The sequence below is a fragment of the uncultured Paenibacillus sp. genome (genome assembly GCF_963515335.1).
Taxonomy (GTDB): Bacteria; Bacillota; Bacilli; order Paenibacillales; family Paenibacillaceae; genus Paenibacillus_I.
On the sequence record NZ_CAUPYC010000036.1, the window covers coordinates 1 to 41,680 of the forward strand.

Consider the following 41,680-nt stretch of genomic DNA (forward strand, 5'->3'; position numbering starts at 1 on the left):
GGCGTGATCGCCGCTTAGGCGGCGCATTAGCGGCATACCGTGCCGCTAGCTGCTCCGCCAGCCCTCGCCAGCTCGCTCCCGCCATCGGTTAGCGGCATACGGTGCCGCTAGCGGGCGTGATCGCCGCTTAGGCGGCGCATTAGCGGCATACCGTGCCGCTAGCTGCTCGGCCAGCCCTCGCCACCGCGAGCTCTTGCCGCCGGTTACGCCTGCGAGAACTCCCGCCAGACGTCTTTGACGATTTCCGCGAACGTCTTGATGTTGCGTTCCTCGGCCCGGTTTTTGAGCATGATGAGGTTGGTTTCGATCTTGCCGGGAAACCGGTGCAATTCCGCAAGCGTGCCTTTCTTCAGCTCCTCCTCGACAAGCGTCGAGCCGAGAAGGGCGGTTCCCGTGTTGTACAGCACGGTCCGCTTGATCGTCTCGTCGCTGACGCACTCGATCACATTGGACGGCGAGAAGCCGTGCTCCTCCAGGCACTCATTGACGAGCCGCTGCACGTTGGAGCCGGATTTGTAAGTAATGAACGGATGCTTCGAGAGCAGCTCATCCGGCGCATAACGCTCGTACAGCTCCCTCGTCGTCACAAGCACGAGGTCCTCCTTGCCGAGCGGCGTAGACTCAATCAGCGGGGAATGGCACGGGCCTGCAATGATCGCGACATCCGCTTCGTTCGCCGCTACCCGCTTCATCGCCTCATTGCTGTCGCATGAGGACAATTGCAGCTTCACCTGCGGATTTCTGGAAATATACGAACGAATGATCAGCGACAGGTATTGCGTACAGTAAATTTCAGGCGCGGCAATCGTCAGCAGTCCGTGCGGCTCCTGCATTTTCCGCAGCTCGCGCTCCATATCCTCCAGCACGGCGAACGCCCGGTCCACATACTGCTTCATCACCTTGCCGGTCGGAGTCAGGTACGTCTTCTTGCCGACCCTGCTGAACAGGACGACGTCCAGCTCGCTTTCCAGCGACTGGAGCTGGAGCGTGATCGTCGGCTGCGTGTAGCCCAATATTTCCCCCGCCTTCGTCAGGTTCAGGCAATCGGCCACGACCTGAAACGTCTTGAGCTTTCTGAAATCCACCGGGGTTCCCCCTCCCTGCGCAAGCGCCGGCTCGCGTTGCGACTCCCTAGGATAGGCCTCACTCCGAATGTATCATAGATGGTGTCCTGCTGTTAATATCGAAAAGTATGCAAAAAAGCGAAGCGTCCAGGCCTATGCCGGGACGCCTCGCATGTCATGATTCCATACCGATTCCCTCCGTACACGCGCATGCACCGGTAAATCGGGCCTACTCCTGCTCCTTGAACGCATTATTGTAGCAGCGCCGGCACACCGGCTTATAGTCCTCGTTGCCCCCGATCTGGATTTGCTCGCCCTCGTTCACCGGCTGCCCGTCCCGGAAGCGGATGACCATCGTCGCCTTGCGGTCGCAATACCAGCAGATCGTCTTGATCTCCTCGATTTTATCCGCCTGCGCGAGCAAATAATAGCTGCCCTCGAACAGCCGGTTCTGGAAATCGTTCTTCAGCCCGAACGCCATGACGGGCACGTTCAGCTCGTCCACCACCCGGGTCAGCTGCAGCACGTGATGGCGTTTGAGAAACTGCGCCTCGTCGATCAGCACGCAATAGATTCGCTTCGGGCCTTCCGCCGGCTGGTACGCCTTCACACTCTCGAACAAATCGGTCTGCTCGTTCACCGGAATCGCGGGCCTTGTGAACCCGACACGGGAACCGACATGCTCGGAGCCGCTCCGCGTATCGACCGCCGGGGAGAAGATCAGCACAGTCTTGCCTTGCTCCTCGTAGTTGTGCGCGACCTTGATGATCTCGAAAGATTTGCCGCTGTTCATCGTGCCGTATTTGTAGTAAAGCTGCGCCAATGCCTTTTCCCCCAAGAAAAATATCGTAGGCTTATTATTATACAGGAACATATCGGAATATTTCGTGTCAAAAATGAGAACGGGTCACTTCCTGGAATGTCAACCTCTGCTTTATTAAAAATTACTAATCGTTTTATAGTGTTTCAGATCCGATGCCGATGGGTAAAGGATTTGCTTACAATACGGCCTGCCGGGTCATAACGGACGGCGGACGAGCCGTCGAAGCTCTTTGGCAGCCGGACTATGAACCGGAAACTCATCACGGAAGGACAAGAAATTGAAAACACCCATGAACAAGCTTATCGCAAGTATCGCACTATGCCTGTCCATCACGCTGCTCGGCAGCTTGGTCCTGACGCCGGAAACCGTACAGGCCGCGTCGAAATCATCCGCAATCGTCTCAACCGGTAAAAAATATATGGGCGTTCCCTACAAATTCGGCATCACCAGCCGGTTTGACTGTTCCTCGTTTACCCAATATGTGTACAAGCGCAACGGGATCAAGCTGCCGCGCACCTCGAAGCAGCAATCCAAGGTAGGCCGCTATGTAGCAAGAAAAGACCTGAAGCGCGGGGACCTGGTTATCTTCTATAAGCCGTTCCATCATGTAGGCATCTACATGGGGGACGGCAAGGTGCTCCACACTTACGGCAAACCGGGCGTAACGATCTCCAATATGAAATCGGGCTGGTGGAACCGCAACTATACGACCGACCGCCGCGTTCTCTAATAAACGGACAAGCATCGCACATGAAAAGAGGTCCCGATTGCCATCGGGACCTCTTTTTCCGTTATTCGTGCACCTGCGTCAGAATTTGACCCAATGCCTCCATAGCCTGCTCTTCCCGCTCGCCGTCGGTTTCCAGCGTCACCTCTTCGTTTGCCGCAATTCCGAGGGTCAGCATGATGAGCAAGCTTTTGCCGTTCGCTTTCTTGCCTTTGCTAATCACGTTCACCTTACACGGAAATGTAGAGGCGGTCTGTACGAACGTCTTGGTTGGCCGCACATGGAAGCCTGACGGATTAAGGATCGTGAAGGTTTTGGTCATCATCATGCATACGCTCCGTTTCTGATCTTCATTCGAATAAATGCCTGAATCTCGTCTTGCCCGCGCATCGTCAGCGCCTCTTCTGCGGACATCGACCATTCAGCCTTGGACAGCCGCCCGATCAGCTCCCTGGCCGGCAGGATCGACCCCGCGCTCATGCTGAATTCATGTAGACCCATACCGAGCAGCAGGGGAATCGCCGTTTGATCGCCGGCCATCTCGCCGCACATGCCGACCCATTTTCCTTGCTGCTTCGCCGCTTGAATGACCATCCGGATCAGTCGCAAAACCGCCGGATGGCAGGGCTGATATAAATAGGCAACCGTTTCGTTCATCCGATCCGCCGCCATCGTATATTGAATGAGATCATTCGTTCCGATACTGAAAAAGTCCACTTCTCCGGCAAACGTGTCCGCCGCAACGGCGGCAGCCGGCACTTCAATCATCATGCCTACTTCGATCCGGTCATCGGGAGGAGTCCCCGCTTCCGCAAGCCTGCGCTTCTCCTCCTCAAGGATGCGCTTCGCTTCCCTCAGTTCGTCCACAACCGCAATCATCGGGAACATGATCTTCAGGTTGCCGAAGCGGCTGGCCCGAAGCAACGCGCGAAGCTGAGTCCGGAACAAGTCCTCCCGGCTCAGGCATAAGCGCAGCGCCCGTTGGCCGAGAAAAGGGTTGCTCTCTTTCGGCAGCGACAAATACGGGAGCTCCTTATCCCCTCCTATATCCAACGTGCGGATGACGACGGGCTTGCCGTCCATTTTCTCGAGTACGTATTTATAGCTGTTGAATTGCTCCTCTTCCGTCGGCAAGGAGTCTCGGCCCATATAGAGGAACTCCGTCCGGAACAGCCCGATCGCTTCCGCTCCGTTATCAAGCGCCTTCTGTACGTCCTCCAGCTTGCCGATATTGGCCGCAAGCTCGACGCGCACGCCGTCCGCGGACTGCGTCGGCCGATCCTTTAAAGCGGCCAGCTCCGCTTTGCGGATGTCATAGCTCCTCTTTTTGTCCCGAAACGCCACAAGCTCTTCCTCACCGGGCCCGACGAGCACCGTACCCTCCACCGCATCCATAACGACGACCGCGCCGTCCTCGATTCCGTGAATCCCTTGCCCGACGCCTACAATCGCCGGGATATCCAGGGAACGGGCCATAATGGCCGAATGGGAGGTACGGCTGCCGATTTCGGTGACGAACCCCAGAATGACGTCGAGATTCAGCTGGGCCGTATCCGACGGTGTCAAATCCTCCGCGATTAGGATGCATGGTTCCGTGAGCGAGGATAAATCGCGGTGCGGTCTGCCCTGCAAATGGCTCATCACGCGGCCCGACACGTCTCTAATATCCACTGCCCGCTCACGAAGGAGCTCGTCATCCATCCCCATTAACATGTCGATGAACGTTTGCGAAATCTCGTGAACCGCATATTCGGCGTTTACCGCCTCATCGTTGATTTTCCCGACAATCACGTCCATCCATTCCGGATCATCAAGAATCATCAGATGCCCTTCGAATATTTCCGCCTTATGGGTTCCAAGCTTCTCTTCCGTCGCCGTCCGGATTCGCTCGAGCTCCGTTCCCGCTTGCGATACCGCTTTGCGCAAGCGTTCAACTTCTTGTTCGGCGTCCTCGACCGTTGTCCGGCCGGGTGTGGTCCGCTCACCCGTACGCATTCGATACGCTTTCGCCGCCGCCAATCCGGGCGATGCGCCGATTCCCCTTAATTGCTGCATCCGTCCGTTGCTCCTCCCGTTACCTCCGCCGCACCAGTAACTCGTAAGCGGCGCATATTTGTTCATGCAGTGCGTGACCGGACGGAATCCCCGTTACCTCCGCAACGGTCTTCCCCAAGCCCTGCTCGCGAATCGATGCCTGCAGCTCAACGGCTTCCGGATCATCGGCGTTATCGAACGCCAACGCGGCGCCCATCGCAGTCGTCAGATGCGGCACTTCGGCGCCGAAACCGTAAGCCATCAAGGCCGGACGAACAAGGCGATCGTTCGGCGAAAGCTTGCGCTGCGGGGAACGTCCCACGCGTTCGACCTCGTCGGTCAAATAAGGATTGCGAAACCGTTCAAGAATTTTATCGATGTAACGTGCATGCCCGGCCTCATCCAAGCCGTATTGCTTGATTAACGCCGCGCCCGTCTCCCGCAACGCGCCGGCGACCTCCGCCTTGATCGCGTCGTCCTTCATTGCCTCTTGAATGGTCGCATAACCGCGGAGATAACCGTGATAAGCGGCACAGCAATGCCCCGTATTTACGGTAAACAGCTTGCGTTCGATATAAGGCTGCAAATCATCGACATAATGGATGCCTTCGACAGGCCGATAACCTTCCAGCATGGCGGAGCCGTCTACCACCCATTCGTAGAAAGGCTCGACGGTTACTTGCAGCGGGTCCTCATGGTGCTGAAGCGGTACGATCCGATCCACGGCAGCATCGGGGAAGGCAATGGCTCCCTCCGCCCGCTTCCGGTTCTCCTCGCTAAGATGGCCAAACACCAGCCCCTTCAGCTCCGTGCTGCCTCCGATTGCATTTTCGCAGGCGATAATATGGAGCGGAGCGGCCGTACGGTCGAGCCGCAGTACGATGCCTTTTGCTATCGCTTCCGCGATATGCTTCAATACCGACACGCCAACCGCAGTCGTTACGAGATCGGCTTCCGCGACCGCTTCCGCGACAAGGTCAACCTGCTTGCCGTCAATCGCCGAAACATTGCGTACAAGGTTGGTTTCGGCTTTTTCGTTCGCAAGGGTAACCGTGTATTCACGCTTCTCGTTAAGAAGAGAAACCAGACTTTCATTGACGTCTACGAACTGTACCTCATAGCCGGAATCGGAGAGCAGCAATCCGATAAAGCCCCTTCCAATATTGCCTGCTCCGAAGTGGACGGCTTTCATACGTTCATCCCCTTTTCGAATATTTCAAGAAGCTCCTCCTCCGAGCCGGCTTCCAGAATGCGCGCCATCTCATCGTCATCCGAGATGAGCACCGCCATATTCGATAGAATCTCCATGTGATCGTTGCCGACCGCCGCAAGTCCGATGATCAATTTAGCGGTTTCGCCGCCCCAATCGACGCCTCCGGGTACGGTCAAGATCGATATCCCGGTTGAACGGATAAGGCTTTTCGATTCATTGGTGCCGTGGGGCATCGCGACCCCATTGCCCAGGTAAGTAGAGCCGACGGTGTCGCGCTCGATCATTCTGTCCGTATATTCCTGCGGCACGTGACCCGCATCAACCAACAGCTGTCCCGCCAGCCGGATCGCTTCATTCTTGTCGCTTACCTGTACATTTAATCTCACTTTGTCTTTCGAGAAAATGCCCACAGTTAATCTCTCCAATCCATTTTGTTTTTTATATATTGCTCCAGTTGCTGCGATAGGAACGTCTTTATCGCCTCGGCATCGGCTCGGCGCAGCAAATCAATCATCTCCGGCAGCAGAAGCATCGCGCTGATTTCGCTGAGAACCTCGAGGCTTTCCTTGCCGAGACGTTTCGGTCCCAGCATGAGCAAAATATGGCTTATTGCAGGTGCCATCGCATCCCAATCGTCCTGTCCAAACCGCAGGCGGGTTGGCAATCGGAAGAGCGACAGATACGGCTCCCGCACCTGATCGCTTCTCGTATGGAACAGTGCGAGCTCGGTATCGGGAATCCATTGGCTGCCCTGCCGCTCCCGAAGAAGCAATTGCCCGGCGACCGTTTCAGCGCTGCTCAGCTTGCCGGATTCGGCCACAACGGCCAGCATGGCATTCACTACATGATTTAAATCCGCTTCGCCCGGAGCCGCGGGAACCGGATAGACACCAAAGCCGTCGAGCAGCCGTACGACTTCATCGGTATAACTCTTTAAACGCTTTAACCGGTCCAATGAGACGGGCGAAGGTACCGAAGCAACGGCTTCATCCGGCAGGTTTTTCAATGTAATGTCCTGGATATGCACCCTTAGCTTCTCCGCTTCTTCACGGGTGAGCAATGGACTAAGCTTGACATAGCGGTCCGGACCCAGTGGGAGGTCGACGGTCGAAATAATCAGATCGTAACGGTCCTTCGGCAACCTAGACGCCTCGTACCACGAATGGTGCCCGATTAAATCAATCTGCGGCAGCTCTTTGTTGATCCGCACCGCGAGCAGCTTCGAGGATCCGATGCCGCTCGTGCACACCAGCAGCGCCCTCACATTTCGCGGGAACTGGCTCAATCGTTCGACGGAAGCGCCGAAGTGCATGACGATATACCCGATTTCTTCGTCCGGCACGGCGAGCGTCGGCATCGTCTCGTCGACGCCTTCCCTCACGATCGTGAAAAGAGAAGCGTAATCGCGCTTGATTTGGGCCAAAAGCGGATTACGGATGCTGTCTCCCGCCCGCAGCCGTTCGATGGCAGGGCCCATGTGGCGGATCAGACCGTCGAGCAGCGAGCGGTCCCTGACGAACGGAATATCCGTTTGCTTTTCCAGAAACCGTACTAAATGGACGACTGATTCGACCAGCGCCAGATCGTGATGGAGCAGCGGCGTTGCCGGCCCATCCTGCTCTTTGCCGGTAAGCAGCCTTTGTAAGTACTCGGATTCCGCCGCAGGCAGCGGACCGAGCTCGAGCATAGCCGCAAAACGCCTCGATTCCTTATACTCGTGTTCGGATCTTTCGGCGCCTTCTTGCCGATCACCGGGTGCGCCGGGGCGGATATAATGGTGCCGCTTCATGCGCGTCAATGCGACGGAGAGCCGGATCAGCAGACGGGTATAATCCGTCTCGGACAATGGGTTCGTCCCCTCCACCTCCAGCTGCCAAAGCGCATTTTCGATGGCCAGAAAATGATCCTTGCCGACCATCTTCAGCAAACGTGCGGTGACGGGTGACATCCCCTGCAGGCCGCTAACGGACCCGAACATGTCCGAATCGTCCAGATTCTGCTCCGCCAATCGTCCGATCAGCCTGCGTTTGGCGGTCTCCGGCCCGCAGATCTCGACGCCGTAACCGCGCCTTCTAACCAGCGTAAGCCCGTTCTTCAGCAGCTTCCGCTCGAGTTCGGCCAGATCGTTGCTGACGGTCGGGATCGCGACGTGCAGCTCATGGGCCAGGGCAAACATCTTCACAGGCTCGGCCTCTTCCAATAACCTGCACAAGATAAGCAGCCTGCGTTCTTCCGGCGAATAGGTTTCCGTCTCTGACCTCCCGAGCGCTTCTTGAAACCTCGACAACGCCTCGGCGGTGCCTTCGAGCTGGATGCCTGAGCCGGATTTTTTGTGGAGCGACAGTCCTTCGCCATGGAGAAGCGGCTCCAGATCCAGAAGCTCCCGATGCACGGTTCTCGTGCTGACCCGAGCCTCTTCCGCGATCTCGCCGGCCGTTATATCGCCTTGCCGTTCAAGCAGCGCCTCCAGAATCAGGCGTTGTCTGTTGGACAATTTCATACCGGCATCCTCCATCCCGTCGCTCTGAAATGGGCGTAACGCCGACGACGGTTCGTCAGCGTTATGCCTTCTTGCTTGTTATCCGCCCAATCGTTTCACGAGCACGTCGTATTCCGGACTCTTCAGAAAATCGTCGATGGAAATATGTTCGGCGTTCGGCGCTTTTAACCTTGCGCGGTCGGTCAATGTCTTGTGCGTGATAACGATGTCCGCATCCTCCGGTATCTCGCTGATAGCGGTGTTCGTTACCGTGACCGGCAGATGGGCCGTATTCACCTTCTTGCGCAGTATGGAGGCACCCATTGCGCTCGAACCCATGCCCGCATCGCAGGAAAAGACGATTTTGTTGACAGTTTTCTTCGTGACTGCTGATGCTGCAGGAGCTGCGTCTGGAACCGCCTGCCCTTTGGAAACGGCTTTCATATGCTTCACTTTCTCCGTTGCTTGCTCCAGATCGTCCTCCGCCGCATGCTTCGTCGTCTTCAGCAAAACGGTCGCGACAAGGAAGGAGGCGATTGCGGCCGTTATTACACCGCTTAGTACCGGCAGCAGACCGCCTTTCGGGGTCATCGCGATGTAAGCGAAAATACTGCCGGGAGAAGGCGTGGCGACAAGGCCGGCACCAAAAACGGAGAACGTAAATGTACCGACGACACCGCCTGTGATGGCGGCCAAGATCAAACGAGGGTTCATCAAGATATAAGGGAAGTAAATTTCATGGATCCCGCCGAAGAAATGAATGATAGTAGCACCCGGAGCGGACTGTTTCGCCATGCCGCGGCCGACGAACCAATAGGCGAGCAGAATGCCGAGACCCGGACCGGGATTCGACTCCAGCATGAAAATGATGGACTTGCCGGTCTTGGCGGCTTGCTCCAGGCCGATCGGTCCGAGAACACCGAAGTTGATCGCGTTGTTCAAGAATAAAATTTTACCCGGCTCGATCAGAATGTTCGCCAGCGGCAGCAGCCCCGCACTGATGAGGAAATCCACGCCGGACGCCAGCGCCCTGCTGATCGCTTGCACGAACGGTCCGATCCCCTTGTAAGCGAGCAACGCCAGCGCGCCGCCGATAATGCCGGCCGAGAAGTTGTTGACCAGCATTTCAAAGCCTGCGCGGACCTTGCCTTCGATCGACTTGTCGAATTGTTTGATGATCCAGGCCGATGCCGGACCGACGATCATGGCGCCGAGGAACATCGGAATTTCCGAGCCGACGATGACGCCCATCGTCACCGCGGCGCCGATAACCCCGCCACGCGTGCCGTGAATGATCGTGCCGCCGGTATAACCGATCAGCAGCGGCAGCAGGTAGGTGATCATCGGCCCGACCAGCGCCGCCAGATCCTCGTTCGGAATCCATCCCGTCGGAATGAACAGGGCCGTAATCAAGCCCCATGCAATAAAAGCTCCGATATTCGGCATGACCATACCGCTGAGAAATCGACCGAATCGTTGTACCGAAACTTTAGCGCCTCCGCCGGAAGATGCTTGCCGCTTCGCATTCTCACTCATGAAATATCCTCCTTCGATTGAATCCAATCTCGATTATTATTCGACACGGATTGTTGAAATAATCGTAAAATAATCCGTTTTCATAATCAATCAAATGAAAAACAGCTTTCGTCAAGAAAGCTGTTGACATGATTTATGCAGCTCTGTTCTATCATTAGCCTTGGTATGCTTCTCGAACCCGTTTTGCATCCGCACGCCGCTCTGGTACAATATCCTCGAAAGAAATTCCACACGTTTAGGAGGCAACGCATGAACACGTTCACGTATCATAATCCGACCCGGCTCATATTCGGAAAAGGAACGTTGGAGCAACTCGGCAAATTGACGCAGCCCTACGGCAAAAAGGTTCTGCTCGTCTACGGCGGCGGAAGCATCAAGAAAAACGGCGTTTACGACGGTGTCGTCAAGCAGCTGGAAAGCGTTGGGACGCAAATTTTCGAGCTGGCCGGCGTGGAGCCGAATCCCCGGCTGACCACCGTACATAAAGGCGTGGACATCTGCAAAAAGGAAGGCATCGACTTCATGGTCGCGGCCGGCGGAGGCAGCGTCATCGATTGCGTCAAAGCGATTGCGGTCGGGGCCAAATATGACGGCGACGTGTGGGATATCATCACCCGCAAGGCGGAGCCCAAGGAGGCGCTGCCGTTCGGAACGGTTCTTACGCTTGCCGCCACCGGGTCGGAAATGAACTCGGGCTCCGTCATCACCAATTGGGAGACGCAGGAGAAATACGGCTGGGGCAGCCCGTATACGTTCCCGGTTTTCTCCATTCTCGATCCGGAGCATACGTTCACCGTTCCCAAAGACCAGACGGTCTACGGCATCGTCGACATTATGTCCCATATCTTCGAGCAATATTTCCATCATACCCCGAACGCTCCGGTGCAGGACGGCTTCTGCGAATCGCTGCTGCGCACCGTCATCGAGGCGGCTCCGAAGCTGGTGGAGAACCTGAACAGCTACGAGCGCCGCGAAACGATTCTGTACAGCGGCACCATGGCGCTGAACGGCACGCTGTCTATGGGCACCCTCGGCGACTGGGCGACGCACAACATCGAGCACGCGGTCAGCGCCGTTTACGACATCCCGCACGGCGGCGGGCTGGCCATCCTGTTCCCGAACTGGATGGAGCATGTCCTCGATGAAGGCGTGGGCCGCTTCAAGCAGATGGCCGTCCATGTGTTCGGCGTCGATCCGGCCGACAAATCCGACCGCGACACGGCGCTGGAAGGCATACGGGCGCTCCGCTCCTTCTGGAATTCGATCGGCGCGCCGAGCCGGCTGGCCGATTACGGCATCGGCGGCGACAAGCTGGACGTCATGGCCGAGAAGGCGATGGTCTACGGACCTTTCGGCAACTTCAAGAAACTCCAGTACGACGACGTGCTGGCTATCTACAAGCAATCGTTGTAAATCAGTTAAAAGGGCTGACCGCTCGTTATCGCGCGATGACGACGGGCCGGCCCTTGCTTTGATATGAACCTTCTTGATCCACTAGCTTGCGGAATTTCTGAGTTCCCGGACAAGCTTGCAGCTTGGTGATCAATCTCCAGCTTGGTGCCCTGCTCCGTCGGTAAAAGCCCGATTGCGCTGTACAAAATCCAATCCGATCTTCTTGCCGTACGTTAGCCGCCGAACAGCCGCCGATACTCCGAGGGCGTCATGCCCTCGTACGCCATGAAACGCTTGTTGAAATAGCTCGCGTTCGTGTACCCCGCGGACATCGCGATCGCGGCGACCGTATCGTCCGGCCTTTCGAGCAGAAGCTGTTTCGCGGCTTGAAGCCGGCAGCGCGTAACGAAATCCATCGGCGTCATCTCCATGGCTCCCCGGAACAATTTGCAAAAGTAGAACGGGCTGACCCCGGCGCGCTCCGCCCACTCCTCCAGCAAAAAAGGCTTGCATGCCTCCTCCTGCATCAGCGGCAGCAGTTCGGCAATCCGGCCGGCCGACCGGCCGGATTTGCCGGACTTCGCCGACGAATACGGGACGGCTTGCTGCACGAATTCGACGATCACCGCATACGTCAGCGCGGAAAGCAGCGTCGGATCGTTCATCCTGTGTTTCTCCGCCGCCGACAGCAGCTCCAGATGGGCCGCCGCCCATGCCTCGGGCTGGCGAAGGCGCCAGAGCCGGCTTTTATGCATCCCGCGCGCTTGCAAATAATCCTGCAGGCTGGTTCCGCTGCCGTAGAAATGGACCCACCTGATGTCCCACGGCTCATCCTTGCTGCTGTAATAATGCTGGCGCTGCATCGGAAAATACAGCACGGCATCCCCTCTGCGCAGTTCATGAACCTGCCCATCGGCTTCCACATAGCCTTTGCCCGAAGCGACGCAATGGATGTTGAAATTGTTCATGGCTCCGGGCTCGCGGCTTACCGTGTGCTCGGGAGAATCAGTATAAACGCCGACCGATTCCGGAAAGCAGAACAGCGGGGTATCGGGAATGGTCAGCAAATGGGTCTGCCTTTTCATCACACGCCCACTCCTATGACAATATCGTTCTAACGCGTTAAAAATAATATTATTTTCATATTATCGGCTATCTCCTATAATCGCAATATAGTGATAACTTTCAAATCAGGAGGTCGTGCGCAGAATGAGCAAAAAGGTGAAATGGGGCGTCATCGGCTGTGCCGGAATCGCCAAACGGGCCGTCATTCCGGGCATACAGGAATCGGAACTAAACGAGGTCGCGGCGATCGCCAGCAGAGACGCGGACAAAGCACGCAGAACCGCCGAGGAACTGAACATTCCGGGGGCTTACCCGAGCTATGAAGCGCTGCTCGAAGACGATTCGATCGACGCGGTGTATATCCCTTTGCCTAACCATCTGCACAAGGAATGGACGATCCGGGCGGCGGAAGCCGGCAAGCACGTGCTCTGCGAGAAACCGCTCGCCCTTACCGCGAACGAAGCGGCGGAAATGGCCGAAGCCTGCGATAAGGCCGGCGTTCTGCTCTCCGAAGCTTTTATGTACCGCCATCATCCGCGCTACCGGATGATCCGCGAGGTGATCGCATCCGGCAGGATCGGGGCAATCCGGGGCATTCACGGCACCTTCACGTTTAACAATGCGGCCGATGCGGCGAATGTCCGCTACCGCCGGGACTGGGGCGGAGGCTCCCTGTACGACGTCGGCTGTTACCCGATCAACGCGGCGCGTCTGCTTCTCGGCACCGAACCGGAAGCCGCCACGGTTCAAGCGTTTTTCTCCGCCGCGCATGACGGCGTGGACATGATGGCGTCCGGCTTGATCGAATTTCCCGGCTCCGCGGCCCTTACCTTCGACTGCGGCATGTGGGCGGCTTTTCGCAATACTTTGCAGGTGGTCGGCGACAAAGGACTTATCGAGGTTCCGTCCGCGTTCGTCACCGGCACGGACGCCGGCTCGAATTTCTTTGTAACGGCTGACGGCATGCGCGAAGAGATTCAAGTGCCGGACGTGAATCAGTACGCCGCGCAGGCGGACGATTTTGCCCGGGCGATTCTCGGCAAACAGCCGCTCCCGTTCCTGCCCTCTGACGCGGTCAACAATATGAGGGTCATCGACGCCTGCCTGCAATCCGCGCGGAGCCGCGCAAGAATCGCAATCGTTAAGGAAAGAGAGGCGTGACGGCAATGGAATATATCTCGATTCAAGGCGTCGGCAAGCCGGTTTCCCGTCTGATCAAGGGGACGGATTATTTTTATCACGACAGTTATGAGAAAGCGGCGGCGAATATGGATGCTTTTCTGGCGATCGGGGGCAACACGGTCGATACCGCGCATATTTACTGCGGCGGACAAAGCGAGGAAGTGCTCGGGCGGTACATGCAGGAGCGGGGAAACCGTGACCGCATCGTCATCCTGACCAAGGGAGCCCATCACGACCAGAACGGGCCGCGCGTGAACAGGGAGGCGATCCGCCGGGATTTATCCGACAGTCTCGAGCGCCTTCAGACCGGTACGGTAGACATGTACGCGCTTCACCGCGACGATCCGGACACGCCGGTCGGCGCGATCATCGAAGCGTTGAACGAGCACATCGAGTCAGGCGAGGTGAACGCGATCGGCGCGTCGAACTGGACCTGGGAGCGGCTTCAGGAGGCGAACGCCTATGCCGAAGCGCACGGCATGACCGGCTTCTCGTTCAGCAGCCCGAATCTGAGCCTTGCCAAAGCGAACGAGCCGTTCTGGGCCGGCTGCGTTTCGGCCGATGCCAGGACGTGCGAGTGGCATGAAGCGACGCAAATGCCGCTGCTGTCATGGTCGTCCCAGGCGAGGGGCTTTTTTACGGGCCGGTTCTCCCCCGAAGTGCGCGACAACCCGGATATCGTGCGCGTCTTCTACAGCGACGGCAACTGGGAACGGCTGCGCCGCGCCGAACGGCTGGCGGAGGAGAAGCGGGTGTCGCCGATCCAGATCGCGCTCGCTTACGTGCTCAACCAGCCGTTCCCTGCCTGCGCGCTGATCGGTGCCCAGACGGCGGAGGAGCTGCGCTCCTGCCATGAGGGCGCGGCGATTCGCCTGAGCCGGGCGGAGCGGGATTGGCTGGATTTGACGGCCGAGAGCGTCGGCAAATAATTGAAATATTTCCTTTATATACTATTTAGAGAGGAACGACCGGGTTCCTTAAAAGAATGGCATTTTCGCTCCGCTCTATTTATAATGGGAGTAATGTTCCGATAGGCAATTATAAACTCCCTGTTGAAAAGAGTGAACCGGCATGTCCACCGACCCGCATCGTTCCAGGAAAGAGAAAAACATTATATTGACCGGCTTTATGGGCGTCGGCAAAACAACGATAGGCCAGCACATCGCGCAGAAATTAAACCGTCCTTTCATCGATGCCGATCAGGAAATTGAGAAGCTGCATCAGATGCCCGTCACCCGAATTTTCAGTACGCTCGGCGAACAAAAATTCCGTGAAATCGAGAAGGACTTTATCACCGGGCTCTGCCAGACGGCCCGCCAGAGCGTCGTCTCGCTCGGCGGCGGCGCCTTTTTGCAGGAGGCGATTCGCAACGTTTGCCTGTCCACTTCTTATGTTGTTTTTCTGGATCTGGGATGGAACGCGTGGAAAGAACGGCTGCATCTGCTCATGGATAACCGCCCGATACTGCAGGGCAAGTCATTGGAGGAAATCGAAGCGCTTTATAAGGCCCGCCAATCGATATACGCCCACCATCATTGGAGGGTAAACACGGAGCACCTGAATCCTGAGGCTGCAGCCGATAAAATCGTTCATACCCTGCGGCTGGCTTGGCAATCGGATGACCCGATCGCCGGGACTCCCGCCACCATTTGAGGATGTGGCTGTTCAGTCGAACGCGGGCGTGGGGAACAGCCGGAAAACATCCCGCTATAGACGGTTTTTGGGAAGCCCACGGGCCCCTTTGGATTTCATCCAACACAAGTGAAGTTGTTGTCCTCTTCTCTCCGGCTACGTTGGATTCTCTCCAGCCAAATGTAGCAGATAGGGACGGTTCAGAGGAAAATGCGGGTTTTCGTTGGAAACTATCCAACATAGACCGGCCTATCAGCAAAGAGAGGACGTTTAATTGGATGATTTCCAACGAGGCGTTGCGCGATTATCGCGATTATTTAAAGAACGCGGACCTCAGCAGTTTTAGCGACAATACTGGGCGTTTCGCTCCCTCGGATGCGGTCGATCAGCCCCTTCACCTCGTAAAGTTAACCGATCGTCTACCTTACTGCCGCCAAACATCCCCATATTCCTTCTTCCGCATGAACAACGCATAGGCGTAGGAGCAGGCGGGGACGATTTTCTTGTTCGTCGCTCTCGCTTCCTCGACCACCTGCCTGACCAGCTCCTCCGCAAGCTTCTGCCCCCGCATCGACGGATCCACATACGTATGGTCGATGACCAGCGTATCTTCTCCTTGCGGCACATAGGTGATTTCCGCCACGATCTCCCCATCCTGCTTCACGACGCAGCCGTCGCCTTGCTTCACGGTTTCCCTCATGTCACGTTCCCCCTTGTGCTTGAAGCAAACGATACAAATTTCCGACCGATTCCATCGAATAGACGATTTGATCCGGTTCGCCGTCCTTCAGCAGCACCAGGCAGGGCACGCTTGCAATTTGCCATGCGCTGCGTAGGTGCGGCGCAAAATGAATGTTGATTTTCGAGATCGGCACGACGCCCCCGGTCGCCTCCGCCACTTCCAGCATCCGCTCCGCCACCTTGCAGGTGCCGCACATGGCGGTATAGAAAAACACCGCTTCCCTTCTTCGTTTCGGGCGAAGCTCGTCACGCATCCATTCCTTCTCGTCCGTTTCCCGAATGGCGATCAAATCCCCTTCGAGCCGGTAGCCGCCGCAAGCGGGCCGGCTTTTTTATCTATTATGCTCTCTTTACCCGAATTCGGGAAGCGGCAACAGACATTATTCGTTACATGATTTTCACTTTATTATCGCAGAGCCTTAACGACAAAAACCGGCCTGTCGTTAACGGCAGACAGGGCCTGGTCGACCACGCTCCTACTCCTTCACCGCCCCCATCGTCATGCCGCTTACGATATATCGTTGAATGAGCAGCGAGAAAAGCATTACGGGCAAGCTGAACAATACCGCAGCCGCCGTCATTGGCCCCAGATCGAGATTATAGGCCGTTAGAAATTCGGAAAGCCCTACCGGCACGGTCTTGGCCGACGTGCTGGTCATCATCAGCGCCATGAGAAAATCGTTCCATGACAGCATATAGCTGAAAATGGCGGTCGTAGCCAGGCCGGGCAGTGAAATCGGCAGGATGATCCGCATGAACGCGCCGAATTTTCCGCACCCGTCCACCCGCGCCGATTCGTCCAATTCCTTCGGCAAGCCGTCGAAAAAGCCGATCATCATCCAAATGACGAACGGGATATTGATGCTGGTGTATACAAGCACCAAAGCCAGTTTCGTATCGTAAATCCCCAGTTGATTAACGATCCGGTACATCGGCACCGCTACGCTGATCAACGGCACCATCCGCACGGCCAGCGTCAGCAGCAGAAACAAATTTCCCAGACGGGAGGAGAAGCGGGATAAGCCGTACGCTGCAACCGATCCCATAAACACGCTGATCAGCGTGCTCAGGATCGCAGTGACGAAGCTGTTGCCGAAATATTTGCCGACGGCCAGCACATCGAACATCGTTCGAAAGTTATCGGCCGTGAAGACGGTAGGAAGCAGACGCGGCGTCGAGGAAATGACCTCCGACGGAGGCTTGAGCGAAGACATGACCAAATAGGCATAAGGAAATAGAAAGGCGATCACAAATAACCCGGTTACCGCCAAGTTCATCAGATTACCCAGCGTCAATCTGCGTGCGGTAAATATCGTCATGTTGAAGAACCCCCCATATCAAGATGCATTCTTGTTCGGATTCCATAACCGCATCATGAAAACCCCGCAAACCGATAACAAAAGGATCATAAATAAAACCGCGAGCGCGCTTGAATAGCCGACCTGATTGTAACGCGCCATCGTGTTGTAGATCATGGTACTGAGTACGGAAGAAGAGAAGTTGGGGCCTCCCTGCGTGAGAACCCAGATGATATCGAATGAACGCGCCGCATCGATCATCCGGATGAGAACGGCGACGACGATTACCGGTCGCAGGCTCGGCAGCGTGATATGCCAGAACCGCCGGCTCCTGTCCGCCCCGTCGATATGTGCCGCTTCATACAAGCTTGCGGGAATTCCCTGAATGCCGGCCAGTAGAACAAGCATCATAAACGGCGTCGTCAGCCAGACATCCGCGATCATGACGGCAAGCAGCGAGTATTTGCTGTCCGACAGCCACAGGATGTCCTGCGGCGTATCAATCAAGCCTGCCCGGTATAGAAGCGCATTAAGAATACCGAATTGATCGTTCAGCATAAACTTCCAGATCAGTCCGCCTACGAGCGGCGCAATCATCAGCGGGCTCAGAAACAGCGTTCTCACAAAGTGGCTGCCTTTAAATCCGGTGCTGAGCAGGAGCGCGATCAACAACCCGAGCACCAGCTCGATCGTCACCGCTCCGATTACAAAAACGATCGTGTTATACAAAGATTCATAGAAACGATTGGAGGTCAGCGCATTCATATAATTCTCCGCCCCGACAAACCGCACCCCGCTTCTCGAATCGTACAGGCTGTCTCTTACTAACAGAAGCATGGGGTACACAAAAAACAACAGCATAAAGACGGCAGCCGGGGGAAAAAACAACAGGGCGGTTCTTCGATCACTTTGCGTCATAGAGTCACGCTCCTCTACTCTTGGGGTGGAATGGAAGCGGAGGATAGGCAAGCCTATCCTCCCGGTTTCTTGAGCGTTACTGGCCTTGAATTTCGTTGATGACCTCAGCCGCTTCATCCAATGCTTCTTGCGGCGTCGATTTGCCGGACAGCGCTGCCTGCACGGCAGGCACCAGCGCCTCGCTCTCGATCTCGTTCCAGAACTCGAGTACCGGTCGGTTCTGCGTATGTTTGGCCGACAGCGTTGTATTGAGCGCCAACAGATGCGCGTACTCCGGTTGCTGGCCATATTGCTCGAACAGCGATTTGCGCGAAGCGACGCCAAGCGCCTTCAGGAAAAGCTCGTTCTTGCTATAGATGAACTTCACATATTCCTTGGCGATATCCTGCTTCTTCGAAGAACTCGGAATGACCTGATACCACGGCCCCGGCACCACGCCGACACCCGCTTCGCCGCCGATCATCGGCGCTGCGCCGACCTTGCCGGCTACCTGAGATTTCGCCGGATCGTTCGAAGGGACGAAGAAATGGCCCCACGCCAGCATCATGGCCAGCTTTCCGTTCCAGAACAGCTCGGACGTTTCGGAGGAAGCCATATTCAACGCTCCCTCCGGAGCTGACTGGTCTTCACGCAATATCTTCGTCAAGAAATCAAGCGCATCCACATAAGGCTTTGTATTGACGTTCGCCTTGCCGTCTTCGCCGACGACGAGAGGACCCGCTCCGGCCTGCGCGGCATGGTCAAGCCAGCTGGCTACGGAATCGCCATTGTTGAGCCCGAATACGGAAGTACCGTACAGATCCTTTGTGCCGTCGTTGTCCATATCCCGCGTAAAGAACTTCGCTACGTCCCGGTATTGCCGCCAAGTCGTCGGCGGCGCCAGCTCATAGCCGTATGCCGACTGGAACGCCTCCTTCTCATTCGGATCCTCGAACAGATCCGTGCGGTACAGAAGAATCTTGGAGTTCGTCCAGACCGGCATGCCAAGCGGCTTGCCGTCCACAGTCCCTCCGTCGATCAATCCCGTGAACAGGTCCCCGGCAACCTCATCCGTCAACAGATCGTCCATGGGAGCCAAGCCTTTCGCAAGCGCCGGAAACCATAGAATATCGATCGTGGCGACATCGTAAGAACCCGCCTTGGCTTTGATCTCGGCATTCAGCTTGTCATACACGCCGATGTAAGGAACGGATTCGATCTTCACTTCATAACCAGTCTGCTGCTTGAATTCTTCCGCCGTCTCTTGAGCGACCGCGAATGCTGGGCTTCCGCCTTCGACCAACACGGTAAGCGATTGCCCGCTTCCTTTGCTATCCGCAAGCGCCGCATCGTTGCCATTCGCGGCGTCATTTGCCGCTTTTTCGGAACTGTTCGTCTTGTTTGCGCTTTCATTGCTGCCCGAACAGCCTGCCAAAATAGACGTTACGACCAACAAGACAGCGATTAAGATCATACCGACTCTTTTCCTGCTTAACATACCAGAACCCCCCTCAATGGTTTATCGATCCCACAAGCCGTGCTCCGGACATCTGCGCGGCAATCTTTGCTCGACGGGCGGCAGTGATTCCAGCGGTTTATGCGGCTCCAATTGATACCAGTAGGCGACGCTTGAAAATTCGTTCCCTTGATCGTTGGCATGGCCATGCTCGATGGTCACCCTGATCGATTTCTGGAAACGAACGGGATCTTCAATATGGAACCGGTACAAGCTCCATTTGCCGAAGTGCTCTTGCACATCGCTGCCAAGCGAAATACCGTGGTATGGCGCGGCATATTCCCCGCTCGGAAATCCCCAGGCCGCGTTGAAATAATCCTCCGTTCCGGTTCCGTGCAAGGAAGGCGGCCAAATTTCGCCGTCGATAAAAATCATATCGTCGCCTTCGCCAGGCCAAGTGAATTCTTGATTCGAGGCATCGAAGTTGTCGATATTGAGGACGCAGCCGACATAATGGCCTTGGCCTTCGGCGTCGAGAATGACATAGTTGTCCCCGCCGGTCAGATTGACCCCCGGAAGATCCCAAGGAGCCGGATTGACGAGATTCGATTCATGAACCACTTTCTCGCAAGGATTCTCGAGGTTCCATTTCGCATGGAAGCGGCCAACGTCCTCCGGTAAAGGCTCCTCGGTCAACTCGTAGTCAACGTAATAGAACAGGTTCTCGATTTTGGATTCGCTTTCATTAATGATTTTAATAACGGCGCCGTCGCCGAACGGCATCGGGAAGTAGCTGTTCATCGCGGCGGCGAACGGCCCCTTTGGACCGCGTTTCTCCCCCATGACCATACTGAGCGGCAGAGAAACGAAATGCTTGCAAGTGGCATGTCCGATCCCGAAAAAATCGCCCAGCGGCACTCTGACGCTCGGGTTTTCTTCACCGTCCCAATACATCTCGATCACGAGCTTGCGCAAATACTGCGGAGCGTAACATCGGGTCGTGAGCCAGATGTGTTTGATACAACCCATGCCTTTAATATCCGCGATGACGCATGTGTCCCCGGGCTCCACCACTTTGAAATCCCGGTTTCCCCCCGTGCGGTCGTAGCTTGATTCGCGCAGCGTGCGTGCGTTTTTAATGAGGGGTAGTCCGCCTAACGGACTGTTCGGTTGCCATACGTTCATTTTGTGCGCCTCCTTTTCAACGATGAAAAATCCTTGTTTATTTTTGCTTTCCATGTCATCATTGTATAGCAAGCGTTACATGAAGTCGTTGGCAAAGGTTATTGAATTTTTGTCATATATTGCTTTCAAAAATCACCGAGGTGATCCGTATGATCCTGCAGCAGCTCTCGCCTTACATCCGGGTTGCGATGGACAGCAAAATTCCTTTTCCCTGGCAGCTGAAGGAGCGTGTTCTTTTCGACTATGAACTGCTCTATGTAAAGGAAGGAAGAATGAGGGTCGTCATTGAAGGCCAGACTTATGAAGGCGAGCCCGGAGACCTGTTTCTTATTCGCCCCAAGCAGCGGCATACCATGGAGAAAATCGGCACGGGCATGCTTCGGCAGCCTCATTTGCATTTCGACTTGTACTATTCGGAAGACAGCCCGGACGTTAAGGTTTCGTTCAAGCCGCTGGAGGAAATTTCGGACGAAGAAAGGAATTGGTTCCGTCAGGACCCCCTGGATGGATTCTCCATTCATCTTGCCTGCCATCTGAGGCTTCGAAACCCGACGGTCATCGAGAACATGATGTTCGAGATCATTAACGAATTTCAGGTGAAGATGCCCTTTTATGAAATGAATGTAAAAGGGATGTTCATCCAATTGTTTATCCACCTGCTGCGCGAAAATTATTGGAACCAGAATCCTCAGTTGCTTACGAACATGGACGAATTGGTGAAGCTGCGCAATTACCTGAAATCCCATATCGATCAAAAAGTGACGCTCGACGAGCTGGTTCGCCTGACGGGAATCAGCAAATTTTATCTGATTCACATTTTCAAAAAAACGTTCGGCATGAGCCCGATCCAATATCATCAATTGCTGAGGATCGAGAAAACGAAGGAAATGATCCAGTTCACCACCGAGCCGCTATCGGTCATCGCAGAGAAGTACGGGTACCCGGACCTTCAGTCGTTCAGCAAGGCGTTTAAGAAAACGGATGGGGTTAACCCTTCCTTTTACCGAAAAAGCAAGTAATAGGATAGCCGCGCCGCCCTCTGCAAGTTATTCGATCGTTGCCAATCCGAGCGCCAGCGCGCCGCACAGTCCGGAATTGTCTCCCAAACCTGGCGGAACGATGTACGTATCGATATCTTCAAGAATCGCTTTCGAGCTGACATAGCCGTTCGAATTCCGTACGACTTCATCCCGGATCATCGGAAAGAGCTGCTGCTGGTGCATGACGCTGCCGGCCTCGCTGGCTCCAATACGCATATCTGTACCTCTCCATTCCATATATTTTCATCCATACAGAAAAACATCTCCCGGATCCCAACACCGGACCGGGAGATGAAGGTTGCCCGTATCTTACCAGGCAGAGCTTAACTTCCAAATATCAATCGAACGCATAACGACATCGTTTCCAACCGTGAACACATCGAGGTTTACGCTACCCGGATCCGGGTAAATATTGTTCGTCATGACGGTGCGGTCGCCATCCGTATAGACCTCGATGACGGAAGTGTCGATTAGAATATGGAGCTTCAGCACCCCATCGTCGGCAGCCTCCAGCTTGGCCGTCTGAACCCCTTCGCTCCAGCCGTCCGCACGGCTGCGGTCGAAGCGAAGCTCCTTCGTCTGCAGATTGCAGGAGAGGAGTGTCTGTTGGGTGCTATCTTCGGACGCTCTCAGCACAAAGCCGATTTCCTCAGCCTTGCAACCCGCCAACTCGAATTCCGCCTTAATTTCCAGGCAGTCGCTTGCAACATATTTAGGAAGGACGGATTTCCCGGGCGTCACCTTTGTGTTTCCGAGATGAACATGCTCTCTCCGCAATACCTGCAGCTCTTCCACCGGCGAAAATTTCAATCGACCGTCCGGTTCCAGCTCCACGGTTCTCGGGAAGGACATCGCGCCGCACCAGTTGTTCTGGTAAGTCGGCCCGAAATCTTTATACCACGGCATCCAATCCCAGTTGTTCAGCCAGGCGATGATGATTCTTCTCCCTTTCCCGTCAAGGAACGATTGCGGCGCATAATAATCGAAGCCATGGTCGATGTCGCCCATCTGATCCCATGTGAATTTGCCGGTCTCGTAGTCCATGTCGCCGACCAAATAAATGGTTTTATGATGTCCCATGCCCATCGGGGAGAACATTAGCACGTAGCGGTCGCCGAGCGGGAAGAAATCCGGGCATTCCCACATCGTGCCTATCCTGCCGTCGCTTTCAGCCAATACGCCGACATAATCCCATTCGCGCAAATTCGCCGACTTGTACAGGAGCGCCTTCCCTTCGCCGTCTTTGCCGGAACCGACGACCATGTACCACAGATCGTTGTGCCGCCATACCTTCGGATCCCGAAAATCGGCGGAGCCGTCTTCCGGAGGTGCGGAAATGACCGGGTTGCCTTCGTATTTCTCGAACGTAATCCCGTCCTGGCTCGTGGCGAGGCATTGGGTTTGAACGACCTTCCCATCCTCCTGGATCATGGTGCCGGTATAGAGCAACGAAAGCGTTCCGTTGTCGTCCACCGCGCTGCCGGAAAAGCATCCGCCGCGGTCATGGTTGTCATAGGGCTCACTCGGAGCAAGCGCGATCGGAAGATGCTCCCAATGAACCAAATCCTTGCTCTTCGCATGTCCCCAGTGCATGGCGCCCCATTGGGGCGCGTACGGATAGTGCTGGTAGAACAGATGGTATTCGCCTTTGAAGAAGATAAGTCCGTTCGGATCGTTAATCCAATACGCCGGCGCCATAAAATGATATTTCAACCGGTGCAGGTCCTTGCTGACCGCATCCTTTGCTTTGGCGATCGATTGCTCGGCTTTTCGCAGAGCTTCCCGATGAGAGATAGGGCTACTCGCACGCGTTTCCATTGTTTCCTCCCCTTGCTTTCAACACTCCATTATTTGAATGAGCTGCGGATATTCCGGCTTTGTTCGATATTACCTTGCGAATGTCTGTCCAGACGATCCGTTTTCTTCCGGACTTGAGTCTGACGCCCCTCGGAATACTGATTCATGCGCTCTTTTGCCATTTCATACGACTGCTTCATTTCTTCATTCAAGTTGACCTTCTTGAGCGTTCCCGGGCTCGGGAATTGCGGCATAAGCTGGATTCTCTCCTCCACCGGAACAATCCCGAACGGCTTGGAAGGCAACGTTTGGTACCAGTACGCCGTCGAAGACCAATCATCCGACAGATGGTTTGCATGACCGTGCTCAATCGTCACCTTGATGCTTTCGGAGAAATGGACGGGATCGGTCACATGGAAACGGTAAGACACCTGATAACCCGGAACGTCGCTCTCGTGAATGATCGAACCGTGGAACGGAAACGCGTTCTTCTGCATCCCCCATGCATGATTGAAATAATCCTCCGCACCCGTGCCCACAATGCTGGGCAGTTTCTCTCCGTCGATGAAGATCATATCATCGCCTTCTCCCCACCAGCTGCCCTGGAAATGGGTGACGGACAGATTGCAGCCGACATAGTGCCCTTTTCCTTCGGTTTCCAGAATGACGTAGTTGCCTTCACCATCCAGGTTCGCGACCCGGTTGACCTCGGGCGTGTTCACCTGAAGGTCGGGCCCCCATCCGTCGCATGGATTTTCACGGCGCCATTGAGCATGGAAGTAGGCTGTATCTTCACCGAAAGGCTGTTTGTACAATTCATAATCGATATGGTAGTACAGTCCGAACGGAACATCGTTCTCGTTAATAATCTCGATTTTGGCCCGTTTGTTAAACGGCATTGGGAAATAACAGTTGACCGAGGCTACCCCGCCGAATTTATATTGCTCTTCCGGTTTGACCGAAACCGTAAACGGCAGCGAGGCAAAATTGCCGGGCATCGAATGGCCGATGCAGAAAAAGTCTCCGTAAGGAACCAGAACGCTTGGATGGGATTGGTCGTCCCATGTCATCTTGATAAGCACCTTTCTATACCAGGCCGGATCGGCAGATTCCCATGTAACGCCTAACGCGTTATGAATTTCATTCACCGGGGCAATGTTGCCGCCGCCGTTCGGTTCGATGACGCTGGGGCCGTGAACCCTCCGGCAAAAGGATGTCATCCAAATATGCGAGATGCTTCCCGGACCTTCAATTTCGCCGAGTACGACGGATGACCCCGCAGGTATCATCCAGTAATCTTGATTGCGTCCGTCTTGATCCCAACTGGAAACACGCGCGGATCTAACGTCCTTGATTTGTGTCAGATTGCTGAGCAAGTTCAATGACTGTTTGTGCATGTGATTGATTTCTCCCTTTGTATGGTTTTATATAAATGAGGTGTTGCCGATGTAATGGACTACCTAAAGTCACCCTTTAACCGCTCCCGCCGTCATCCCTTCCATAATAAAGCGTTGGAAAAAGGCGAAGAAAACGAGCTGCGGGATAATCAGCAGGGTGCTCGCTGCGATAATACCGCCGTAATCGATATTGAATCTTCCTTTAAATTGGGAAATCCCCAAGGAAATCGTCATCATGGCTTCGTCGCTGATCAACGTTACGGCGAACGGAAACTCATTCCAAATATATAGAATATTGAAGATGAATACGGTGGCCACGACCGGCATGGCGATCGGAAACACAATGGACTTGCATAACGCAAACAGCCCGCAGCCGTCGATAACGGCAGCCTCCTCCACCTCTCTCGGAAACCCCCGGAGAAAGCCTGTAAACAAGAGGGTGTTGAAAGAAATCGCGGTCGCGATATAAGGAATGATGAGAGAAGCATAGCTGTTCAATAAACCAAGCGAGATCGTCAGGCGATAGACCGGAAACAGCAGGATGAATGCCGGAATGGCCAATCCCGTAAGCAACAGGGCAAAAACCGATTTTTTAAGTTTTTCCGATCTGAACACCATTCGCGCCAACGCATAAGAACTCATGAACGTAATGACAATTTCGATGACAATCGTAGCTGAAGCGATAATGAATGTGTTCTTGTAAAGCAATCCCATGTTTAAGGTAGACAGGGCCCGTCCATAATTCTCGACACTGAAGGTTTCAGGCATGCTAAAAGGATTATTTAATATTTCACCGTTTGTCTTGAATGAGAGCAGCACCATCCATAAGAAAGGCATCAAAACAAGCAAGGTTACGATTATAGCAAGGATGTTCACACCGGCATTGCCCATTATGGGTTTTGATCTTGAGCCTGCTAGACCATGCAATGTCTCTTCCCCCCTATTCCTCGATGTTCTTTCTGCTGAAGCTCATGTAAGCGAGAGAAAACATCATTGTGAGCAGGAAAGTAATAACGGCAATCGCCATACCGTACCCGTATTCACCCGAAGTGAACGTTACATTGTACATGTACGTCACCATTACCTCGGAAAGATGATTCGGTCCCCCATTCGTCAGCAAAAACACGGTTTCGAATATCTTGAACACACCGGTAATAATCAAGATAACGTTTATTTTGATTGTTTCGTTCAGCATCGGAATCGTAATCGAAAACAGCTGCTGCCATTTGTTCGCGCCGTCAATCGCACTCGATTCGTAGACGCCTTTGGGAATCATTTTAAGGCCGGCTAAAAATATGGTGGCCAAAAATCCGATCATCTGCCAGGTGAAGACGACGCCAACCGAGTAGGGAGTCAGCGTCTTTCCGCCAATCCACTGCAGCGCGTAATTTTCCAAATTCACTTGTCGCAGAAGCACATTAACAAGTCCCATCTGAGGATCAAGGATAAACACCCAAATTAATCCAACTAATATGGGGGCTACGATACTTGGCGCAAAGTTCAACGCTTTGACGGCATTGCCGCCCTTTAATTTTGCGTTTAATAACAAGGCCAATAGAAAAGCCCCCGGCAATAGCAACACAATCGAGACGAGCAGTACGACAATGGTATTTCTGAGCGAAATCCAGAATAAAGAGTCTTTCATAAGCGTAGAAAAATTAGATATCCCTATGAACTCGGCGGTTCCTATTCCCGTGTACTCCGTCAAACTGTAGTAAAAGGAAATGATAACAGGCAGAATAATGTACGATATATAGATTAATAGAGTGGGAAGCAGCATAAAAAGGATATATCGCCGTTTGCTTAGCCAGACCATCACACTCTCTCCCATCGTCTTGTGCTTCCGATGTTCCGCCGGCAACCCGCCGGCGGAGCATCTATGTCTATGTTATTTCGATACCTTGCTGTCGATCAGATCGAGGGCTTCCTCCGGCTTGTAGATCCCGTTAATGACTCCGTAGATGGAATCGTTCAGCTGGTTGGCGACCGCTTCCGTTACAACGAGGTCCGGCTGGGCAATCGGTCGTTCCCATCCTTCCTGGTTCATCTGTTCAACCACTGCCGCATACACAGGGAATTTTTCCTTATCCACGGTTCCTTCGTATTTCACAACCGGAGGCGCTTCGTTCTCGGCCATAATAGCAGCGCCATCCTGGCTGTAGAAAAACTCGAAGAACTTAAGGACGGCGTCGTATTTCGCCTCATCCTCCTTCACCTTCGCGCTCGCAACAAGCGGGGCGGCTGCAACTGCCATTGCGATCTTCTGATTTCCTACCCCGTCTGAGAAGGTGGGGCCCCAAGAGAAACCGACGTCTTTTCCGATCGCGCTTTGTTCAATCTTTTTGGTTTCCCATACGCCCGCGTCCAGCATAGCCGCCTTTCCGGCGAGGAACATCTCGACCGCCTGAAAATAGGACAGGGTGGACACATTGTCGGGAAAAGCGCCGTTGGCGCGAAGTTCATCGATTTTTTGGAACAGCTTCAGAAAATCAGGGTTGTTGAACTTCTCGGTGCCGGCCTGAATCGCGTCAATTTTCTCGAAAAAGCCGTATCGGGTCAGCATGCCGAGGAAGGCCCATGTGCTGAAGGTATCCTTGGCGCCTTTGGCGATCGTGACAATATTGTTTTCTTTAAATACTTTTGTTGCCGCCAACAATTCCTCATAGGTTTCCGGCACTTTTACGCCATACTGCTCAAACAGCGCTTTGTTGTACCATAATCCCGTTACCAATGCCTGGTACGGCAAGCCGAATTGTTTACCCCCGTCGCGGTAAGCGTCGATCATCTTCGAATCGATGCTGGCAGCCAGTTCAGGACGCCCGTTTAAAAACTCAGTCAAATCGAGGAGCAGACCCGCCTGGTTCATTTCTTTCGCGGGCGCGGGCAGCATCCAGAAAATATCCGGCAGCTTCTTGGATTGAGCCATCATTTTCATTTTTTTGACATGCTCGGGCGTTTCGGCCCCTTGCAAATCGATCTTAATGTCGGGATATTTCTCCTGGAATTTCTGAATGATACCGTACATATAAGGCTCTTGCTCTTCAACGTTGGCGACATGCATGGCTATGGACAAGTCAACCTGTTTCCCTGAGGAATCGCTCGGACTGGAAGCGCCTTGCGCGGAGGAACCGCTTTCATTCGATGCCTCATTTTGTGTACCGTTTCCGTTCTTCCCGCATCCCGCCAGAAGCGTGATAACGAATGAAACAACCATGACAATCGACATGATTTTTTTCATGTTTCTCCTGTCCCCCTAAATGATATTTACTCCTAGTAGCAATTATTGCTATGCTCTTTGAAGCACACCCTAATAATACCGCCTGTATACATGAAAGTATTTAGCAAAGCTTAGTTTATATTTAACACTTATTGCTTTTATGCTACGATTACAAAACCAAGCTGAGAAAGGCGGGCAGACATGATATTACATCAGATTTCTCCTTATATTCGTGTCGCAATGGACAATATCGTCGAAGGAGAGTGGGTGATCCATGAGCGCGTTTTGTTCGATTACGAGCTTCTTTATATCATGGAGGGCAAAGTGATCGCCATCATCGAAGACACTGTCTATGAAGGGGAGCGCGGAGACATCTTTCTATTCCGCCCGGGACAGAAGCATAAGATTGTCAAAATGGAAGGCGGCCGATTTCGGCAACCCCATATTCACTTTGATTTTTTTTATAACCCGGACAGCGATAAGGTAAAGGTCAGCTTTCGTCCGCTTGAAGAAATCAGTTCAGAAGAAGCCAAGTGGTTCAGGGACGACATTATCGATGAGATGCCGGTCCCGTTATCCAGCCATCTACGGTTGAAAAATCCGATCCTTATCGAAAAAATGATGATGGACATCATCTATGAATATGAAACGAAAATGCCTTATTACGAATTTAAGGTCAAAGGACTGTTCATCCAATTGTGGATTCAATTATTGCGCGAAAACTATTGGAGCCTGAACCCCCATCTCGAGACCAATATGCATGCTTTAATGCAAGTGAAACAGTACCTCATGCATAATACGAATCGTAAGGTCAGTCTCGAAGAAATCGCGAAGTTGTCAGGCATCAGCAAGCATTATCTCGTTCGGTTATTTCAAAAAGCGTTCGGTATGAGCCCCATTCAATTTCACCAGCTAATGCGCGTCTACGCCGCGCGTCACATGATCCAATTCACAACGGATCCGTTAAGCATCATCGCGGAGAAAATGGGATTCTCCGGCATCCATGCTTTCAGCCGTTTTTTTAAAACTGTCGAGGGCACATCTCCTTCCTTTTACCGCAGAAAAAGCTAAAACCGCCACTTTGTAAGGTGCCGGTTTTAGCTAAAATTCGTATTGACGGCCATCTTCTCCATCTGCCTATTTTTGAATCTCAACCTTGACTTGATTGAACTCGGCGTTTCCTTGGCTGACAAACAATCCGAGTTTGCCGCGTTCGATATCGTACATTCTGGCGCTCATCGCGACTTCCCGATTCACATATATCTCGCAAATCGTACCGTCGATAAATACCTTCAGTTCATAAGATTGGTCTGGTGACAGCTCAATCGGACGTTCCAGTTCAACCTCGTAAGGGAAAGTTTTGCCTCCATCTTCACTTTGCATAATGGAGCCTCGAAACGCGATCCGGTTGCGCTGCGGCTCCAATTTGATGTAATAGGCCAAATCCAGACCGGCTCCGGCTCGAAGCATGAGTCCAAGCCCTTGCGTATGCTCCGAAAACCGAACATCCATGGATATCTTGCACCGATTAGGCAAATCCTCCTGCGTCAAGCTTCCGGCAAAACCGTACGGAGATTCGCAGGCGAGAACCTCGTCGGACGGCTTGGACCATTTCCCCGTCATTTCCGTGAAATGGACGGGCAGCGCCTCGGCAAACGCCGCATCGACCGTTTCCGGCACTTTGACGGCGAGCGTGCCATCCGGACGCTGAACGATTTCATGCGTGATCAGGTTGCCGCCCCAGTCCCACGTATCGTAATCCTTGCCCGGATACTTCGGCGGATTCCATCCGAACAGATTGTCGTTCTTCGTCGGATTCCAGCCGAACAAGTACCGTTTTCGACCGTCCGTCGCGGATTTGGCGGCATAGCAAGCCCGGCCGTCAAACGTATCCTCCTTCGGCGTGATCCATGGACCGTTCAAGGACCGGCTCATCCGGTAAAAGGTCGCAAAGCGGTCGGTATAGGAAGAGTAAACCAAATACCACCAATCTCCGATCCGGAACAAGTCCGGGCATTCGTGGGCACCGACATGAATATTCGGCGCATACAGAGGTTCGCGGAATTCCCAATGCTTCAAGTCCTTCGATGACAGCAGCCCCGTACAGCCTTTGCGGTTCGTCGGCCCTTTCGCCATCGCCGCAATCAGCATCCAGTATTGACCTTCCTCTTCATTCCAAAACACGAAGGGATCCCGCCAATCCGAAAACTCATAAATCCGGTCATCGGCGGCGAAGGTATCCTCCGGAATGGGGATCCACTTTAACAAATCGGTGCTGACAGCGTGGCAGACCAGCTGTTTCCCGTCGGGAAATATGCAATAAAACATATGGTACGTGCCTTCCACCTTGAGAATATGCCCCGTTCCGCCTTCAATTCCGCATGCCCCGTACTCGCGATAATGGCAAAAATCGTTTGTACCGAGCAGATGCCAGCCGCGGGCAAGACCTTCCCGGTAATTGTCTCTCCATCCATGCAGGTAGAAAAGCTTAAACTCTCCGTCTTCATAATAGGGAATGACATCGCCTACTCAAGCGTTCTCAGGACGATAGAAAAACTCGTTCATCGGTTATACCCTCCTGACTTCCGGAAAGCTTTCATTTCTTCCAACACTGTATCCTCATACGCATGTTTGTTGCCGAGAATAATATCTTGGACCGTGACAGGCTGTCCGATTGTCGCAGACTCCAGAGCGGCAAAAACAATACTCAAAGCCTCAAGTCCCCGTTCCGCGCTGGAGATCGGCGTCTTTTGCTCCGCGATTGCCTCCCCCAATTCAACATAAGAATGGGCAAACGGATCTTGCGGCACTTCGGGCGCATAACGTTTGATGATATCGATCATCGGAATAAGTTCTCCATTCTCAAGCGTCGCATGCCGTCCTGGACGGAAACAGCCTTTGCTGCCGTAGATCCATACCCCACCAGTGTTTTCCCCATGTGCGGCGGTACTGCACATCCAATGTCCCAGCCCTCCCTTTTCAAAGCGGAATACCGTTACCGAGGTATCTTCTCCCGTTGGATGAATCGTCGTTGCCCCGTCGGTCAACTGCTTCTCGAAAATTTCCGTATAAGCGAACACTTCTTTAATGGGACCGTTTACTTCCGTAAAAAAATGGGTGCGATGGACGCCGTGATCGTTGATCCATCCCGCTCCCGCTCTTCCCTTCATATGGCGCCAAGCCGTTCCGGCAAAAAAGTTGCGGCCGAGCGTAACTGCAGCGTAATCCATGATCATGTAAACCGAACCGATAAGCCCTTCTTGAATCGCCCGTGCCATCGCGACGTTGCCGGCCCCCAATACGCTCGGTTCGGACAATGTCATAACCTTGCCGCTTCGGCCCGTTCCGGTCTGAGATCGCAAATGGCTGTCAGCACAAACGTTTCCTTGCCAGCATGCTTTAATTGTTCCAATCCTTCCAAATGCGCCCTGGAAATAACTCCGCACCCGATAAAACCAAGTTTCATAAGAATTACTCCTTGTAATTTTAATTAATCGAGGCAGGGACTGTAGGCTCGAATGCCGAGTTCATTCCCCATGCTTCCATGGATTTGACATTTACGCTTCCATCGCCCCAGACCTGCAGCCCAAGTGCGTCATTTCTGCTCGGATACGCCCTTGTCGTCAAGCTCTTTAACCCGTTGGCATAGACTTCAATCATCGAACGATCCAAATAAATATGCAGCTTCAAATTCTCTCCGTTTATTTCAAGCCTGCCGCCTTGAATGCCTTTGCTGCGCTCAAGCTGATCCAGGGCCGTCTTCCTCCTGTTCACATTCAATGTAGAAGCTTCCGCATCATAATAGAGCAGAGTCTCCTCTTCGCCATCCGGCGAGCGCCGAACGTTAAGGCCGAACTGTTTCGCTGTGCCTGGTTCAAGCTCCAGGACGATATCCAGCATATCGCCCTTCACATTAGCAAGGAGATCATTTGCTTCTTCCGCGCTTTTGTTTGTGAACGAAACAAGCCTTTTGCCGCGGAGCGATTGCAATTCTTCGATCGGTTCTACACCGAGACGTCCATCCTCGCGCAGGTAAAGGCTGACCGGCAGTCCGCCATTGTGCGCCCAGCCTGCCTTATAATCCAGCTCCGGCGTCCGCTCCCCTTGAGCGATGGTGAACACGATGCAGCGGCCCGTCTTCGGATCGACCATTCCGCTCGGACCGGTGAAATGAAAATCGCCGACATCGATCAGCTGCGGCTCTTCCTGGTCAGGGACAAAGGATACGTTCCGTTTATCCAACGTGCCGATCCAATAGAACACCTCCACATCGGCGCCGGGGCCGACCGGGCTGATCAGAAACAGGTGCTTTTCAGCGCCGTGCCGGTCCTTCCCCAGAGGAAGCAGCACAGGAAGCTCCCATATCGGCCCAAGATAAGGAAAACGGTTGACATCGGTTTTATAAAAAAGACCTTTGTACGACCAGTTCAGCATATCCGTCGACGTATAGGCGAGCGCCGTACCGCCGCCGCCCTCAATCCCGGAACCGACCAGCATGTGCCAGGCGTCCCCTTCCTTCCATACGAACGGATCCCGGAAATCGCCGAACAGGCCTATCCCATTCTTTTGAACAATCAACGGTTCCGGATGTTTCGTCCAGCGAACAAGATCGTTATCGCCGTCCTGCGGATAGGTGCATCTGGCCAATCCTACGCTTTGATTCGGCGTCGCGCTGTCGTCCCCGGCCGTGAAAAATAATGCGGGCATGCCGTTCTCGTCGTAAGCGGCGCTTCCGGACCATACGCCGTCCGGATCGACGGCATTCTTCTCGGGCGCAAGAGCGACCGGCTGGTCTCTCCAGTGGACCAGATCGTCGCTGACCCAATGGCCCCAATGAATTTGGTGCCAGTATGGTCCCTGCGGATTATGCTGGTAAAACAAATGGTATTGGCCGTTGAAATAGATCGGTGCATGGGGCTCATTCATCCAATGTGCCGGAGGACTTAAGTGGTATTGGGGGCGATGCCTGTCAGCCGCCAGCAAACTTCGATCCAATTTAATATCGTCATATTGAATTAACGGCGGCTCGCCTCCGTAGAGCCGGACATCTTCGGAGTAAGCCTCGGCGATCTCCCTGCCATCGAGAGCACGGCCATAGAGCTTCACCTCATCCATCAGGCCGTTAAACATATTGAGCTCGAACGCGCCCGCCAGTACAACACTTTGGTTATTTTTCCCGATCAGCAGGTCGGTCCGGGCCGGAGAAATCGCTGCTGCGACGGAAACGGCTCTGGATGCGGCTTCCTTCCCGTTTAAATACAGCTTCATAACCCCGTGATTCCTATCGAAGGTTGCCGCGATAAACGACCACCGGTTCGTAACAAGCGGCGCATCGTGCGCCCATACTTCTTCCCAGCTGCCGCCAAGCCCGAGCTGCAGCGACCAGGAGCCGTGCCGGTACATCCCGAGGATGTACCCTTCTTTCCGTTCACGATCATGCTGATTCACGATCGCCGAAAGCTTCTGCTCATCCCCCCACTCGTAGGAACGGGGAGCGACCCAGGCCGTAATCGTCAAGGCATCCGTGGGAGTCGCGACGCCATCCGCTTGCCGGCTCACCCAGGTGGAGTAACCGTCAAACAGCAGCGCACCGCCCTTGACCCCGCTTCTCCACTGCGGATCGCGGGAGGTCGTGAATGCCGCCTCATTGAATATGTATGCAACGGAGTCGACTGTGCCCGCTATCCTATCCTTGGCCGTTTGGCCGGCACCCTCGTCGAACGGCCAGTGTGCCAGCAGCCCTCCGTTTGCCACACGATCATTGCCAGTCATGGTTGACCATCCTCTCCGTCCGGGGCAGAACGTCCGGACGATGTGATAAAAAAGCGGTTGATCGGAAAAAGACCTTCCTTCAACCGCTTGTTTCTTGCTTGTTTCTTGCTTGTTTCTTGCTTGTTTCTTGCTTGTTTCTTGTTAGTCGATCGTTCCGTTTGCGGCGATTCGTCCAATTCCCTCATAAATGGATTGCAAGTCGAAAACTTCAAGCGAAATAATCTTCGTATGGCCCCCTGCAGTAAACAGTTCCACCACGCCGTTTCCTTCATCCGGGAATATAAGATCCGTCATGGCGGCATTCCCGTCGCCCGCGAACACCTCCACCGAAGAGCAATCGATGAACAGATGAAGACGGATGCGTCCATGATCGGGCTGCATCCTCGTTTCGTGCCTGCATGGAAATTGCGTATGGAAGTCGATTATGCCTGACGCGGAACGGTCGATAAACAAGGTTTGATTCCGGGCATCATAGCCGATAATCGTTTGCCCGCGCCCCGAAGTCCCCAGCTTCACGCCGACTTGATCGGCGCCGCCCGGCTCGAACTCAACAACGATTTCCGCCCGGTTATCCGCGATGTCCAGTGCAAACGATTGTTCCGGCGCGATGCGGATATTGCTCCAATGTCGTCTCCCTGCGCGCAGGCGCTGCAATTCGCCTACCGGGCGCTGAACGAGGCGGATTCCCTCAACCTCATGACGCAGCGACAATACGCGCGGAATGGTCATCGCGCCTCTCCAGCCTTCTGTAGGCGTTTGGTTCGCGTATTTCCAGTTGCTCATCCATCCGATAAACAAGCGTCTGCCGTCTTCGGCCGGGATGTCTGACCAGGTCACGCCGGCATAGTTGTCGCGGCCATGATCAAGCCATAGGACCGAATCCGGCGCGTTATCATTCGTAAACGAATAGCCGTCGAATTCACCGACAAAATATTGCGTTCTCGAGCCTTCCGGGCATTCGGGGTTATCGCCGATACTTACGATCAGCACCCATTTCTTCCTGGACGCTTCTCCCTCGACGGAAAGCTCAAACAAATCCGGACATTCCCAAACCCCGTCATGGGCCCCCTCATCGGCGCCGAACATGCTGGCGAAAGACCATGCGATAAGGTCGGTGGAACGATACACGCGAACGTGATCGCCTGCGGCCAGGACCATCACCCAGCTTGCCGTCTCGTCATGCCAGAATACTTTAGGGTCGCGGAAATCGACGATTTGTTCCGTCAGAACCGGATTCCCCGGATGCTTGATCCAGGAACGTCCCTTATCCACGCTGTATGCGATGCTCTGGCGTTGTCTCGGCTGACCGTTATTCGGGTTCGTGTCATGATGTGTAAAGACGGCCACTAACCCAGAACCCCCGTCAAACAGTCCCGAGTTGTCCTTCCAATCGACGACCGCGCTCCCGGAGAAAATAAACCCGTGCTCGTCCGGCTCCAACGCCACCGGAAGGTGCTCCCAGTGGACCAAATCCCGGCTAACGGCATGCCCCCAGTGCATCGGACCCCATGTTGTACCCTCCGGATAATACTGATAAAACAAATGGTACTCGCCTTCGTAATACACCATTCCATTGGGATCGTTCATCCAGTGGGCTTCAGGTGTGAAATGGAACTGCGGCCGAAATTTCTCATTATAACTCACGTTTGTCACGTTTTGTTCAACACCCTTCCTCATCCTATCCATTGGATCATCATTCTCTCTGGGTTTGTTTTAAGTAACCGGAACGAAACGGATGTTTCGTTCCGGCACCGTGATCATTACTGCTGAGCCTGCTTGTAGCGGTCCAAACCTTTCTGATAAACCGCCATCAATTCATCGAGGCCCATTTCCTTCACTTGCTTCACATAGCCGTCCCACGCTTTGTCGATATTCCCATCGACAATGAACTTCGCTCGTTGGGTATTAACGAACTTAATAAGTTCCGGTTCAATCCGGTTAATCGTTTCCAGCTCTTCCGGCAAGAAGAAGATGTTCGGATAATTCTCTTTTTCCATATACGGCTCATAGTATGTCTCAAGATCCTTTTTACGCTGTTTCGCGCGAGGCTCCATGTCTACAATCGTTTGGTAGTCTTCTTTCGTGATGACGCCCGCACCGTTCGGAGCAACCTGCTGGCGGTACTCACCCATCGATTTGCCTTCCGGAATCGGAAGATTAACCAGTTTCCCGTTCGCGTCTTTCTCGTAAATCACGCCGATTGGGCCCCAATGGATTTGTGCGGCCATGTACGGTTCGTACTGCTGGTCGATCCAACGCATCGTGGCTTCCGGATTCTTGTTTGCCTTGGTGATGACGAACGTTCCTCTGCCAGGACCGCCGCCATTGCCCCTGCCGATTGTTTTCTTGCCGGTCGGTCCGGTTAGAGGCGGCACAAGCACATAATCTTTCGCGCGATCAGCGCCTACGACTTCTTCGATTTCCCACCATACGTACGAGCCCAGCGTTTCGGTCGGCGTTTTACCTTTTGCCAGATATTGAGGCGCTTGCTGCGTGAACGATTCCGGATCGATAAGGCCTTGTTTATACCACTTCTCGTTGAAATATTTCAATGCTTCTTTGTACTCGGGCTGCGTGGCGGTGAAAATCACCTTGCCGTCTCGTACAATGCGGTGCTCCAGATTGTCCGGCATGCCGAATGCCCCGAAAAGGCCGCTGATATCCGCAGTCCAGTTCATGTGCATAAAGCTGAGCGGAATTTCGTCGTCTTTGCCGTTGCCGTTAGGATCTTTCGTCTTAAAGGCGACAAGCGCATCCGTATATTCATCCAACGTTTCCGGCATTTTCATGCCAAGCTTATCCAGCCATGCTTTATTGATCACATGGAAGAACGGATTCGTGCCGAGTTCGTTCTCTTCCCAGGTAGGCAGACCGTAGATGCGGCCGTCCGGAGCCGTAATCGCGGCCTTAATGTCCGGTCTTTTTTTCAGCAGTTGGCTTAAATTCGGCGCATAATCGGCGATCAATTTCTCCAATGGCAGAATCGTGCCGTCTTTGCCGTACGTGATCAACTCATAATCGGAAAAACCGGCTCCATAGAAGGCATCAGGCAAATCGCCGCTCGCTAAAAGCAGGTTTTCCTTCTCGGCATAATCGGTGTCTGGAATATTATCCCAATCAACGCGGACATTGGTTGACTCCTCGAGGCGCTTAAAGATTTCCATTTCCCCATAATTTGGAGCCAGTTGAGCTTTAGGAGCTACCATCTTTAAAGTGATTTTATCTTTCACAATGGGAAGACCATCCTTGCTGACAGCCGAAGCGCCCCCCTCCGCTGCAGTATCGGCATTCGCTGCTTTGCTGTCTGTGTTCGACTCGGTTGTGTTTGCGTTGTTCCCTGCATTGCCGTTCTCTTTTGCTTTCGTGCAGCCGGCTAATACGATACTGATGGCTAGTACCAAACAAAGCGCTACCGACATTCCCTTTTTCATGCTTCGTGTACCCTCCTCTTTTTTAGAAACACACTGGTTTTGATCTATAATTCACCCAAGAGGCCTGGCCCGGGGAATTACCGCATGGTGGTGCTATCCTTTGATCGAGCCGATCATGACGCCTTGCACGAAATACCGTTGAAGGAAAGGATAAAGTACCAGCAGGGGCAGACTCGCCACAATGATGACGCCGTATTTGATCAGCTCGGTAACCCTCAATTTGGCGGCATATGATTCGACGTCGACCATCATGCTGGAATTAACCTGGTTCTGAACGAGGATATTTCGCAAAATCAATTGAAGCGGGTATTTGGCTTGATCACTCAAGTAAATCAATGCATCGAAGAAACCGTTCCAGAAGCCGACCACATGGAACAATACCATGACCGCGATAATCGGCTTGGATAATGGAATAACAATTTGCAAGAAAAACTTCGTATTGGAGCACCCGTCGATAAAAGCGGCCTCCCGCATCTCATCAGGGATCGTGCTTTGGAAGAAAGTACGGACAATGATAATATTGAATACACCGGCTGCGCCCGGAATGACAAGCGCCCAAATCGTATTGATCATGCCCAGGTCCTTGATCAACAGGTAAGTTGGTATCAATCCGCCGCCAAAGAACATGGTCAGCATGAAGAACCACATGAACACATTTCTTCCAATAAAGTCTTTACGCGACAATGGATAGGCGGCAAAGAGCGTCAATGTAACACTGATGGCCGTCCCTGCGATGGCATAAAGCAAGGAGTTCGCGTAGCCGATCCAGATGGCGGAATCGTTAAAGATTCGTTGATAGCCATCCAGCGTGAGGCCTTTTGGATACAGCCACACATCGCCGGCATAAATAGCGTTTGGATCACTGACGGAAGCGATCAGTACAAAGAACAAAGGATAAAGAATAAGCAGCATGCCAATCGTCAGAAAAGTATAATTCATGAGGTCGAACAGAAAATCGCCTTTGCTTTTCCGTTTAAGTAAAGTCGCTTTCATTGGGCCATCCTCCTTTTACCACAAGCTGGTTTCCGTTAGTTTCTTGGCAACGCGGTTGACAATCACAAGCAAAATGACATTCAGGATCGAATTAAACAAACCAATCGCGGCGGAAAAACTGTATTGTGCCTTCTGGATCCCCATCTGATAGACATAAGTCGGTAAAATATTGGATGTATCATAGTTAAGATCGCTTTGCATAAGGAAGGCCTTCTCGAATCCGACACTCATAATGTTGCCGATCGCCAGCACGAGCAAAATAATGATGGTCGGCAAAATACCGGGGATGTCCACGTTGAGCACCCGTTTCCACTTGTTTGCCCCGTCCATAATGGCTGCCTCGTGGAGTTCAGGACTCACGCCTGCCAAAGCGGCCAAATAAATGATGGTGGCAAATCCTGTTTCTTGCCAAATGCCGGACAGGATATAGAGGGGACGGAACCATCCTGCATTAGCCATAAACAGGATTGGTTCTCCGCCGAAAAATGTGATGATTTGGTTTACGATGCCGCTGTTTGGCGATAAGAAAACGTGCAGCATACCGACAAGCACTACCGTGGAGATAAAATGCGGAGCATAGATAACGGTCTGTACAAACTTCTTATACCGTTTCGCAAGGATCTGATTGAGCATCAGCGCCACGATAATAGGGATCGGGAAGCCGAATACAAGAGACAAGACACTTAGCGATAACGTGTTCTGGATGATGGGCCAGAAATTATAGGATTCGAAAAATTGAATGAAATATTTGAATCCCACCCATTCGCTGCCCAAGATGCCTTTACTGGCCGAAAAATCCTTGAAGGCAATTTGAACGCCATACATCGGGTAATATCTGAAAACAAGATACAATACGACAACCGGCAGCATAAAGAGGTACAATTCATAATTGCGTTTGATTTGAACCAAAGTTTTGCTCTTTGTTCTTGATTTCCCTTGATTGGCTGCCGCCTCTCTAACTATCAAACTCATACACCCTCCTATTTTGAAACGTTTCCAAATATATTGAAACGTTTCCAATGTAAAAGAAAAAAATTATGTGGTCTCTCCTTTTCTAAATACCACCGGAATCCGGTACGTTTCCCGGTCAAGTGTTTCGCCTTCTATCTTTTTGTAGAGAAGCCTTATCGTCATTCTTGCCATTTCTTCTACCGGCTGCCTGATTGTCGACAATACCGGATGAAACAATCCGTGATCCTGAATGCCGTCATACCCAATGACCTTTACGTCTTCTGGAATGCGGATGCCGAGCTTGACCGCTCGCTCGATATAATTGGCGGCAAACATATCCGTTATCGCAAAAACGCCATCTACATCCTTGTGCCTGCTCAGAAACTCACCGTAAAAAGCTTCTTCGTCCGTGACCGGATCCGGTTTCTCGTATACAACGTAGTCAATACCCAGCGCCTTCGCTTCATGCACAAACCCTTCTTTACGCTTGATCGTTTCACTGAAAACCTTAGTGATACTGCCCATAAATGCCGGCCTTTTAGCACCCGCCTTCACGAGTTCCCTCAGCGCCAATCGACCGCCTTCAAAGTTATCTGACGTGACACAGGTAATTTTCTTGCTAAAATGGCGATCGATGCTGACAATCGGAATGTCGGTGCTCACATTATTCTCAATATCGTTATAGGTAATGCCGACGATACCCGCCACTTTGTTCTGTTGCAGCATATCCAGGTAATAAAGTTCCTTCTCCGGCTTGCCGCCGCTATTGCAAAGCATGAGCTTGTAGCCCTCGCGATCAAGTTCATCTTCAATGTAATAGGCAAGCTCGGAGAAAAATGGGTGCCAGATGCTCGGAAGCAACAGGGCCACCATCTTGGATTTCTGCATCTTGAAGTTTCGTGCGACCTCATTCGGGATATAATTCAACTGGCGAATGGCTGCCTTCACTTTTTTGCGTGTTTCAGGTTTGACGGCACCCGTGTTATTGATAACCCGCGACACGGTTCCAACTGCCACACCAGCCAAGTTAGCCACATCTTTTATGCTGGCCATGATTTCCTCCACACTTAATCCTCTGTTATCATCAATAATACTACCATATTGGAAACGTTTCAACATTTATTTTGGAAACGCTTCTATTCTAGTAAGGCAACCTCTAACTCCTGTGCAGGGCCCTTTATCTGATCGAAAAAAATTTTCTGCGATCTCGATGCGGAGCTCTTGTTCGGTGTTAAGACGAAAGTGCCGGACTTCAACGATGATGCGCTTCAACCGTTCTATAAACAAAGAAATGCCGAGAGCTCCAGCCTTAGCCCGGATCCCCCGACATCAGTAAAACGGTTGCCTTAACGAACCGATTTTTCTTCTTCATAAACGCGTTCAATTAAAAACTGCTTCATGAGGGTCTGATATCCCATATGCTTTTTCGCTGCGATTTCCTGGATGCGCTCCAGCAGGTCATGTTCCAAGCGGATGGAAATGGTTTTAGTGCGTCCTGACCGGCGCGGCAAATCATCCTCCGTCATCGATGCTTCAAGCAGCTCCTCACTCATTGTGTGACCAGCCCAAAATTCGGCAGCCTCCTCATCCTTCATGTTTGCCGGAATTTCTTCACTGGATGTTAATCGTTTCATTACCTTGCCCTCCTTTTGTTGTAAACTCGTTTTTCATCTTCCGTGGCGTTACGGGCAGTGATAACGCGAATGCGAGCACCATCTTTCTTTACAAAAATGACCACTAACCGCCTGCCTGCATCAGTTGCACCAATAATTCCCCGATGTCCGCTATGCGCATCGAAGGGAAGCCGATCCTCGTCCCAGAACGCCTCTTCGGCTTCATCGGGATCTACGCCATGTCTACCGATATGGTCTATATTGTAATCGTCCCAAATGAATTATAGATCAGTCCCCGCGTTGCCTCAAGCTCCGGCTTGCGGCTGCGGTTATAGTACAGCACCTTCATCCCGAAACCGGCTGCCCGCCTTGCAACAGCTTCGCCGATTCTCCCCATGCCGATCATCCCCAGGGTCGCGCCATGGACATCCATACCCGTCAACAGCATGGGGGACCAAGTACGCCACTGTCCCGCCCGAAGATAGCCGGAAGCCTCGATCATCCTTCGCAAACGACGGCCGCTTCGTGCAAATGCGGATCAATGCCGGCCAAAGCGGCCAAGTAGATGATCGAAGCGAAGCCTGTATTTTGCCATACTTCGGTGAATACATAAATCGGTCTGAACCATTCCGACTGAGCCATGAACAAAATCGGCTTTCCGCCGAACGCCACGATGATTGGGGTGGCATTATTTGCCACAATAAAACTATTGACATGACCTATGCAGTTCAAGTCAGTAACTGGT

40 protein-coding genes and 1 pseudogene are annotated in these 41,680 nt (G+C 53.2%); 7 read left to right on the top strand and 34 right to left on the bottom strand.

Annotation, left to right across the window (positions count from 1 at the left end):
• Positions 1-203 precede the first annotated feature (203 nt).
• Together RWM61_RS12490 and RWM61_RS12495 are read right to left on the bottom strand one after the other, a co-directional pair.
• Positions 204-1,085 (bottom strand): LysR family transcriptional regulator, encoded by an 882-nt coding sequence (locus tag RWM61_RS12490; protein WP_314001205.1) that lies wholly within the window; start codon positions 1,083-1,085, stop codon positions 204-206.
• A 208-nt stretch (positions 1,086-1,293) separates the two neighbouring features.
• Complete coding sequence (locus tag RWM61_RS12495) at positions 1,294-1,887, bottom strand: thymidine kinase (protein WP_314001208.1); 594 nt, start codon at positions 1,885-1,887, stop codon at positions 1,294-1,296.
• Positions 1,888-2,164: 277 nt separating this feature from the next.
• On the opposite strand from RWM61_RS12495, the gene RWM61_RS12500 reads away from it, so the two are divergent.
• Complete coding sequence (locus tag RWM61_RS12500) at positions 2,165-2,617, top strand: C40 family peptidase (protein WP_399538530.1); 453 nt, start codon at positions 2,165-2,167, stop codon at positions 2,615-2,617.
• Positions 2,618-2,678: 61 nt separating this feature from the next.
• Here the strand turns inward: RWM61_RS12500 and RWM61_RS12505 are convergent, their stop codons facing one another.
• The 6 genes from RWM61_RS12505 to RWM61_RS12530 form a co-directional block, all read right to left on the bottom strand.
• On the bottom strand, positions 2,679-2,942 hold the full coding sequence (locus tag RWM61_RS12505) for an HPr family phosphocarrier protein (RefSeq protein WP_399538532.1): 264 nt from the start codon (positions 2,940-2,942) through the stop codon (positions 2,679-2,681).
• Positions 2,939-4,669 carry a phosphoenolpyruvate--protein phosphotransferase gene (gene ptsP / locus RWM61_RS12510; protein WP_314001210.1) on the bottom strand — a complete coding sequence of 577 codons (1,731 nt, stop codon included), beginning with the start codon at positions 4,667-4,669 and terminating at the stop codon, positions 2,939-2,941. The genes RWM61_RS12505 and ptsP overlap by 4 nt, the downstream gene beginning before the upstream one ends.
• A gap of 19 nt (positions 4,670-4,688) precedes the next feature.
• Positions 4,689-5,840: a mannitol-1-phosphate 5-dehydrogenase gene (locus RWM61_RS12515; protein ID WP_314001212.1), complete on the bottom strand. Its 1,152-nt coding sequence runs from the start codon at positions 5,838-5,840 to the stop codon at positions 4,689-4,691.
• Complete coding sequence (locus tag RWM61_RS12520; RefSeq protein WP_314001214.1) at positions 5,837-6,271, bottom strand: PTS sugar transporter subunit IIA; 435 nt, start codon at positions 6,269-6,271, stop codon at positions 5,837-5,839. Before RWM61_RS12520 ends, RWM61_RS12515 begins: the two co-directional genes overlap by 4 nt.
• A 2-nt stretch (positions 6,272-6,273) precedes the next feature.
• Positions 6,274-8,361: a BglG family transcription antiterminator gene (locus tag RWM61_RS12525; protein ID WP_314001216.1), complete on the bottom strand. Its 2,088-nt coding sequence runs from the start codon at positions 8,359-8,361 to the stop codon at positions 6,274-6,276.
• 78 nt (positions 8,362-8,439) lie between these two features.
• Positions 8,440-9,876, bottom strand: a complete 1,437-nt coding sequence (locus RWM61_RS12530; protein ID WP_314001218.1) for a PTS mannitol transporter subunit IICBA — start codon at positions 9,874-9,876, stop codon at positions 8,440-8,442.
• Between the two features lie 249 nt (positions 9,877-10,125).
• On the opposite strand from RWM61_RS12530, the gene RWM61_RS12535 reads away from it, so the two are divergent.
• A complete protein-coding gene (locus RWM61_RS12535) occupies positions 10,126-11,289 on the top strand; it encodes an iron-containing alcohol dehydrogenase (RefSeq protein ID WP_314001220.1) in 1,164 nt (387 codons plus the stop codon).
• A gap of 212 nt (positions 11,290-11,501) precedes the next feature.
• On the opposite strand, the gene RWM61_RS12540 is transcribed toward RWM61_RS12535, so the two are convergent.
• Positions 11,502-12,353: a helix-turn-helix transcriptional regulator gene (locus RWM61_RS12540; protein ID WP_314001222.1), complete on the bottom strand. Its 852-nt coding sequence runs from the start codon at positions 12,351-12,353 to the stop codon at positions 11,502-11,504.
• A gap of 124 nt (positions 12,354-12,477) precedes the next feature.
• On the opposite strand from RWM61_RS12540, the gene RWM61_RS12545 reads away from it, so the two are divergent.
• From RWM61_RS12545 to RWM61_RS12555, 3 genes are all read left to right on the top strand, one after another.
• The gene (locus tag RWM61_RS12545; protein WP_314001224.1) at positions 12,478-13,494 is read left to right on the top strand and encodes a Gfo/Idh/MocA family oxidoreductase; all 1,017 of its coding nucleotides are present in this window, start codon (positions 12,478-12,480) and stop codon (positions 13,492-13,494) included.
• Between the two features lie 5 nt (positions 13,495-13,499).
• Entirely contained in the window at positions 13,500-14,444 is a 945-nt protein-coding gene (locus RWM61_RS12550; protein WP_314001279.1) for an aldo/keto reductase, read from the top strand.
• A gap of 142 nt (positions 14,445-14,586) precedes the next feature.
• Positions 14,587-15,168: a shikimate kinase gene (locus tag RWM61_RS12555; RefSeq protein WP_314001226.1), complete on the top strand. Its 582-nt coding sequence runs from the start codon at positions 14,587-14,589 to the stop codon at positions 15,166-15,168.
• A 403-nt stretch (positions 15,169-15,571) separates the two neighbouring features.
• On the opposite strand, the gene RWM61_RS12560 is transcribed toward RWM61_RS12555, so the two are convergent.
• From RWM61_RS12560 to RWM61_RS12585, 6 genes are all read right to left on the bottom strand, one after another.
• Entirely contained in the window at positions 15,572-15,847 is a 276-nt protein-coding gene (locus tag RWM61_RS12560) for a GNAT family N-acetyltransferase (RefSeq protein WP_314001228.1), read from the bottom strand.
• 1 nt (position 15,848) lies between these two features.
• Positions 15,849-16,178, bottom strand: a complete 330-nt coding sequence (locus RWM61_RS12565; RefSeq protein ID WP_314001230.1) for a thioredoxin family protein — start codon at positions 16,176-16,178, stop codon at positions 15,849-15,851.
• 186 nt (positions 16,179-16,364) lie between these two features.
• Entirely contained in the window at positions 16,365-17,207 is an 843-nt protein-coding gene (locus tag RWM61_RS12570) for a carbohydrate ABC transporter permease (RefSeq protein WP_314001232.1), read from the bottom strand.
• 18 nt (positions 17,208-17,225) lie between these two features.
• Positions 17,226-18,104, bottom strand: coding sequence for a sugar ABC transporter permease (locus RWM61_RS12575; protein ID WP_314001234.1), 879 nt, complete (start codon positions 18,102-18,104; stop codon positions 17,226-17,228).
• A 76-nt stretch (positions 18,105-18,180) separates the two neighbouring features.
• On the bottom strand, positions 18,181-19,557 hold the full coding sequence (locus RWM61_RS12580) for a sugar ABC transporter substrate-binding protein (protein ID WP_314001236.1): 1,377 nt from the start codon (positions 19,555-19,557) through the stop codon (positions 18,181-18,183).
• 45 nt (positions 19,558-19,602) lie between these two features.
• On the bottom strand, positions 19,603-20,724 hold the full coding sequence (locus RWM61_RS12585) for a glycoside hydrolase family 172 protein (RefSeq protein ID WP_314001238.1): 1,122 nt from the start codon (positions 20,722-20,724) through the stop codon (positions 19,603-19,605).
• 149 nt (positions 20,725-20,873) lie between these two features.
• Between RWM61_RS12585 and RWM61_RS12590 the strand changes: the two genes are divergently transcribed.
• Positions 20,874-21,743 (top strand): AraC family transcriptional regulator, encoded by an 870-nt coding sequence (locus RWM61_RS12590; protein ID WP_314001240.1) that lies wholly within the window; start codon positions 20,874-20,876, stop codon positions 21,741-21,743.
• A 27-nt stretch (positions 21,744-21,770) separates the two neighbouring features.
• Here the strand turns inward: RWM61_RS12590 and RWM61_RS12595 are convergent, their stop codons facing one another.
• From RWM61_RS12595 to RWM61_RS12620, 6 genes are all read right to left on the bottom strand, one after another.
• The gene (locus RWM61_RS12595) at positions 21,771-21,980 is read right to left on the bottom strand and encodes a hypothetical protein (RefSeq protein ID WP_399538539.1); all 210 of its coding nucleotides are present in this window, start codon (positions 21,978-21,980) and stop codon (positions 21,771-21,773) included.
• A gap of 93 nt (positions 21,981-22,073) precedes the next feature.
• A complete protein-coding gene (locus RWM61_RS12600) occupies positions 22,074-23,582 on the bottom strand; it encodes a glycoside hydrolase family 32 protein (RefSeq protein ID WP_314001242.1) in 1,509 nt (502 codons plus the stop codon).
• 29 nt (positions 23,583-23,611) lie between these two features.
• Positions 23,612-24,958, bottom strand: a complete 1,347-nt coding sequence (locus RWM61_RS12605; protein WP_314001244.1) for a glycoside hydrolase family 172 protein — start codon at positions 24,956-24,958, stop codon at positions 23,612-23,614.
• A 69-nt stretch (positions 24,959-25,027) separates the two neighbouring features.
• Complete coding sequence (locus RWM61_RS12610; RefSeq protein WP_314001246.1) at positions 25,028-25,885, bottom strand: carbohydrate ABC transporter permease; 858 nt, start codon at positions 25,883-25,885, stop codon at positions 25,028-25,030.
• 13 nt (positions 25,886-25,898) lie between these two features.
• On the bottom strand, positions 25,899-26,774 hold the full coding sequence (locus RWM61_RS12615) for a sugar ABC transporter permease (protein WP_314001248.1): 876 nt from the start codon (positions 26,772-26,774) through the stop codon (positions 25,899-25,901).
• 72 nt (positions 26,775-26,846) lie between these two features.
• On the bottom strand, positions 26,847-28,196 hold the full coding sequence (locus RWM61_RS12620) for an extracellular solute-binding protein (RefSeq protein ID WP_314001251.1): 1,350 nt from the start codon (positions 28,194-28,196) through the stop codon (positions 26,847-26,849).
• Positions 28,197-28,376: 180 nt separating this feature from the next.
• Between RWM61_RS12620 and RWM61_RS12625 the strand changes: the two genes are divergently transcribed.
• A complete protein-coding gene (locus RWM61_RS12625; RefSeq protein WP_314001253.1) occupies positions 28,377-29,246 on the top strand; it encodes an AraC family transcriptional regulator in 870 nt (289 codons plus the stop codon).
• Between the two features lie 66 nt (positions 29,247-29,312).
• On the opposite strand, the gene RWM61_RS12630 is transcribed toward RWM61_RS12625, so the two are convergent.
• The 13 genes and pseudogenes from RWM61_RS12630 to RWM61_RS12685 form a co-directional block, all read right to left on the bottom strand.
• Positions 29,313-30,503, bottom strand: coding sequence for a glycoside hydrolase family 32 protein (locus tag RWM61_RS12630; RefSeq protein WP_314001255.1), 1,191 nt, complete (start codon positions 30,501-30,503; stop codon positions 29,313-29,315).
• Between the two features lie 233 nt (positions 30,504-30,736).
• Complete coding sequence (locus RWM61_RS12635; RefSeq protein ID WP_314001256.1) at positions 30,737-31,498, bottom strand: Gfo/Idh/MocA family oxidoreductase; 762 nt, start codon at positions 31,496-31,498, stop codon at positions 30,737-30,739.
• Positions 31,495-31,641: a hypothetical protein gene (locus tag RWM61_RS12640; RefSeq protein WP_314001258.1), complete on the bottom strand. Its 147-nt coding sequence runs from the start codon at positions 31,639-31,641 to the stop codon at positions 31,495-31,497. Before RWM61_RS12640 ends, RWM61_RS12635 begins: the two co-directional genes overlap by 4 nt.
• 20 nt (positions 31,642-31,661) lie before the next feature.
• Positions 31,662-33,947, bottom strand: a complete 2,286-nt coding sequence (locus tag RWM61_RS12645; protein ID WP_314001260.1) for a GH32 C-terminal domain-containing protein — start codon at positions 33,945-33,947, stop codon at positions 31,662-31,664.
• A gap of 141 nt (positions 33,948-34,088) precedes the next feature.
• On the bottom strand, positions 34,089-35,600 hold the full coding sequence (locus tag RWM61_RS12650; protein WP_314001262.1) for a glycoside hydrolase family 32 protein: 1,512 nt from the start codon (positions 35,598-35,600) through the stop codon (positions 34,089-34,091).
• Between the two features lie 107 nt (positions 35,601-35,707).
• Positions 35,708-37,378 (bottom strand): ABC transporter substrate-binding protein, encoded by a 1,671-nt coding sequence (locus RWM61_RS12655; protein WP_314001264.1) that lies wholly within the window; start codon positions 37,376-37,378, stop codon positions 35,708-35,710.
• Positions 37,379-37,471: 93 nt separating this feature from the next.
• The gene (locus RWM61_RS12660; protein ID WP_314001266.1) at positions 37,472-38,371 is read right to left on the bottom strand and encodes a carbohydrate ABC transporter permease; all 900 of its coding nucleotides are present in this window, start codon (positions 38,369-38,371) and stop codon (positions 37,472-37,474) included.
• Positions 38,372-38,386: 15 nt separating this feature from the next.
• The gene (locus RWM61_RS12665) at positions 38,387-39,343 is read right to left on the bottom strand and encodes an ABC transporter permease subunit (protein ID WP_314001268.1); all 957 of its coding nucleotides are present in this window, start codon (positions 39,341-39,343) and stop codon (positions 38,387-38,389) included.
• Positions 39,344-39,406: 63 nt separating this feature from the next.
• Positions 39,407-40,375, bottom strand: a complete 969-nt coding sequence (locus RWM61_RS12670; protein WP_314001271.1) for a LacI family DNA-binding transcriptional regulator — start codon at positions 40,373-40,375, stop codon at positions 39,407-39,409.
• Positions 40,376-40,668: 293 nt separating this feature from the next.
• Entirely contained in the window at positions 40,669-40,956 is a 288-nt protein-coding gene (locus RWM61_RS12675; protein ID WP_314001273.1) for a CopG family antitoxin, read from the bottom strand.
• Entirely contained in the window at positions 40,956-41,213 is a 258-nt protein-coding gene (locus RWM61_RS20295; RefSeq protein WP_399538547.1) for a BrnT family toxin, read from the bottom strand. The genes RWM61_RS12675 and RWM61_RS20295 overlap by 1 nt, the downstream gene beginning before the upstream one ends.
• Positions 41,192-41,437 carry an NAD(P)-dependent oxidoreductase gene (locus tag RWM61_RS12680; RefSeq protein ID WP_399538549.1) on the bottom strand — a complete coding sequence of 82 codons (246 nt, stop codon included), beginning with the start codon at positions 41,435-41,437 and terminating at the stop codon, positions 41,192-41,194. Before RWM61_RS12680 ends, RWM61_RS20295 begins: the two co-directional genes overlap by 22 nt.
• A pseudogene (locus RWM61_RS12685) lies at positions 41,434-41,680 on the bottom strand (hypothetical protein); the annotation flags it as partial. The pseudogene RWM61_RS12685 and the gene RWM61_RS12680, both read right to left, overlap by 4 nt.

Excerpts from the sequence above, each read along its gene's own strand:
- RWM61_RS12505 (WP_399538532.1), bottom strand. The coding sequence starts at position 2,942 with ATGATGATGACCAAAACCTTCACGATCCTTAATCCGTCAGGCTTCCAT.
- ptsP (WP_314001210.1), bottom strand. The coding sequence starts at position 4,669 with ATGCAGCAATTAAGGGGAATCGGCGCATCGCCCGGATTGGCGGCGGCG.
- RWM61_RS12515 (WP_314001212.1), bottom strand. The coding sequence starts at position 5,840 with ATGAAAGCCGTCCACTTCGGAGCAGGCAATATTGGAAGGGGCTTTATC.
- RWM61_RS12525 (WP_314001216.1), bottom strand. The coding sequence starts at position 8,361 with ATGAAATTGTCCAACAGACAACGCCTGATTCTGGAGGCGCTGCTTGAA.
- RWM61_RS12530 (WP_314001218.1), bottom strand. The coding sequence starts at position 9,876 with ATGAGTGAGAATGCGAAGCGGCAAGCATCTTCCGGCGGAGGCGCTAAA.
- RWM61_RS12535 (WP_314001220.1), top strand. The coding sequence starts at position 10,126 with ATGAACACGTTCACGTATCATAATCCGACCCGGCTCATATTCGGAAAA.
- RWM61_RS12540 (WP_314001222.1), bottom strand. The coding sequence starts at position 12,353 with ATGAAAAGGCAGACCCATTTGCTGACCATTCCCGATACCCCGCTGTTC.
- RWM61_RS12545 (WP_314001224.1), top strand. The coding sequence starts at position 12,478 with ATGAGCAAAAAGGTGAAATGGGGCGTCATCGGCTGTGCCGGAATCGCC.
- RWM61_RS12550 (WP_314001279.1), top strand. The coding sequence starts at position 13,500 with ATGGAATATATCTCGATTCAAGGCGTCGGCAAGCCGGTTTCCCGTCTG.
- RWM61_RS12555 (WP_314001226.1), top strand. The coding sequence starts at position 14,587 with ATGTCCACCGACCCGCATCGTTCCAGGAAAGAGAAAAACATTATATTG.
- RWM61_RS12560 (WP_314001228.1), bottom strand. The coding sequence starts at position 15,847 with ATGAGGGAAACCGTGAAGCAAGGCGACGGCTGCGTCGTGAAGCAGGAT.
- RWM61_RS12570 (WP_314001232.1), bottom strand. The coding sequence starts at position 17,207 with ATGACGATATTTACCGCACGCAGATTGACGCTGGGTAATCTGATGAAC.
- RWM61_RS12575 (WP_314001234.1), bottom strand. The coding sequence starts at position 18,104 with ATGACGCAAAGTGATCGAAGAACCGCCCTGTTGTTTTTTCCCCCGGCT.
- RWM61_RS12580 (WP_314001236.1), bottom strand. The coding sequence starts at position 19,557 with ATGATCTTAATCGCTGTCTTGTTGGTCGTAACGTCTATTTTGGCAGGC.
- RWM61_RS12585 (WP_314001238.1), bottom strand. The coding sequence starts at position 20,724 with ATGAACGTATGGCAACCGAACAGTCCGTTAGGCGGACTACCCCTCATT.
- RWM61_RS12590 (WP_314001240.1), top strand. The coding sequence starts at position 20,874 with ATGATCCTGCAGCAGCTCTCGCCTTACATCCGGGTTGCGATGGACAGC.
- RWM61_RS12595 (WP_399538539.1), bottom strand. The coding sequence starts at position 21,980 with ATGCGTATTGGAGCCAGCGAGGCCGGCAGCGTCATGCACCAGCAGCAG.
- RWM61_RS12600 (WP_314001242.1), bottom strand. The coding sequence starts at position 23,582 with ATGGAAACGCGTGCGAGTAGCCCTATCTCTCATCGGGAAGCTCTGCGA.
- RWM61_RS12605 (WP_314001244.1), bottom strand. The coding sequence starts at position 24,958 with ATGCACAAACAGTCATTGAACTTGCTCAGCAATCTGACACAAATCAAG.
- RWM61_RS12615 (WP_314001248.1), bottom strand. The coding sequence starts at position 26,774 with ATGGTCTGGCTAAGCAAACGGCGATATATCCTTTTTATGCTGCTTCCC.
- RWM61_RS12620 (WP_314001251.1), bottom strand. The coding sequence starts at position 28,196 with ATGAAAAAAATCATGTCGATTGTCATGGTTGTTTCATTCGTTATCACG.
- RWM61_RS12625 (WP_314001253.1), top strand. The coding sequence starts at position 28,377 with ATGATATTACATCAGATTTCTCCTTATATTCGTGTCGCAATGGACAAT.
- RWM61_RS12630 (WP_314001255.1), bottom strand. The coding sequence starts at position 30,503 with ATGTTTTATTGCATATTTCCCGACGGGAAACAGCTGGTCTGCCACGCT.
- RWM61_RS12635 (WP_314001256.1), bottom strand. The coding sequence starts at position 31,498 with ATGACATTGTCCGAACCGAGCGTATTGGGGGCCGGCAACGTCGCGATG.
- RWM61_RS12640 (WP_314001258.1), bottom strand. The coding sequence starts at position 31,641 with ATGAAACTTGGTTTTATCGGGTGCGGAGTTATTTCCAGGGCGCATTTG.
- RWM61_RS12645 (WP_314001260.1), bottom strand. The coding sequence starts at position 33,947 with ATGACTGGCAATGATCGTGTGGCAAACGGAGGGCTGCTGGCACACTGG.
- RWM61_RS12655 (WP_314001264.1), bottom strand. The coding sequence starts at position 37,378 with ATGAAAAAGGGAATGTCGGTAGCGCTTTGTTTGGTACTAGCCATCAGT.
- RWM61_RS12660 (WP_314001266.1), bottom strand. The coding sequence starts at position 38,371 with ATGAAAGCGACTTTACTTAAACGGAAAAGCAAAGGCGATTTTCTGTTC.
- RWM61_RS12665 (WP_314001268.1), bottom strand. The coding sequence starts at position 39,343 with ATGAGTTTGATAGTTAGAGAGGCGGCAGCCAATCAAGGGAAATCAAGA.
- RWM61_RS12670 (WP_314001271.1), bottom strand. The coding sequence starts at position 40,375 with ATGGCCAGCATAAAAGATGTGGCTAACTTGGCTGGTGTGGCAGTTGGA.
- RWM61_RS12675 (WP_314001273.1), bottom strand. The coding sequence starts at position 40,956 with ATGAAACGATTAACATCCAGTGAAGAAATTCCGGCAAACATGAAGGAT.
- RWM61_RS12680 (WP_399538549.1), bottom strand. The coding sequence starts at position 41,437 with ATGATCGAGGCTTCCGGCTATCTTCGGGCGGGACAGTGGCGTACTTGG.